The sequence below is a fragment of the Candidatus Symbiopectobacterium endolongispinus genome (genome assembly GCF_018777385.1).
Classification (GTDB): Bacteria; Pseudomonadota; Gammaproteobacteria; order Enterobacterales; family Enterobacteriaceae; genus Symbiopectobacterium; species Symbiopectobacterium endolongispinus.
In genome coordinates this window covers 691,325-743,874 of the sequence record NZ_JAFJYB010000003.1, presented here as the reverse complement: position 1 = coordinate 743,874, position 52,550 = coordinate 691,325, and the positions used below count along the sequence as shown (strand labels likewise).

General features: G+C 51.6%; 21 protein-coding genes and 27 pseudogenes. 31 read left to right on the top strand and 17 right to left on the bottom strand.

Features of this window, described 5'->3' with window-relative positions:
• The coding region (locus JZM30_RS15210; RefSeq protein WP_252319643.1) for a PhzF family phenazine biosynthesis protein at positions 1-425 on the bottom strand (425 nt) is incomplete at its 3' end.
• A gap of 359 nt (positions 426-784) precedes the next feature.
• On the opposite strand from JZM30_RS15210, the pseudogene JZM30_RS15205 reads away from it, so the two are divergent.
• Both JZM30_RS15205 and JZM30_RS15200 read left to right on the top strand, forming a co-directional pair.
• A pseudogene (locus JZM30_RS15205) lies at positions 785-2,043 on the top strand (acyltransferase family protein).
• Between the two features lie 264 nt (positions 2,044-2,307).
• The gene (locus tag JZM30_RS15200; RefSeq protein WP_252319641.1) at positions 2,308-3,354 is read left to right on the top strand and encodes a DUF481 domain-containing protein; all 1,047 of its coding nucleotides are present in this window, start codon (positions 2,308-2,310) and stop codon (positions 3,352-3,354) included.
• Positions 3,355-3,452: 98 nt separating this feature from the next.
• Here JZM30_RS15200 and JZM30_RS15195 read toward each other — a convergent pair.
• Positions 3,453-4,151: pseudogene (locus tag JZM30_RS15195) on the bottom strand (gamma-glutamylcyclotransferase).
• Positions 4,152-4,460: 309 nt separating this feature from the next.
• Here JZM30_RS15195 and JZM30_RS15190 point away from each other — a divergent pair.
• The 3 pseudogenes from JZM30_RS15190 to dauA all read left to right on the top strand — a co-directional run bounded on the left by JZM30_RS15190 (position 4,461) and on the right by dauA (position 8,523).
• A pseudogene (locus JZM30_RS15190) lies at positions 4,461-5,280 on the top strand (siderophore-interacting protein).
• A gap of 300 nt (positions 5,281-5,580) precedes the next feature.
• Positions 5,581-6,680: pseudogene (gene chaA / locus JZM30_RS15185) on the top strand (sodium-potassium/proton antiporter ChaA).
• A 142-nt stretch (positions 6,681-6,822) separates the two neighbouring features.
• Positions 6,823-8,523, top strand: a pseudogene (gene dauA / locus JZM30_RS15180) (C4-dicarboxylic acid transporter DauA).
• 30 nt (positions 8,524-8,553) lie between these two features.
• Here the strand turns inward: dauA and JZM30_RS15175 are convergent.
• Entirely contained in the window at positions 8,554-8,964 is a 411-nt protein-coding gene (locus JZM30_RS15175; RefSeq protein ID WP_252319639.1) for a hypothetical protein, read from the bottom strand.
• A 317-nt stretch (positions 8,965-9,281) separates the two neighbouring features.
• On the opposite strand from JZM30_RS15175, the pseudogene JZM30_RS25000 reads away from it, so the two are divergent.
• The 6 genes and pseudogenes from JZM30_RS25000 to JZM30_RS15150 form a co-directional block, all read left to right on the top strand.
• Positions 9,282-9,617 (top strand): annotated as a pseudogene (locus JZM30_RS25000) (response regulator); the annotation flags it as partial.
• Between the two features lie 60 nt (positions 9,618-9,677).
• Positions 9,678-9,995 (top strand): annotated as a pseudogene (locus JZM30_RS24995) (winged helix-turn-helix domain-containing protein); the annotation flags it as partial.
• Positions 9,992-11,296, top strand: a pseudogene (gene rstB, locus JZM30_RS15165) (two-component system sensor histidine kinase RstB). The pseudogenes JZM30_RS24995 and rstB, both read left to right, overlap by 4 nt.
• A 120-nt stretch (positions 11,297-11,416) precedes the next feature.
• On the top strand, positions 11,417-11,647 hold the full coding sequence (asr, locus tag JZM30_RS15160) for an acid resistance repetitive basic protein Asr (RefSeq protein ID WP_438801507.1): 231 nt from the start codon (positions 11,417-11,419) through the stop codon (positions 11,645-11,647).
• 402 nt (positions 11,648-12,049) lie between these two features.
• A pseudogene (locus tag JZM30_RS15155) lies at positions 12,050-12,886 on the top strand (trypsin-like serine peptidase).
• Between the two features lie 244 nt (positions 12,887-13,130).
• Complete coding sequence (locus tag JZM30_RS15150) at positions 13,131-15,011, top strand: EAL domain-containing protein (protein ID WP_252319638.1); 1,881 nt, start codon at positions 13,131-13,133, stop codon at positions 15,009-15,011.
• A gap of 75 nt (positions 15,012-15,086) precedes the next feature.
• On the opposite strand, the pseudogene hrpA reads toward JZM30_RS15150, so the two are convergent.
• A pseudogene (gene hrpA, locus JZM30_RS15145) lies at positions 15,087-18,974 on the bottom strand (ATP-dependent RNA helicase HrpA).
• Positions 18,975-19,228: 254 nt separating this feature from the next.
• Here hrpA and JZM30_RS15140 point away from each other — a divergent pair.
• Positions 19,229-19,681: pseudogene (locus JZM30_RS15140) on the top strand (FMN-dependent NADH-azoreductase); the annotation flags it as partial.
• Between the two features lie 147 nt (positions 19,682-19,828).
• On the opposite strand, the gene JZM30_RS15135 reads toward JZM30_RS15140, so the two are convergent.
• Positions 19,829-20,200 (bottom strand): intermembrane phospholipid transport protein YdbH family protein, encoded by a 372-nt coding sequence (locus JZM30_RS15135; RefSeq protein WP_252319636.1) that lies wholly within the window; start codon positions 20,198-20,200, stop codon positions 19,829-19,831.
• A 340-nt stretch (positions 20,201-20,540) separates the two neighbouring features.
• On the opposite strand from JZM30_RS15135, the pseudogene JZM30_RS24790 reads away from it, so the two are divergent.
• The 3 pseudogenes from JZM30_RS24790 to JZM30_RS15110 all read left to right on the top strand — a co-directional run bounded on the left by JZM30_RS24790 (position 20,541) and on the right by JZM30_RS15110 (position 25,052).
• Positions 20,541-22,098, top strand: a pseudogene (locus JZM30_RS24790) (methyl-accepting chemotaxis protein).
• Positions 22,099-22,366: 268 nt separating this feature from the next.
• A pseudogene (locus tag JZM30_RS15115) lies at positions 22,367-23,923 on the top strand (methyl-accepting chemotaxis protein).
• A gap of 119 nt (positions 23,924-24,042) precedes the next feature.
• Positions 24,043-25,052, top strand: a pseudogene (locus JZM30_RS15110) (2-hydroxyacid dehydrogenase).
• A gap of 24 nt (positions 25,053-25,076) precedes the next feature.
• Here JZM30_RS15110 and JZM30_RS24025 read toward each other — a convergent pair.
• Positions 25,077-25,232, bottom strand: a pseudogene (locus JZM30_RS24025) (DUF333 domain-containing protein); the annotation flags it as partial.
• Between the two features lie 1,634 nt (positions 25,233-26,866).
• On the opposite strand from JZM30_RS24025, the gene JZM30_RS15100 reads away from it, so the two are divergent.
• Both JZM30_RS15100 and ttcA read left to right on the top strand, forming a co-directional pair.
• The gene (locus JZM30_RS15100; protein ID WP_252319630.1) at positions 26,867-27,502 is read left to right on the top strand and encodes a hypothetical protein; all 636 of its coding nucleotides are present in this window, start codon (positions 26,867-26,869) and stop codon (positions 27,500-27,502) included.
• Positions 27,503-27,941: 439 nt separating this feature from the next.
• Positions 27,942-28,856 carry a tRNA 2-thiocytidine(32) synthetase TtcA gene (ttcA, locus tag JZM30_RS15095; RefSeq protein WP_252319693.1) on the top strand — a complete coding sequence of 305 codons (915 nt, stop codon included), beginning with the start codon at positions 27,942-27,944 and terminating at the stop codon, positions 28,854-28,856.
• Positions 28,857-29,130: 274 nt separating this feature from the next.
• Here the strand turns inward: ttcA and zntB are convergent.
• Positions 29,131-30,082, bottom strand: a pseudogene (gene zntB, locus JZM30_RS15090) (zinc transporter ZntB).
• Between the two features lie 254 nt (positions 30,083-30,336).
• Here zntB and uspF point away from each other — a divergent pair.
• The gene (uspF, locus tag JZM30_RS15085) at positions 30,337-30,771 is read left to right on the top strand and encodes a universal stress protein UspF (protein WP_252319628.1); all 435 of its coding nucleotides are present in this window, start codon (positions 30,337-30,339) and stop codon (positions 30,769-30,771) included.
• Between the two features lie 49 nt (positions 30,772-30,820).
• On the opposite strand, the gene JZM30_RS15080 is transcribed toward uspF, so the two are convergent.
• Entirely contained in the window at positions 30,821-32,464 is a 1,644-nt protein-coding gene (locus tag JZM30_RS15080) for a peptide ABC transporter substrate-binding protein (RefSeq protein ID WP_286673589.1), read from the bottom strand.
• 204 nt (positions 32,465-32,668) lie between these two features.
• Here JZM30_RS15080 and mpaA point away from each other — a divergent pair.
• Together mpaA and tpx are read left to right on the top strand one after the other, a co-directional pair.
• Positions 32,669-33,400: pseudogene (gene mpaA, locus JZM30_RS15075) on the top strand (murein tripeptide amidase MpaA).
• A 53-nt stretch (positions 33,401-33,453) separates the two neighbouring features.
• A pseudogene (gene tpx / locus JZM30_RS15070) lies at positions 33,454-33,958 on the top strand (thiol peroxidase).
• 47 nt (positions 33,959-34,005) lie between these two features.
• Here the strand turns inward: tpx and tyrR are convergent.
• The 6 genes and pseudogenes from tyrR to pspA form a co-directional block, all read right to left on the bottom strand.
• Complete coding sequence (gene tyrR, locus JZM30_RS15065) at positions 34,006-35,577, bottom strand: transcriptional regulator TyrR (protein ID WP_252319627.1); 1,572 nt, start codon at positions 35,575-35,577, stop codon at positions 34,006-34,008.
• 141 nt (positions 35,578-35,718) lie between these two features.
• Positions 35,719-36,723 (bottom strand): TIGR01620 family protein, encoded by a 1,005-nt coding sequence (locus JZM30_RS15060; RefSeq protein WP_252319626.1) that lies wholly within the window; start codon positions 36,721-36,723, stop codon positions 35,719-35,721.
• Positions 36,720-38,116: pseudogene (locus JZM30_RS15055) on the bottom strand (YcjX family GTP-binding protein). Before JZM30_RS15055 ends, JZM30_RS15060 begins: the two are co-directional and overlap by 4 nt.
• Positions 38,117-38,184: 68 nt before the next feature.
• Complete coding sequence (gene pspC, locus JZM30_RS15050) at positions 38,185-38,544, bottom strand: envelope stress response membrane protein PspC (RefSeq protein ID WP_252319625.1); 360 nt, start codon at positions 38,542-38,544, stop codon at positions 38,185-38,187.
• Positions 38,545-38,564: 20 nt separating this feature from the next.
• Positions 38,565-38,807, bottom strand: coding sequence for an envelope stress response membrane protein PspB (gene pspB, locus JZM30_RS15045; protein ID WP_252319624.1), 243 nt, complete (start codon positions 38,805-38,807; stop codon positions 38,565-38,567).
• Between the two features lie 58 nt (positions 38,808-38,865).
• The gene (gene pspA, locus JZM30_RS15040) at positions 38,866-39,531 is read right to left on the bottom strand and encodes a phage shock protein PspA (RefSeq protein WP_252319623.1); all 666 of its coding nucleotides are present in this window, start codon (positions 39,529-39,531) and stop codon (positions 38,866-38,868) included.
• A gap of 243 nt (positions 39,532-39,774) precedes the next feature.
• Between pspA and pspF the strand changes: the two are divergent.
• Positions 39,775-40,766: pseudogene (pspF, locus tag JZM30_RS15035) on the top strand (phage shock protein operon transcriptional activator).
• A 193-nt stretch (positions 40,767-40,959) separates the two neighbouring features.
• Here pspF and JZM30_RS15030 read toward each other — a convergent pair.
• A complete protein-coding gene (locus JZM30_RS15030; RefSeq protein ID WP_252319622.1) occupies positions 40,960-41,424 on the bottom strand; it encodes a hypothetical protein in 465 nt (154 codons plus the stop codon).
• A 44-nt stretch (positions 41,425-41,468) separates the two neighbouring features.
• A complete protein-coding gene (locus tag JZM30_RS15025; RefSeq protein WP_252319620.1) occupies positions 41,469-41,837 on the bottom strand; it encodes a hypothetical protein in 369 nt (122 codons plus the stop codon).
• 250 nt (positions 41,838-42,087) lie between these two features.
• Between JZM30_RS15025 and JZM30_RS15020 the strand changes: the two are divergent.
• The 9 genes and pseudogenes from JZM30_RS15020 to fabI form a co-directional block, all read left to right on the top strand.
• Positions 42,088-42,512 (top strand): annotated as a pseudogene (locus JZM30_RS15020) (hypothetical protein); the annotation flags it as partial.
• Positions 42,499-42,716 (top strand): annotated as a pseudogene (locus tag JZM30_RS15015) (ABC transporter permease subunit); the annotation flags it as partial. The pseudogenes JZM30_RS15020 and JZM30_RS15015, both read left to right, overlap by 14 nt.
• A 99-nt stretch (positions 42,717-42,815) precedes the next feature.
• Complete coding sequence (locus JZM30_RS15010; RefSeq protein WP_252319618.1) at positions 42,816-43,076, top strand: hypothetical protein; 261 nt, start codon at positions 42,816-42,818, stop codon at positions 43,074-43,076.
• Between the two features lie 36 nt (positions 43,077-43,112).
• Positions 43,113-43,385: a hypothetical protein gene (locus JZM30_RS15005; protein ID WP_252319616.1), complete on the top strand. Its 273-nt coding sequence runs from the start codon at positions 43,113-43,115 to the stop codon at positions 43,383-43,385.
• Between the two features lie 555 nt (positions 43,386-43,940).
• A pseudogene (locus JZM30_RS15000) lies at positions 43,941-44,995 on the top strand (linear amide C-N hydrolase).
• 310 nt (positions 44,996-45,305) lie between these two features.
• Positions 45,306-46,196, top strand: a pseudogene (gene sapC / locus JZM30_RS14995) (putrescine export ABC transporter permease SapC).
• A 15-nt stretch (positions 46,197-46,211) separates the two neighbouring features.
• Positions 46,212-47,188 (top strand): annotated as a pseudogene (sapD, locus tag JZM30_RS14990) (putrescine export ABC transporter ATP-binding protein SapD).
• Positions 47,188-47,990: pseudogene (gene sapF, locus JZM30_RS14985) on the top strand (putrescine export ABC transporter ATP-binding protein SapF). Before sapD ends, sapF begins: the two co-directional pseudogenes overlap by 1 nt.
• 166 nt (positions 47,991-48,156) lie before the next feature.
• Entirely contained in the window at positions 48,157-48,945 is a 789-nt protein-coding gene (gene fabI / locus JZM30_RS14980; RefSeq protein WP_252319614.1) for an enoyl-ACP reductase FabI, read from the top strand.
• Between the two features lie 57 nt (positions 48,946-49,002).
• On the opposite strand, the gene JZM30_RS14975 is transcribed toward fabI, so the two are convergent.
• Positions 49,003-49,908, bottom strand: a complete 906-nt coding sequence (locus tag JZM30_RS14975) for a LysR family transcriptional regulator (protein WP_252319691.1) — start codon at positions 49,906-49,908, stop codon at positions 49,003-49,005.
• Between the two features lie 271 nt (positions 49,909-50,179).
• Here JZM30_RS14975 and JZM30_RS14970 point away from each other — a divergent pair.
• Positions 50,180-52,490, top strand: a pseudogene (locus JZM30_RS14970) (FdhF/YdeP family oxidoreductase).
• Positions 52,491-52,550: the final 60 nt, after the last annotated feature.

Sequence of the window (52,550 nt, the reverse complement as noted above, 5' to 3'; positions counted from 1 at the left end):
TCAACCGCGGCGTCGATCCCTAAACAGCGCAATAGCAGCGCGGGCGGCGTGACCGGCTCCGCCTGCCAGGCCGGGAAATCAAGCGTCAACCACGCGTCACTGCGCGTGACCGTCAGTTCCCCGACAAACCAGGTCGAGAAACGGATCGTATCTCCCGCGTACCCCATGGCGGTGAAAATTACATGCGCTGCCGCCCGCGTGGCGTGTCCACACAGGTTGATTTCACCCTGAGTGGTAAACCAACGTAACGCAAAGCCCTGCTCTGAGGGCACGAAAAAGGCCTTTTCCGATTGGTTGTGCTGGCGCGCCATCTGCAACAAGCGTTCATCCGGCAACCATGCCGTCAATGGGCATACCGCTGCCGCATTGCCACCAAACGTGTGCTGTGTAAACGCATCGATCAAATAAAAATCCACGGTTAACATTGTTACTCCTTGATTGCCAGGCTGCTTAGCGCTGTTCTGTGAGATTTAATCGCCCTATAAACATTACTGCCATTCATGCGTTCGATCGGATTTCGTTCACGAGCAAACCTGAATGCCGATGAAAAAAGAGACTCCGTCTTCTTTAAAAAACTTTACGTTTCTTTTTGGTTGGTTAAATAACATCATGAATATTAAACCATTCATAAACAAGAATGAGGATTATCGTCATAATCCTACTTATTCCCGCTATTTACTTCGCTAAACTTACATTAAGAGTCGTTTTTTGTTATTTGCCGCGGTAATGATTTTCGACGCCATCTGGCGTAATGCGCACTGCTGCTCGGCACTGAGGGACAATCATGATTAAACCGCGTACAGAACGCTTTATTGGACTGGAATGGCTGCGTTTTCTGCTCGGCTGCTATGTGATGATCTATCACACTGCCCATGTTTATCCCCAGATAAAACGTGTGCCTTTTTTAAGTGAACTGACCAGCATGGGTTTTTTCGCCACCAGCACCTTTTTCGTGCTTTCCGGTTTTTTGCTGGCTCACGTTTATATTCGCGGTGGACAACTGCGCGAACCCGCCAGCCATTTTTGGGCCAAACGGCTGTTCACCCTTTATCCTATCCATATCATGGCGCTGCTCGCTTCTATCGCCGTGGTCACCCTGATGCAATGGCTGGCGGTTCCACCGGAGGGGCAGAATGAGCCGAATGTCGACCCGGAAAGCCTGCGCCATTACATGACCAATGCACAGTTGCTCTTCAATGGCCTGCTGCAGGTATTTATGCTGCAAGAGTGGAATCCCTACTTTCTGACCTTAAATGCCCCGCTGTGGTCGCTCTCAACGCTGTTTTTCTTCTATTTACTGTTCCCTGCACTGGGGCCACGCTTACTTAACAGTCGTCACCCTTGGCTGTGGCTTGGTATTGTTTGTCTGCTCTATTTGATACCACCTGTCTGGATTATTTGGGAGCAGCAGTTTGGTATGCCCTACACCGGTTTACTGCAACGCGGGCCTATTTTCCGTTTGCCAGAATTTTTAGCAGGGATTTTAGGTTATGCGCTATTCCGCCATTATCGCGATCGCGCCAGAATGCCGCTGACCAGTGGTCAACGTTCCGGGGTTGCCGCGTTCATTCTGCTGAATTTCATCGCGGGTGCCTGGTTGTTCACCAATGGCGAGGCCTACTGGTATTTCTTGTTGCACAACGGTCTGCTGCTGCCCGCTCAGGTGGGATTAGTGTGTCTGAGCGCGCTGGCACGCGATTCGGATAGCCACTGGCGCGCCATTGGTCACCGCGATTTGGTGCAGCATCACTCTCTATTTTTGCGTTGCATGTTCCGCTGTTTAATCTGTTCCGAACGCTGGAGCAACTGTTACGCGGCGATCCTAAGATCTGCTTTAGCGATTGGGAGCAGTGCGCCGTGGCCGCCGGGAACGTGCAGCTTTCACTTCCCGGCTAAGATATATTTCTGCTGGCAACCGTGGTTATCTGCTTACTGTTCCAGGAGCAAATTGTGGCGCGGGTGCGCCAATTTCTCACAACGCGTTTTTTGCCACGTAAGGCGCGTCTTGAGAGAAACCTGCGCAAGCCACAACAAACGGCATGATGTCCCTTCCCTCTCTTCGCACCACCGGACGGCGCAGAGGGGATAGCACCTTATTGAAATGTGATTTTGATCTGGTTATAGCGCTTAATCATCATTGATATGTTTTATAACAATTTAGATTCTAACGAATCGATGTTTTATTGTAGAGCCAGATCACATTTCCTGTTACTGTTTACAGTGCTGAAATTAACGGCCCAACTGCTTTAGCCAGCGCCATTGGCAGCATTATTCATCAACGACTTCCACTGTATTATCTCCCAAAAAATGACACATACTAAACACGCACTATCTTCCCTGGGGTTGGCCTTTGCTCTGGCGACGGCTGGCACGTCTGCAAGCTACGCCGATACGGTCTGGCTCAACAACAGGGACAAAATTACCTGGAAAATTACGCTGCTTGACGGCGGCAAACTGTTTATCACCACGGATTATGCAGGCTCCGTTTCTGTTGCCTGGGATCAGGTCAAAACCTTCGAATCCGACCACGGGTTGGTAATTCAGGGCGAGCGCTATGAAAACGGCGTGCTCTATCCTAGCCTTAAAGCTGGTGAAACCCGTTCCGTCGTCGGCGCGCCTGCCGGTGTAGGTCAAGGTGAACAAACGCTGGCGCTGACCAATATCAAATCTATCGTTACCGCGAAACCGTTGGTCACTGACTTCTCCTGGAAAGGCAATATCGACGCCGAGATGTTGCACAAGAAGAGCTCTACTGAGACAGAAAACTACGACGTCACCCTCGATACCCGGATGCGCCACGGCAACTGGCGTCATAACGTGGATGGTACATACCACGAAGCCACAGAGAATGATGTGCGCAGCACCAAGAATGCCTCTGGCGAATACGCACTGGATAAATTTCTCGATGAGCAATGGTTCGTCAAATCGCGTTACTATTACAAACGCGACTGGATCGAGAACATCAAGGTCAACCGCTCGTTCGGTCTTGGTCCCGGTTACCAGTACTGGGACAATGATTTAGGCGCGTTCTCTCTGACGTCTCTGGTCAACAGCCAAACCTTTACCTATCAGAATGAAACGGAAGGCAAAGAAGACAACTTCTACTCTGCCGTTCTGAAATGGGCCTACAACCGTTATCTGTACAGCAAAACCATTGAAGCCTTCACCAACGGTGAAGTTGGGCGTTCACTGGATGGTACTGCACCCATCTATTTGAAAGCGGAAGGCGGCTTGCGCTTCAAGTTGACCGACTGGTCTTCATTGAGTATGCGCGTGGTGCGCACCAGCATCGAAAGTAATCAAGGGGATGTGGACGATACCATGTATACGCTGGGCCTTGGCGTAGGTTGGTAACCAGTTGCGTCGCTATTGACTGATTTATTGCGGTCAATGGCGACGCGATAAGGTGTTGTTCGATGATGTGTTAATTAACGCGATGTTGGTTAACGATGCTAAACGCCCCACCAGTCGCCCTGCTGTGGATATGCCTGCTTCGCCTGTTCCTGAAGCTCTCGCCCCCGCTGCGCCAGCGCCGTTAAGCACTCATCGGCCATACCGTGTTTTTTGAGCGCCTCTTCCAGTGCAAACAGATACTGTGCATTAGTTCCCAACGGGCCGCTGGCTCTGGCAATCAGGGGAGCAACGCGGTGTATGCAGGTATCCGCTTCGATCAGAGGATGTTGATCTTGCGAAACAAACACCAACGCCGTGATGGTTTCGCCGTTTTGGCAGTGCAGATCGCACCATTCCGGACGGTAGCAACCAGTGATCATCTCGCGCTTCCACAGCAGTTACAGATCTTCATGCAGTGAAGCCTCCGGAAAACGAAATGCTATCCCGGTCGTTTTCCCACCTGGCGTTAATGCCAGCATGCGTCCAGGTTGCGTTGCCGTACCGCGTCCTGCCGTAAGGCGCAGGCAAAATGCACGCTGCCAGCCGGAAAGTGTGGCCAAACGGGCTTCCTCCGGTGTAAATACCGGATTCCACATCAGTGAGCCGTAACCAAAGACCCAAACCGGGCTATCAGGGCGACGCGATAGCGTCTGGTTCAGGGAGTCCGCTCGCTGCTGGGGCGTGAGCAGCAAGTTTTCTTCGATACAACCAAAAGACGTGCCACAATCAGCCTTTTGTAAAAAATCGCGTGTTAACAATACCTTAAACCCCACAACAGCCAATAACCGAACAATAACCGCCGCGTTTTTTCTGACAAAAAACAGCGTAACTGCTTAAAATTTCTGCAACTCATTCCAGAATATGCCATTCTTTGTGTGGCAATCAAGCTTGATCTTAATCACAAAGGGCTAATGTAACGCTGAAATCGTAACAAAAAAGGGTGAACAACGCTTTTTTAGCCACACGTGCTTTTTGCCTGTCACTAAAATGATAATCACTATCATCAACATGCTATGATATTGTCCATCAAATCAATAATTATATCGGCTGAATGATGGAGAAATTTAATGACTCATCCGACAGGTTTTCGCCCAGCCCAACCCCGACTAATCCAGGTTAAACGCATCACCGATCTCTCACCGCACTTGCGCTGCATCACTTTTCACAGCGATACACTGCCCGACTATCCGGCAGTCGGGCGACATGCCGCACATATCAAACTGTTTTTAGCGCGCCCAGGCCAGAAAGCGCCTACGTTACCCACATTGGGTGAGCGAGGCCCGCAATGGCCTGAAGTCGAGGTGCGCCCCGTCGTGCACACTTATGCTATTTTTATACATTCCGGCAAGAATTGGGCGAAGTGGATGTTGCCTTTGCCTTGCACGACCACGGCGGACCCGCCGTCACGTTTGCCCGCAACGCGCAGCCCGGAGACAGCGTAGGCATTACTCAACCGGGTGGTCCGCACCCCATGCTGCCTGCGTACAGCGCCTATTATCTGGCAGGCGATCCCTCTTCACTGCCCGCCATTGCGGCGCTGCCCCCCGATGCTACCGGCCATGCCGTTATCCGCATCGACAGTGAGCCGATCTCCTGCTACTGGCCGCCCTCACCGGCCTCAGCGTGCATTGGTTGGTCGGCTCGACCGCCAGCACGGATACGTTGTTGCAACAGTTCCACGCCGTGACGCGCGATATTGACGCCAGCCGCGCATTTTTCTGGCTGGCGGGCGAAGACCGCATCGTGGTGCAACTACGCCGTTACGTACGCAGAGAACTTAAGGTTGAGAGAAATCAACTCCACGCTGTGCCATATTGGCGTGAAGGGTTAAACGAAGAGGATTATCACCAGAAACGTCACGATGTCATGGATAATCCGGATAATTGAGTGGGCTAAAATTCACTAGCCACATCAATACAGTGGGGAGAAAACTGCCAAATTCTCCCCACTAATCCTATTTTAGTCACCAAGAATGTAAAATTACTTAAAATCTCCCGCCTGCTGCGCGCATTCTGCTAATCTGCTTCTGTTTTTTTAGGCTATAATTACCTGTAAGCCACTTTTTCCGCAACGTCACACCCTTAACCATGCATTGCCGTCGCTACCAGCGTGGCGCATTTAAATAGAACAATAAGGCGTGCGGCACTGTTAGTAAGACTCAATACTTTTGATAAGGAGCCGCCCGCCATGAAGTCGCACACCGAGGTGATCAAAACGCGTCACCACGAATATTACCTGATCTTCCCCATCATCGCGCTGTTTGTCTTGTTGCAATGGAGCGATGCACAAAACCTGATGGCAATCCTTGGCATCAACTTTATTGCACTGGTGGGCATTCTCGCCAGCGCCTTTAGCGTAGTACGCCATGCTGACGTGTTGGCCCACCGGCTGGGCGAACCCTACGGCTCACTAATCTTCAGCCTCTCCGTCGTCATTCTTGAAGTGAGCCTGATCTCTGCGCTGATGGCCACGGGCGATGCCGGCCCGGACCTGATGCGTGATACGTTTTATTCCATCATCATGATCGTCAGCGGCGGTCTGGTCGGATTTGCCTTACTGTTAGGCGGTCGGAAATTTGCCACGCAGCACGTCAATTTGATCGGTATCAAGCAGTACCTGATGGCCATTTTCCCGCTGGCAATTATCGTGCTGGTCTTCCCCACCTCACTGCCGGGCGGTAATTTTACCACCGGGCAAGCGCTGATTATCCCCTCATCTCCGCCGCCATGTACGGCGTGTTTCTCCTGATTCAAACGCGCACGCACCAGAGCCTGTTTATCTAAGAACATGAAGATGAAAGTGATGACGGCGACCAGCACCATGGCAAACCCTCTTCACACAGTTCGTTGTGGCACACCGCCTGGCTGCTAATTCATTTGGTGGCGGTGATCAGTATCACCAAAATGGACTCTGCGCTGCTTAATGCGCTGCTGACACGCATGAATGCCCCAGAGCAGTTCACTGGCTTTCTGGTCGCACTGCTTATTCTCTCTCCTGAGGGGTTGGGCGCCATCAAAGCAGTGCTGCGTAATCAGGTACAGAGTGCAATGAACCTGTTTTTCGGATCGGTGCTCGCCACCATTTCACTGACCGTGCCAGCAGTAACCGTAATTGCCAGCTTAACGGGCAATACGCTGAATTTCGGTCTGGAAATGCCAAGCATCGTCGTCATGGTCTCGGTGTTGATGTTATGTCATATTTAGTTCTCAACGGGCAGGACTAACGTGTTGAACGGCAGCGCACATTTAGCGCTTTTTGCTGCGTATTTGATGACAATCATGCTGTGATCCTACGGGAAAGCCCTGATTTTACGTCAGGGCACCCTGCATTTTGATGTAAGTCTTAACACTCCGCGCTTAACAGGCGTATCCTACACTTCACTTATCGACGACGGGCCAACTGCCCGCCATTTTTTTGGTCTGACATAAGATGAAAACGCATGGAGTAAGCGGGGTTACGCCTTTTAGTGCGCTGATCGCCGCCTGTTGGCGCGAAAAATATACCGCACAACGTTTGGTTCACGACATTATCGCGGGTATCACCGTAGGGATTATTGCCATTCCGCTGGCAATGGCGCTGGCGATTGCCAGCGGTGTTCCACCGTAGTACGGGCTTTACACCTCGGCAATTGCCGGGATTGTCATTGCGGTAACCGGAGGGTAACGCTATAGCGTTTCCGGCCCAACGGCAGCCTTCGTGGTGATTCTTTACCCGGTTTCCCAGAAGTTTGGCCTCTCAGGCTTGCTGATGGCCACACTGCTTTCCGGGGTATTTTTGGTGTTGATGGGCGTCTGCCGCTTTGGACGCCTGATTGAGTATATCCCGCTGTCAGTGACTCTAGGATTTACCTCGGGCATCGGTATCACCATTGCCACCATGCAGATTAAGGATCTGTTTGGTCTGCACCTGACCACTGTGCCGGAGCACTATATCGAAAAGGTGATGGCGCTGGCACAAGCGCTCCCAACTCTGACGATGGCTGATACACTTATTGGCCTGACTACGCTGGCAGTGCTGGTTTTTTGGCCCAAACTGGGCATCCGCTTGCCAGACCATCTGCCTGCGCTGCTGGCAGGCGTTGCTGTCATGGGTATCATGTCGCTGATGGGCCATGATGTCGCCACCATCGGCTCCCGCTTTAGCTATATGCTGGCTGATGGCTCTCAGGGTCAGGGCATTCCGCCTATTCTGCCGCAGTGGGTGCTACCGTGGAACGTGTCCGCAGCCGGTGAACCGGCGATGACGCTCAACTGGCAGAGCATTTCTGCCCTGCTCCATGCGGCATTTTCCATGGCGATGCTTGGCGCTATCGAATCGCTGCTGTGCGCGGTGGTGCTGGACGGTATGACCGGTAAAAAACACAACTCCAATGCCGAATTGATGGGACAAGGCTTCAGTAATCTGGTCGCGCCGTTCTTTGGCGGCATCACCGCCACCGCGGCTATCGCGCGCTCCGCCGCCAACGTGCGCGCCGGGGCTACGTCCCCCATTTCGGCGGTGGTGCACGCGCTGTTGGTGCTGCTGGCGCTTTTGGTGCTTGCCCACTGGCTCTCTTATCTGCCATTGGCCGCCATGGCGGCGCTGCTGCTGATCGTCGCCTGGAACATGAGCGAAGCCCATAAAGTGGTGGATTTGCTGCGTCATGGCCCCAAAGATGACATCATTGTCATGCTGCTTTGCATGTCCCTGACCGTGCTGTTTGATATGGTGATTGCGATTACGGTGGGGATTGTGTTGGCGTCGCTGCTGTTTATGCGCCGCATCGCCCAAATGACCCGGCTTAGCGAACGCCCTGAAACCTCATCGCCGACGCGACTGGTACTGCGGGTGAACGGCCCACTGTTTTTCGCCGCTGCGGAACGCATTTTTAACGACATTCTGCAACGTAGCGAAAATTATCAGACCATCATTCTGCAATGGGATGCGGTGCCGATTCTGGATGCGGGAGGACTGAATGCGTTCTTGCGTTTCAGCGATGCATTACCCGCTGACAGGCAGCTATTAATAACCGATATTCCGTTCCAGCCGCTGAAAACGTTGGCGCGCGCCAATGTGCATCCCATCGCGGGACGCCGCACGTTTTATCCCACGCTGGTGCAAGCGTTGGAAGCAACGCAGTCTATCGATTAATCTGATCCCCCATCGGGCCGCGCAAGCGGCCTAGACCGGTGTAATCTGGACGTTCAGGCATTCATTGTCATTGCGCTGCGACACTGTTGTTGACGCAGCGCAGGCTTCGCGGATCGTCACCAACTGTTGCGACGTCAGCGGATACGGCAACACAATATTCAGTGCTGTCAGTTTCTGCTGCTGCGCCAGCGCGATCAGTCGCGTCAGGTTGGTTTCATCGTTGACCTGCGTGGAAAGCACCTGCATTGCCAGCATTTTCATTTGCTCTTGCGGAGCGACCTGACGGGTCGACGCAGATTTCGTCACCATGCCGATAATCGGCAACACGCCATACATGGCATCAATAAAACGCCAGCGTTTATTACACAGCGCTGCCAAATACTCAGCGTAATCAATACTTAACGCCTCATTGGAACACACAGACTCTGGGTTATGTCCCATGTCCTTCTCTCCTGTTCGCTAGTGGGTTCATCGCGTCACTTGTACGTCAATCACCTTTCATCAAACGTCGATAATAAATCTGCCCTGTTTTACCAGGCTCACAGGTTACCCCTCTATAATTGTCACGAGCGTGAGTGATTTGACAGCGCGAGCACGTTATCAAGTTCACGATATTGCAATGAAATCCGGTATCTGCACGATATACCCTTTTACGCTTCATTGCTGGTGCCGCTAATGTGTGGGTGCTATGCTAACGCAAGACGAAAACGGTTTGCCACACGGCAGGCTGACTGTAGAGAACAATAGCTACAGTGACTATGCATAAGATTGCCTTTGTGGAAGATGACCCTGAAGTGGGCAAACTGATTGCGGCTTATCTGGGAAAACATGACATAGATATTCATCTGGAGCCGCGCGGCGATAAAGCGCTCGACTTCATCGCGCAGCAAAACCCCGATCTGGTGTTGTTGGATGTGATGCTGCCGGGCAAAGATGGCATGACCATCTGCCGCGAGTTGCGCCCGTTGTACAGTGGCCCGATCGTGCTGCTGACCTCGCTTGACAGCGACATGAACCACATATTGGCGCTGGAAATGGGCGCAGATGATTATATTTTGAAAACGACGCCACCAGCCGTACTGCTTGCCCGCTTGTGACTTCATCTGCGTCAATACTCGGCGCAACCCGCCACGCAGGTTCAGGTGCACAAAACGCTGCACTTCGGGTTGCTGTGTATCGACCAGGTTAATCGTGAAGTGACGCTGGCGGAAGAGAATATTGTGCTATCCACCGCCGATTTCGATTTATTGTGGCAGTTGGTGACCCATGCAGGACACACCATGGACAGGGATTTGTTGCTCAAAAATCTGCGCGGTGTCAGTTATGACGGCATGGATCGCAGTATATACGTGGCCATTTCCCGTCTGCGCAAAAAATTGCACGACAATGCACTAGGACCCTTCCGTATCAAGACCGTGCGTAACAAAGGTTACCTTTTCGCAACGAACGCCTGGGAGAGCGCCATACCATGAGAAAACTGTTTGTGCAGTTTTTTCTGTTACTGTTTGCCAGCTTCGTGGTAATGACGCTGCTGGTAGGATTGGTCTACAAAATGACCGCGGAGCGCGCAGGCCGTCAGTCGATGGACGATCTGATGAAAAGCTCGCTCTATCTGATCCGCAATGAGCTGCGTACCATCCCGCCGCGCGAATGGCATAAAACCATCAATGAGATGGACCTGAACCTGTCGTTCACGCTGAACATTGAGTCGCTGAGTAAATACCGTTTATCGCCGAAAGCGCAGCAGCGGCTGAATCAGGGCGAAATTATCGCGATTGAAGATCAATACACCTTTATCCAGTGTATCCCGCGCTCTCACTACGTGCTCTCGGTCGGGCCAATCCCTTATTTTTTCTGCATGAGATGCGGCTGTGGGATTTGCTATTTGTAATGATGATTGGTCTTTCTCTGGCACTGCCGGTGTTCTTGTGGATGCGACCACATTGGCAGGCGATGTTGAAGCTGGAAAATGCCGCGCAGCGATTGGGCGAAGGCCATCTTGAAGAGCGTCTGCACTATGATAACACGTCAAGCATGGTGCGACTGGGTATCGCATTTAACCAAATGGCCGATAATCTCAATCAGCTGATTGTCAGTAAAAAACGGCTGATCGACAACATTGCCCATGAATTGCGCACTCCGCTGGTACGCCTGCGCTATCGCCTCGCCATGAGCGACAATTTGAGTGAGGATGAACAAACGGCGCTCAACCGCGACATTGGGCAATTGGAAGCGCTGATTGACGAGTTGCTGACCTATGCACGTCTCGATCGCCCGCAGGTCTCACTCCACCTGGCGCAAATTGATGTGACTGCCTGGCTGCAAAATAAAATCGATGAGTGGCGCATGCTGCATGCGGAATAAGGTATTCGCGCTGTCGATACTGCCAGGTACGGATATTGGCTATCTTGATATGCGCCTGATAGAGCGGGTGCTGGATAATCTGGTTAATAACGCACTGCGTTTCTGCCACTCACGCATCATGGTCAGCGTATCCCGCGATGGGCCAATGGCCTGTCTTCAGGTGGATGACGACGGCCCCGGCATCGCTCAGGAAGACCGGGAAACGGTATTTGAGCCGTTTATCCGACTGGAGGCAGGGTTGGAAAACAGCAGTGGTGGTTGTGGGCTGGGCCTTGCGATTGTTTATGCCATCGTGCAGGCGTATGACGGCACTATTGTGGTGGAGAGCAATGAATGGGGCGGTGCGCGTTTCCGCTTCTGCTGGCCAATCAAAACCGATATCCCTGTTCGCCCTGCACTCCCATCCTGAAGGTGTACATTGCGTTACACACCGATACCAATGACTCACAGACCCTCAACGGGCTTTTTCTTATGCTTCTTTCACCGGGCCGCTTCAGGGCCCACATGTGAACGGAATAATGAGGAATTGATGATGAAAAAAGTATTAGTGTTGATCGCAGGTGCCGCTCTGGGTCTCTCCTCTGTCGCGTTTGCAGCGAACACCACGGCTGCGCCAGCAACCACACCTGCTGCACATGCTCAGGAACATGCGAAAAAGACCGTTAAAAAAGCCGCCAAACCGGCTGCTGCGCAAAAAGCGCAAGCCGCTAAGAAACACGTGAAGGAAGCCGCTAAAAAACCGGCGCCTACCGCAGCCTAACCGCATCACCGTTTCTTGTCTCAAGATCCCTGCTCCGGCAGGGACTTGTTAGCCATAAAACGCCGCCAACACCAGCGTGTTTCACGCAGAGTTAGCGAGTATGACACCCGGTGAATCGGGTGTTTTTTTATAACAGGCATTCCAGCCGCTCCCCTCCCGGTAGCCGCCGTATGCCCGGACGCACACGGTATATTAATGGGGTGCCTGATGATGTTCCATCGCTACTCATTTGAAATTGCGTTTACGTTGGTGCTGGTGTGCGGGTTTATCACGCTGCTGTTCTTTTTATGACGAACACAAAATCGATTCCAGATAGCACCTGAACCCACCATGCTGGCAAACCTGACTATAGTTAGTGGGCAACGTAAAAAGATATCGCTTTTCCGCAAGATAATCCTATTTATGCGTAAACTGGCTTGGTTGTTCTGTTTGATAGCGTTAACCGCAGCCGAGAGCTGAGCTGAACAATCCCCCTCGGAAGCGGAACGTCAGAAAACCCTTTTCTTCAATCATGACGACCGCGATCCGGTGCCGACACCCAACGCTTGGCCCTGGCAGGCCATTGGTCAACTGGAAACCGCCAGCGGCAACCTGTGTACCGCCACGCTGATTGCTCCGCATCTGGCATTAACCGCAGGTCACTGCGTCTTGACTCCGCCGTCAGGAAAACCTGATAAGCCGATTGCTCTGCGCTTTATTGCGGTCAATGGCGAATGAAAGTATGAAACACACGCCATCGAAGCAGTGAACAATAGCGCGCTACGCAAAAAATTGCAGCCCGACGGCGAAGGGTGGATTGTCTCTCACGCCGCCGCACCGCTGGATTATGCCCTGATTTGGCTGCGGGATACGCCTGCGGGCATCACGCCATTAACCACCTGGAATGGCACGCAGTCAGAACTGAAGGCCGCGCTGGCGCAACAACAAGCAAAGGTCACGCAGGCAGGCTATCCTGAAGACCATCAGGAAGCGCTCTATCGCCATCAGGATTGTGTCATTACCGGTTGGGCCGCGTCCGCGATTTTATCTCACCAGTGCGACACCTTACCCGGCGACAGCGGTTCTCCACTGATGCTGAAAACACTACAAGGCTGGCAATTGATCGGTATTCAAAGCCCTGCGCCAGATGCCAGCGAACGCGATCGCGCTGACAATCATGCGGTTGCCATCACCGCCATTCAGCGGCAATTGAAGGCGTTGGCACGTCATGTGATGAAAAACACTGCTGTTTCAGAATAATTTATCGCCAAACGCGGCGTAAAGCTAAACGCTGCGCATACAAGCGCTAGCCAGGCGATCGGTTTCATGTAAAATCGCTTTACTATGCCCTTCTCGTTTTCATCAGATAATGCAAACGCGGTACTTCTCCGGTTTTTTATCCTGTGAAATATCATGAATAGCGGTGCCTAATGACAGGTTTGTCCCCTATTGAATAGGCTAAGATGAGGTGTTCTTATAGCGCATAAAATAAATGGAGTCATCAATGCTAAGACAGTTGAATCATGATGAGGAGCAGCGGATGCATGCGCTCGATAGGTTATTGTTTCACCTGGATACATCTCAAGATAATGTACTTAGCCAAATCACTTCGTTGACCAGCAAGATATTGAATATGCCCAGCGCGCTGATCACCGTCAGTGATACCCATTCATTGCATATCAAAGCCAAACACAATTTCGTGCTCAGCGAGATGCGCAAAGTCGGCACACTCGATCAGTACACCATGCAAACTAACGAACTGTTGGTCTGCAATGACGCATCGCAGGATGAGCGCTTTAAGAACAGCCCATATGTCAGCGGTGAGCCTCATATCCGGTTTTATGCGGGTATCCCACTGATTACCAAAGCCGGTTATGCCATCGGCACCCTGAGCGTTGTCGACTATGTTGCGCGTTCGTTTTCAAAAATGCAGCGCCGTGATTTAAAAACGCTGGCATCCATTACCATGGCGCTAATCGAATACCGCAACGCTATTGGCCTGATCGATGCCGTGACCCTGTTGCCCAATCGCCAGCGCCTTATCGAAGACATCAGCCAGTCCACGGATATTTTCGAAGATTTCGTTCTCATCCTGCTCGATAGCATCGATCTTACCTATATCTATGAAATGGCGCGCTCTCTAGGGATGCCAACCGTAGAAAGTGTACTCAAAGATATCGGCCTGTTCCTACGGCTGAACATCAGCCGACAAGCCAGCATCTACAGCATTTCTGCGGGTCGGTTTGCACTGCTGGTCAAAAAAGATCAGCAAGAGCAGGTACTGAGTACGCTGATGTCGTGCGCTGACCGAATTCAGCAGAGCATCACCAGCCATATCCCGTTGAAACTGGAAATTTTTATCGGCTATACCGAATTTCAGATCCCGATTGATGACCCGCAACGTATTCTGCGTGAGGCGTTGGGTGCGCTACAAGATGCGCTTAAGAAAAATACACGCCTGATGGCCTATCACAAGGATAGTGATGAGTATCAAAAGCGTGCTTTCACGCTGCTTAACGATTTATCGGATACCTTGCAACACTGCCATCCGGGGCTGTATCTGGTGTACCAGCCGAAATTACATATCAAAACGCGGCGCGTGATCGGTGCCGAAGCGTTGATTCGCTGGCGACACCCCGAATTCGGTGAAATCTACCCGGACCAATTTATTCCACTGGCCGAAGATACCACCTTGATGCGTCCACTAACGGAGTGGGTTATTAAGCAGGCGGCACGGCAAGTCAGAAAATGGCGACAATCTGGCATTAATATTTCCGTCTCGGTTAACGTCACCGTTACCAACTTCGCCGAAGAAGATTTGATTGAACGTTTACAACGCATCCTACGAACCAATGAACTCAGCATCCACGATATTGAATTTGAATGCCTTGAAACGCAAAAAATAGTTAAAAACTCCGCTGCACTCTCCACCATTAAAAAACTGAAAGACCAGGGCTTCATGATCTCCCTGGATGACTTTGGAACCGGTTACAGCAACCTTAACTACCTGAAAAACACGCCAGCCCACGTGATCAAACTCGATAAGTCGCTGATCAAGGATATGAAGACGGATAAGAGCAGCCGCATTATCGTGCAGCACACCATTGAGATGCTGCATAAATTGAATTATCTGGTGCTGGCAGAAGGGATTGAAGATGAGGAAACGCTCGACTATATTAGGGCAGTACAATTGCGATCATGGCCAGGGCTATTATTTCTCACGCCCGTTGGTGGCCGACAATTTTGCACAGTGGTTAGAGTTACACGATGCCAGCATAAAATCGTAATCCTACGTCGCTATATCACCTACCGACGATCCCCTTTCTCCCAGTACCACGTCGTGTTTACCACTGCGTATCACTTACACAACGCCCCTCTTTGCTAAAACAGCGGACATAAAAAAGCAGGCGAACCGTTTCCTCTCCGCCCGCATTTTTGCTTCACAATACGCCGCCGACGCTTACAGCACAACCTGCTCCATGGCTTGCAGTACCAGTTTATCCGAAATGGTATAGGGTGTGCCCAGCTGCTGGGCAAAATAGCTGACGCGTAGCTCTTCAATCATCCAGCGAATATTTTTCACATTGTCATCATCGAGCTGCGCTTCAGGCACCTTATGCCACCACTGCTGCCAGGCTTGCTGCACCTGCTCCACCTTCAGCATCTGCGCCCTGTCGCGGTGAACATCCTGTGCCAATTTCTCCAGCCGGCGCTCAATCGCCTGCAAATAGCGCAACACATCGGGCAGTCGCTGCCAGCCGACATCGGTGACAAAGCCGCGATAAACCAAGCCACTCAGTTGTGCTTTGATATCGCTTAACGCCAACGCCAGCGCCATATCGACACGGCCCTTCAGACGTTTATTTATAGCGAAAACAGTGGTCAGGATCTGCTCCACCTGCTTGGCGATATCAACAACGGTTTCGTTCAGATCCGCGCGCACCTTTTCATGCAATTGCTGGAACGCGGCTTCCTCCCATACCACGCCCCCTGCTTGTGCCACCAGTTTATCAACGCCGCAGGCGATGCAATCATCGATCAGATCCAGCACTTTTCCATAGGGGTTGAAATAGAGCCCCAACTTGGCTTTATTCGGCAGCTTTTCATGCAGATATTTGATGGGGGACGGGATATTAAGCAAAAGCAAACGACGCAGGCCGTGGCGCATCGCGTGCTGCTGCTGTTCCGGCGTATCAAATACCCGGATTGCGACGCTCTCTTTCTCATCCACCAGTGCAGGGTAAGCCTTCACCGAGTAACCGCCGCGCTTCTGCTCATAGCGTTCCGGCAGGGTGCCAAAGCTCCAAATATGCAGTCCCTGTTGCTCCAGCCCATCATCGGCAACGGCAGATAAGGTCTGCTGCACTTTCTCTTTAAGCTGGGTTTTCAGCGCCGCCAGATCTTTGCCTTCGCGTAACGTATGATTTTTTTCATCGATTACGCGAAACGTCATTTTCAGATGATCGGGCACCTGTTCCCATTGCCACTCTTCACGCGGTACGGTCACACCAGTCATCAAGCGCAGTTCACGCTCCAGCGATTCCAGCAGTCCCCGTTCCAACGGCGTGGCACGCCCGAGAAATGCTTGTGCATAGTTAGGTGCAGGCACAAAATTGCGTCGTAACGGTTTGGGCAAGGACTTGATCAAGGTAATGATCAGGTCTTCACGCAGACCGGGAATTTACCATTCAAACCCGTCCTCACGCACCTGATTGAGAATCGGCAGCGGAATATGCACCGTGACCCCATCCGCATCGGCACCGGGCTCAAACTGATAGGATAAACGCAGTTTAATCGCCCCCTTATGCCAGAAATTGGGGTAGTTCAAGGCACTGACCTTTTCCGCACCATCTTTGATTAACATGCTCTTTTCGAAGTTGAGCAGGTCTGTGTCTGCGCGGCTGGCGGCTCTCCACCAGTTATCAAAGTGACGGGCTGAGATAACCTCGTGCGGGATACGCTGATCGTAAAACGCAAACAGCGTGTCGTCATCGACCAGAATGTCGCGACGTCGCGATTTGTGCTCGAGATCTTCCACTTCCGCCAGCAGTTTGAGGTTGGAGCGGAAGAACGCGTGCCGCGTTTGCCAATCCCATTCCACCAGCGCATGACGGATAAACAGTTCACGCCCCAGTACTGGATCAATCTGGCTGTAGTTAACCTTACGCGCGGCCACAATCGGCAAGCCATACAGCGTGACTTTCTCCAACGCCATCACTACGCCCTGCGCTTTTTCCCAGTGCGGCTCGCTGTAGCTACGCTTAATCAGGTGCTGTGCAACCGGTTCAATCCACTCCGGTTCAAGTCTGGCCGCCATGCGTCCCCACAAGCGACTGGTTTCCACCAGTTCCGCTACCATTACCCATTTAGGCGGTTTTTTAAACAGCGCAGAATCGGGGAACAGCGCAAAGCGTGCATTGCGCGCACCGGTAAACTCCTGCTTTTCTACATCTTTCTGACCGATATGGGAAAGCATGCCGGTCAACATGGCGCAGTGAACGCTGAGATAGTCAGCCGGTTCGCTGTTAACCGGTATACCCAGGGTCTTCACCACCTGGCGCAGTTGGGTATAAATATCCTGCCACTCGCGCACGCGCAGGTAGCTCAAGTAGTCACTGCGGCACTGTTTACGGAACTGGCTGGAGGAGAGTGCCTGCTGCTGCTCACGCAGGTAGTTCCACAGGTTGACCAACGTGAGGAAATCGGAGGATTTATCGACAAAGCGCCGATGTTTTTCATCGGACGCCTGCTTTTTGTCCAGTGGGCGTTCACGCGGATCCTGAATCGACAACGCGGCGGTTATAACCATCACTTCACGCACGCAGCGGGTTTTACTCGCCTCCAGCACCATGCGAGCCAGGCGTGGATCGATAGGCAACTGGGCCAACTGCCGTCCTGACGTCGTCAAGCGGTAGTGACCGTTCTCAGCGGTAGTGATCGCTCCCAACTCTTCCAGCAGACGCACACCGTCCTGAATGTTACGGTTATCCGGCGCTTCCACAAACGGAAACGCGGCGATATCGCCCAACCCAAGAGATGTCATCTGCAAAATGACCGAAGCCAGATTGGTGCGCAAGATTTCCGGGTCGGTAAATTCAGGACGCGACAAGAAATCGGGTTCCGAATAGAGCAGAATACAAACCCCGGCAGCCACGCGGCCACAGCGCCCTTTACGCTGATTGGCAGACGCCTGCGAAATGGCTTCGATCGGCAAGCGCTGAACCTTGGTGCGGTAGCTGTAGCGACTGATGCGCGCCGTACCAGGGTCAATCACATAACGAATACCGGGCACCGTGAGTGAGGTTTCCGCCACGTTGGTAGCCAGCACAATACGCCGCCCGGCGTGGGATTGGAAAACACGGTTCTGTTCCTGATTGGATAAGCGCGCATAAAGCGGCACCACCTCAGTGTGCGGCAAGTCCAACTTGTTGAGCGCATCGGCGGTATCTCGAATCTCCCGCTCGCCGCTCATAAACACCAGAATATCCCCCGGCCCTTCGCGGCTCAGCTCATCAACGGCATCGAAAATCGCCTGTAATTGATCGCGATCGCTGTCATCAGCCTCTTCAACCACCGGACGATAGCGTACTTCCACCGGGTAGGTACGCCCTGACACTTCCACGATCGTGGCATTGCCGAAATGGCGCGAAAAGCGCTCAGGATCAATGGTTGCTGACGTGATAATGACATTAAGGTCGGGGCGTTTTGGCAACAGTTGGCGCAAGTAGTCCAATATGAAATCGATATTCAGGCTACGTTCATGTGCCTCATCGATAATGATGGTGTAATACTGCATCAATAACCGATCTTGCTGAATCTCCGCCAGCAAGATACCGTCGGTCATCAGCTTCACCAGTGAAGTTTCCCCCACCTGATCGTTAAAACGCACTTTATAACCGACGCAGCCGCCCAGCGGTGTGTCCAATTCGGCCGCAATGCAATCGGCCACGGCACGTGCAGCCAGACGACGCGGCTGGGTATGACCAATCATGCCTCTGACACCGTGCCCCAATTCCAGGCAGATCTTCGGCAACTGGGTGGTTTTGCCTGAGCCGGTTTCACCGACAACGATCACCACCTGATTATCGCGCACCGCGCGCAAAATCTCGTCACGCTTCTGACTTACCGGCAGCTCGGGCGGGTAGTTGATGGCCGGACAACTGGCCCGACGCCGCGCAACGCGCGTTTGCGCCGCAGCGATCTCTACACTGAGTTCCTGCGCAATAGCGGCTTGCGCCTGTGGGTTACGCACTTTCGCCGCCCCCTGTAAACGGCGTTGGAGGCGCAACCTGTCGCGCAACATGAGCTCATCCAACTGAGATGACAATGGTGTAAGGGGCGATGTCACAATCCTGTTCCTCAAACGTATATCGCGCAAGCGCTACGCAGGCTGCCTCTGTGCCTGCGTTTTATCATTCGGCGGGCATGTTATCACATGCCGGCGCGGGTGTTATCACCGTGCCTTTTTTCTCTTGTTCGATAAAATCGAACAATGCCCTCGAAATATTGCACTTTCAACCTGTTGGTACACTACATAAGATGCTAGTCATCCGGGGGCAATGACAAGACGTACCCCATCCAAACGAGAAAAGGAATGACACAATGAGCAAAGTACTAGTTCTGAAATCCAGCATTCTGGCAGGGTATTCCCAGTCAAACCAACTGGCGGATCACTTCGTCGCCGAATGGCAAGCCGCGCATCCGAACGATACTCTGACCGTGCGTGACCTTGCAGCCAACCCGATTCCGGTGCTGGATGGTGAACTGGTAGGCGCACTGCGTCCTTCCGATACGCCGCTAACACCGCGTCAACAAGAAGCACTGGCACTGTCTGATACCATGATTGCCGAATTACAGGTGTATGACGTGGTGGTACTGGCCGCACCGATGTACAACTTCAATATCCCGACCCAGTTGAAGAACTACTTTGACCTGGTTGCCCGTGCCGGTGTGACGTTCCGCTACACTGAACAAGACCCGGAAGGTCTGGTGAAAGGTAACCGCGCTATCGTACTGACCAGCCGTGGCGGTATCCACAAAGGTACTCCGCCAGATCGGCCTCACCGCGTAGCACCAGACGAGAAGCGACATACGGTGCAGAGAACTCCGTGCTCTCCAATGTAAAATACGCACCTTCCACTTTGGCCGTCAGCGATAACAGTTCACTTTGGTAACGCAGGGATTGCTGCTGGCGCTCAATCACTAGCTGTACCTTCCCGGCATAGCTGTCCCACGGCAAAACAGCCAGACGGCCGATGTTGATGTCGGCAGCGAACAGCCGCGCCTGCCACTGTGCCAGTAACGCCGGCTCGGCGTCATCGGAGGACGCAGGCAGGCGGTGTCCAGCGTTAAGCGATCAATGTCCACGCGCCAGCGCTGCTGCGCGCGCTGGATATTATCGACATCAAGTAGCACACAGTCACCCACCGCAATGCGCACGCCCGCCGTGTTCACGCCCTGGTGCCAGACAGGGCGGGATTTTGAGGTAAAGGATGCGCCTTCAGGCAATACGCTTCTGGCAACAGCGGCCAGCCACTGGGGTGAGGTGTACCAGATAACCAGTACAAGCAGCATTGCGCTCCCTGCGGCAAACAGACACTTTCTGATTGAGGATCCGATCGACAGCAGTTTTTTTCACCTGTCCATAAGTATGTACACGTCTTTATTATTAACATTCCTTAACCTATTCAGTCACGCTTTGCACCATTCAGCGCACATATTACTTACAGATTAGTGATAAAATGTTTACTTACGCGTAAAAGCTACAATGCTTTAGCACCAAAATCATCGCAGTCTTAAGGCACATTGATAAGCATAAAAGTGCCACGGCCACGGGTTACGGCATTCAGGTTAGGTAATGCGTTTCTTGTGTTAACCACGCTGTACTCGGAATTTGTATTTAAAGGACTACGTCATGCGCAAAAATCTTCCCATCCTCTCGCAGCGCTATTCATTGGACGCTGAAACACGGCTTATGTCTGTGACCACGCCTGGTAGCTTTATTACCTACACCTACGCCAACAAAGACTTTATTCAGGTAAGCGGCTACCATGCCGAGGAATTGATGGGGGAGCCTCATAATATTATCCGACACCCGGATATGCCGCCATCCGCGTTCGCGGATATGTGGAACACCCTAAAGAAGGGCAACATCTGGACTGGCATCGTCAAAAACCGCCGCAAAAATGGCGAATTCTACTGGGTAAAATCCAGCACAACACCGCTAAAAAGGGCGATCGGCTTACGTGGTACATGTCTGTACGGATCGCCGCCACCCACGAGGAAATTGCCCAGGCTGAAGCCCTGTATGACCGGGTCAACCGCGGTAAACTGACACGCCAAACCTTTTTTCAAGGTCTGTTAGTCTATCGCGGCCTGTGGGGATGGTTAAACTGACAAAAACCTTACCCTTGCGCTGGCGTATTCGTATCTGCTTTCTGCTATGCAGTCTGTTGCCCCTATCCCTGGCGGGCGCGGCCCTGCACGCGCCCCCCTCTGCGCCCTTATGGCTGGGGCTGCTTGCCGCCAGTTCCATCGCGGGCTGTAAATTACTGGTTCGTCAGGTAGCCGCGCCACTCGCGCACATTTTACAGCAGGCCATGCGCGCCGCCGCCGGCCAGGCAGACTCCATGGAACAACTGGACCGCGTGGATAAGATCGGCATGCTGATGCGTGCAGTCAACCAATCCGGCCTGAACTTTCGTACCTTCGTTGACGACGTTAATAGCAACCTGCAAGCGTTGAATACCGCCTGCCGTGATATCGCGCAGGGTAATCATACGCTGTCGCAGTGCTGTGAAGACACCGAAGACAATTTGCAACAGACCGCGGCGTCCGTAGAACAACTCACCGTAACCATTAAAAGCAATGCGGATGCCACATTGCAAGCGTCTCATTTCACACATGATGTCAATTGAGCGGTCAACAGCGGCGAGGAGGCCGTGGGTCAGGTGTCTGCGACCATGGCGGCGATCACCCAGTCCAGAGCGCGCATTACCGATATTATTAGCGTACTCGATGATCTTGCCTTCCAGACCAATATTCTGGCGTTGAACGCTGCCGTGGAAGCGGCACATGCCGGAGAACAGGGGCGAAGTTTTGCCGTGGTAGCCAGTGAAGTACGTTCGTTGGCGCAAAAGAGCGCCGCATCAGCGCGTGACATCGCCGCCATCATCAATGAGACCCTCAACACCATCCGCGCCGGAGAACACCAGGTATCTCATACTCATACGTCCATGGGGAACATCCTGCAACAGGTGCAACGTGTCACCAATTTGATGCAGGAGATCAGCCTGGCCACGCAGGAGCAGTCACACGGACTGAACCAGATCAATAGCGCGGCCACCAAGATTGATGAACTGACCCATCAAAATACCGTATTAGCCAGCCAGTCGCACAGCGCTACCGATCAATTGGAGCGTCAAATCGCCGATATGACCCGCGCCATTTCCGTTTTCAGCACCCCACGTTAAGCCATCGTTTCGCAGCCGGATAAGATCACTATCCGGCTTTTTTTCTCACACGAAAACGTTGTAGCACCCTTCAAAATTCTGGACGTCACCTATAATGAATAGGGTCGTTTTTTGTTATTTGTCTCGCATCATCATTATCACAAAAAAGTAATTAGCCTCCTCACGGTTTTCAGCATTTGCTGGCCAGTCTGAGCGGGGTTATGTGTATTGTCGTCATCATTCGAACCCTTATCGCTGTCGTATTGGCATTAACGAAAAGGATTGGCAAATGCGAAAGAACTTTCCTGTAAGCGACATTCAGTATCCATTAGATGAAAAAGCCAAATTAATGTCGGTCACAACACCGACCGGACATATTACCTATGCGAATGCCGATTTTATTACCGCCAGCGGTTACAGCTCCGACGAAATTCTTCAACAGCCGCATAATATTGTGCGGCATCCGGATATGCCACCCATGGCATTCCTGATATGTGGCGCACACTGAAAGCCGGAAAACTCTGGACGGCGGTAGTAAAGAACCGGCGCAAAAACGGTGATTATTACTGGGTTAAAACCGGCTCTACGCCGCTAATGAAAGATGGCGAATTAGCGGGATTTATGTCCGTGCGTACCCCTGTCGGGCAAGAGGACATTCAACAGGCCAGCGCGCTGTATCGGGACATGAATGAAGGTAAACTCACCCATCGAACCCTTTACCAGGGAATATTGATATTTACCGGGCCGCTAAAGTTTCTCAGCATCGGCAAAGTTATACCGTTGCGCTGGCGTATTCGTAGCTATCTCTCAATACTGTTTCTTTTTACACTAGCCGCTTTATTCATTACCACCCCAATTACGCCGCCGCTTACCGTCTTTTTGTTGTCATTCTTTTTTGCCACCTTACTTGCCAGTGAGTTTCTGGTAAGACACATTGCCGCCCCGTTAGAAAAGATTCTCTCTCAGGCTATTAACTCCGCCTCGGGTCAGGCAGATAAACATTTTCAATTAAATCGTGTCGATGAGGTTGGCATGCTGCTGCGTGCCGTCAATTAATCAGGCATGAATTTTCGCACCTTTGTGGATGACGTGAACGGACAACTGAGAGAAGTCCGCAGCGCCTGCGGTGCTATCGCCCATGACAACCTGACATTAAGCCAGCGTTGCGAGGATACGGCGCAAAGCCTGCAAAATACGGCAGCATCGATGGAACAGTTGACCGCTACCGTCAAGAATAACGCGACCGCCTCTCACATGGCTTCGCAATGTGCCATGGATGCCAACAGCGCCGTTGACGTGGGTGGAAAAGCGGTGCAGCAAGTTGCCAGCACGATGAACACCATGACGCAATCCAGCCAAGCGATTAACGATATTATTAACGTGCTGGACAATCTGGCCTTTCAAACCAATATCCTGGCGCTCAATGCCGCCGTAGAAGCCGCACATGCTGGCGATCAGGGGCGAAGCTTTGCCGTGGTAGCAGGCGAGGTGCGCACGCTGGAGCAGCGCAGTGCGACCACTACCAAAGACATCGAGAGCATTATTGACACCACCATCGATAACATCAGTCGTAGTGACAAACTGGTGCACCACACCAGTGATTCGATGGGCAATATTCTTACTCAGGTACAACAGGCCACACAGTTGGTGGGTCAGATCAGTCTGGCAACCCAGGAGCAGTCCATTGGACTCAATCAGATTACTGATGCGGTTAATAACATTAGACGAGCTAACACGCCAAAATACGCTGTTGGCCACCCACTCAAGTTCCGCGATCGACTGTCTGGAAAAGCAGATTTCCACCATGGCAGACGCTGTTTCTGTATTCAGCACGGTGCGCAAATAATAACCTGATTTTTATGTGCTTTCTTTTTCAGCAAACCGCCACGACATGACTGTCGGTGGTTTGTCTCGCCCTGGTTTTCTTGCTAACGTAGCGGAAGTATTCTTGCGGAGAGACGCGTGATGAAAATCGCTATTTACAGCACCAAGCAGTACGACCGTAAATTTTTGGAAAAAGCGAACCAGCAGTTTGGTTACGAGCTTGAATTTTTTGATTTTATGTTAAGCGCGCAAACGGCCAAAACGGCGGTGGGCAGTCAGGCGGTATGTATTTTTGTTAACGATGACGGTGGCCGCGAGGTACTTACCGAACTGGCACAGTTAGGCGTAAAAACCCTCGCTCTGCGCTGCGCCGGGTTTAATAATGTGGACCTGTATGCGGCGAAAGTGTTAGGCATTAACGTGGTGCGTGTGCCCGCCTATTCACCAGAAGCCGTTGCCGAGCATGCCGTTGGGCTGATGCTCAGCCTCAACCGCCGCATTCATCGCGCCTACCAGCGTACCCGCGATGCCAATTTTTCTCTTGAAGGCCTGATTGGATTCAATATGCATCAGCGCACGGCAGGGATCATCGGCACAGGGAAAATAGGCATCAAGACCATGCGTATCCTGAAAGGATTCGGTATGAAGCTGCTGGCCTTCGATCCCTATCCGAATCCTCAAGCGTTGGAGTTGGGCGCGCAGTACGTTGATTTGCACACGCTGTATGCGCAGTCTGATGTCATTTCTCTGTACTGCCCGCTGACCCCGGAGAATCACCATCTATTGAATGCTGACGCCTTTTGAATGCTGACGCCTTTTCGCAAATGAAAGATGGTGTAATGATCGTCAATACCAGCCGTGGGGGGTTGATTGACTCACAGGCAACCATTGACGCCTTGAAACAGCAAAAGATTGGCGCGCTCGGGATGGATGTGTATGAAAACGAACGCGACCTGTTCTTTGTTGATAAATCCAACGACGTGATTCAGGACGACGTATTCCGTCGTTTATCCTCTTGTCACAACGTACTGTTTACCGGTCATCAGGCCTTTTTGACTGAAGAGGCATTGCTCAGCATTTCTCAAACCACCCTGAGTAACATCAAGCAACTTGCCCACGGTGAATCCTGCCCTAATCAGTTGGGCGTATAACTCTGACCGGCGGGCAATAGAAACTCAGCCCGCCGGACACATCCCATTCAGTAACGATGATTCATCGCAACGTTTACCGTTGGCTAGCTGGCAGGTGCCGATATTACTGCCGTTCAATTGCCGAGACTGCGCCATCGTGCCGCCCGCCAACGTATAATTAACCTCTGCCGGAGAGCTGCTTTTCAGCAACATGCTGTCTCATTCCGACTTATCGCATTGGCCTCGCTCTGCGCGGCCTGATGATTGTCACTGCTGCATGCGGTTACCAGCACTGCGCCGATACCAACCAATAGCTATTGAGACCATTTCATTCATTGGCTCCATTACTTATTTTATTCTCATTACGTTATGGTTTTCACGCTGATACCGTCCGTATTCCACGATACGTCACGCCATCCGCACTATCATTTTCTGCTCCACGGGCGGAATGGCGACGCAATAAATTTGCGACATGCATCACAAAAAACTTGCATTGTGTGACGAAAGTCATATTATAGACAGCAACAAGGCAACAACAGATATCGCCAACTTATTAACGCTATACGGAGTCAAAAATGAAAATTCGCGCTTTCTTTAAAGACATCCTCGATTCCTATATCAAATTATTCGAAAATGCCCCGAAAGGCGGCTTTTTCTAAGCACTGGCTTATACGAAAAAAAGCTGCTACGGCAGATTTTTTTGTGCCTTACCGCCGCCTTACGATCAACAGAGTCTTCGCATTTAAGCGACACGTTGCCCACCCACTGCATTCCCCCATCAGCGAACCGCCTTTTCCCGCACCCTCCCCTAATTGCCATAACGTTATGAATTACGACAATAGCCAATTTTCTGTTTATTTTTGCGGATGATAGGGAGATCGAATATATTCTTATCTCTCACTGACAAAAAGCCGACGTGTTCGACGTTAAATTAATATATTTTAATTACTGATTTGATACATTACTCAATGCACCATCCACCTTAGCCATTAATAATGACCAAGTGAAAAAAACGCCAGAATGATTGAAGCACATTGCTAAATGAATGCATACTTACATGACAATGATTGAGGTAAAACATTTCAAAATAGAATGTCAGATAAATTACAATCCCTCACTTTGACCATTTTAACGCACATGATTGACGATGGAAACCTTTGGTTGCTCGCTTTAATAAATTTTCACTCACATTCTCAATGATCAATAAAATCATTAGTATCATGCGATTACCTAAAACCTCGCTAGCAAATAACAATCCATAAAAATATCATAAATCCTTTAAATAAAATACCGTATCATTTTTTGCAACAAATTTAGAGTCATTTAAACTAAGTTAACAATTGTACATATTAGGTTTAATTCATAATTGTAGTCCTATCACGTTAAAACCATAAATTTTTACCATAACGATATAACCCTTAGTATTAAACTTAAAAATCGATATTTAAAATGGAGTTTCAATGCAGACTAGTGCTATCACATACCCCCTTCACGGAAATACAGGAATACAAAATTACAATCCAAAAACCAGATCAAATGAAACGCTCAATCAGATATCCAACGTATCTAACACTCAAGAAGAACATAGTATAAACACACCTTGGTCAAGTTCATCCGATACGCAACGATCATTGCTTCGTTTTGTATGTGAATTTTTTTCTCCGTCATCATAAGCATCAAAACAGAAACCAACACCCGATGAGTTGACGTTCATAGAGGAGGGGAAATCATTGATACTAAAAAGGGATAGGTTAATCCAACAAAATCAGCAATACAGTAATTTTTCGTTTTCCAGTGTACCCACATGTGGATGGAAAACAGTATTTGGATTAGGGTTGCTAACAGGTGCCAGTATAAGTTGTGGCGCTTTTTTGTGGGCACGGCAACAAAACGGCCTGATACCTAGTAATAGTTGTCCACCCAATAACTATTCACCGGTAAGCCCATTTTCAATGCCACTACCACCTGAAACACAGTCAACAACCGAAAGTTTGCCATTTACACCCGACACCATTCAACCATCTAAAAAAGCAGAACCGTTAACGGCAACCATGAGCACGATAAAACCTATACAATCAATGAGAAAGCACCTTAGGGGCGATTTCTTTAAACAAACCAAAGTGTGTGATAATTCAACAACACATTATAAAGATTGTCATGTTAGACATATTAATGCTGATAATTATCACAGGTACTGCTTCCTTTACTCAAAAGAAAAGCCCTGTGAAAGACCAGAAGACGTTAATAAGCCGGTTGCGCGCGTCGTTGAACCCAAAAGAAACATAGACACAGGAAAACTTAAGATTAAGCAACAGGTGAAAAATACTCAACTTGATAGCTGCACACAAAAGAATAGTTTACGTATACCCTATCCCCTGGAGGAGAATCCTGACACTTACATTCAGAAATGTTATAACTATGAAACCAAGTCCAGTTGTTTGATAAAATTAAAAGACTACGAGACAGAGTAATATTTTTAGCAAATGCCCTTATATCCCGGCCCAATGCGGGTTGGGATATAAGGAGATCTGATCGGGTGTTTTCTGCGATTCACCTTCGCTCTCGGGGCGCAATTAGAGCACCGCAAGCACAAACCCAGTGACGTCATCACATTGATTGCACGATTATGGAACTCGTCAGTGAAACTGATCTGGCATTCGTCGCTGTAATCCGTACCATACGCGCCATACTGATCCATGCATGTAACTTTCTGCAAGAGCCAACCCCAGGTTTATCACTACACAGATGTGGCATAAAAATGCACAATAGGTGTATGAATTCTAAGGCAAACGGATAGAAAACCTGAACGCAGATCTGGTTGGACTGCCGAGTAAACGGCCTTCCCCGTGAATCAATTTGTCCTGTGGTGCCCTTGAAGGGCATGGAAATTAAATGCAATAAAATAAACAAATTAGTCAAAAACAGCAATACAACATCAACAAACTGCAAAAGCGTTTACGCCGCAACGTGGGTGAAGCGATCGCTGACTTCAATATGATTGAAGAGGGTGACCGCATTATGGTGTGCCTCTCCGGCGGTAAAGACAGTTACACGCTGCCGGAAATACTGCGTAATCTGCAACAGAGCGCCCCCGTGAATTTTTCACTGGTGGCCGTCAATCTCGACCAGAAACAGCCGGGTTTTCCTGAGCACGTTTTGCCACAGTATCTGGACAGCCTGGGCGTTGAATACAAGATTGTCGAAGAGAACACCTACGGCATTGTGAAGGAAAAAATCCCTGAGGGGAAAACCACCTGCTCACTCTGTTCGCGACTGCGTCGCGGTATTCTCTACCGCACGGCTACCGAGCTGGGAGCCACCAAAATTGCGCTCGGTCACCACCGTGACGATATGCTGCAAACGCTGTTTCTCAACATGTTCTACGGTGGCAAGCTAAAAGGGATGCCGCCGAAGCTGATGAGTGACGACGGTAAACACGTAGTGATCCGCCCGCTGGCCTACTGTCGTGAAAAAGATATCGAACGTTTTGCCGACGCGCACGCGTTCCCAATTATCCCCTGCAACCTGTGCGGATCGCAGCCTAATCTGCAACGTCAGGTAATCAAAGACATGCTGCGCGATTGGGATAAACGCCATCCCGGCCGTATTGAGACCATGTTCACGGCCATGCAAAACGTCGTGCCCTCCCATTTGGCCGATCATCACCTCTTCGATTTCAAGGGAATCCAGCACGGCAGTGAAGTGATTGACGGTGGCGATTTAGCGTTCGATCGTGAAACGCTTCCGCTCCAGCCAATCGGTTGGCACCCCGAAGACGACGCCGTTGCCGAACCTGAGCGCCTTAACGTTATCGAAATCAAATAATGCCAGGGCACTACGGTGCCCTGCTGATATTTAGGCAAAAAAAATGCCGACATAAACGTCGGCATGGTGTGAATCAATTGTGCTATAGCAGTAATTCAAAAAAGGAAGTAAGGCAATATGGGGCGCAACGCCCATCGCTTGACGTTGCATTCACCTGCGAGAGTGATAGTGCCGTACCTGAGTGCATGAAATGTTGATATTTCTCAATATATTCAATTTTTTTGAAGACACTCAACATATTGTGATAGCAAGCGCAGTAACCCGTTGGAAAATTTCATAGCCATTTACTGCGCTTTAACCACAGGGCAACGCCCCCCCACCAAGACGAGAAACATAACGCAGAAGATGATAAATCCCATGGATGAACCACCGCCTGGGATCCCGCCCAGGTTGACGCCAAACAGCCCGGTCAAGAAAGTAGTAGGCAAAAATATCATGGCCAACACAGACATGCTGTAGGTGCGTCGATTAAGCGCTTCTGTCATATGCGAGGTAATTTCATCAGCCAGTACGGTGGTGCGTGCTACGCTGGCGTCCAGATCGTCCAATCCGCGCCCAAGACGTTCAGCAATCTCCTGCATCCTGCGGCGATCGTCATCGCCCATCCAGGCCAAGCGTTCGCCCGAAAGGCGGGAAAAAACATCGCGCTGAGGTGTCATGTAGCGTCGTAGCACAATCAGTTGCTTGCGGATCAATGCCAGTGTACCGCGCGCCGGAATCTTCTGCTCCAGCAGATCGTCGATAAATTCACTGATTTGGTCCGTCAGTGCTTCCGCCACGGAAACCAGCCAGCTACCGCTGTCAGTCGGGCCGTTGCCCTCTTGCAAATCAGTCAGCACATCATTGATGGCGGCAATTTTACGACGGCGCGTTGAGATAATCAGCGTATCGGTGATAAAGACCCGCACGGCCACCAACTGATCAGGGCGTGAATCAGCATTGAGATTGATGCTGCGCAGGGTGATGAGCGTCCCTTCCCCCAAGCGCGTAACCCATGGACGCGCACTTTCTCCCGCCAACAAGTTACGAATACCGTCAGGCAGCAGCGGCGTTTCATTCAACCAGAGTGCGCTGCCAGGCAGGCTGTAATCCAAATGCAGCCAGCAAGGATTGACGCTATAGACCATGCCGTCGGCCGAAATCGGTTTGATTCCACCCTTCCCATCCAACTGGCAGGCATGAACCGCCTCTGAATCCTGCAATACTTTTCCTTCAAACGGTTTCATGTTTTTCTCTCCCACGGCCATTACGCTACCCAATCACAATGACGGTCATACCGTAATGGTTTTACAACAGCTAAAGCCTAGCGATAATTAGATTTTTCGCAAATTCAATCAGTAACAAAATAGCTTCCGATCGTTGAGCGATTGCGTCATCGTTGAATAGCACATTTTTGACACATATCACTGCCGGTTTGCCAAAACCCGCTACAGTGTAAATGAGCTCTTGTTTCCACATCAGATGATGAACAGGAGGTGATATGTATAAGACCGTGCTCGTTCCCATCGACATATCTGAAAATGAATTAACGCAACGCGTTGTTGCGCACGTAGAAGCGTTGGCGAAGCTACATGACACCTACGTGCACTTTCTTACCGTGATCCCTTCATACCCCTATTACACCACCCTTGGTGTTACCTATCCTGCCGGGCTGCCCGATATAGAGAAGATGAAACGCAACACCAGCGCGGCATTTACCGAGGTCATCAAGCGTTTTAACCTGCCGGAAGACAGGATTATGCCGCACATAATGACCGGCACGCCCAAGGAGCAAATCCTGAAGCTTGCTGACTCACTTGATGCTGACCTCATCATCATAGGCTCCCACCGCCCCAGCGCCACTACCTTTTTACTGGGCTCCAACGCGGCCGCCGTGGTGCGACACGTCACCTGTTCGGTGCTTGTCGTTCGCTAGCTGTAGGCAGCCCGCGCAAAACGGGCTGCCTAATCGCTAACAGTAACAATCAATGTTTCAAGATATAGAGGGTATGGCTGTAAGCCACATCTTCGGGATTGGTGATCGGGTAACCTTTTACCCAGGGTTTGATCAAGCGTCCATTGGTGTATTGATAGATAGGGGCGATAGGCGCGGCATCCAGCAGCAGATTTTCGGCCTGGTTATACAGCGCGTTGCGCGCCGTCGCATCGGTTTTCATGCTGGCATCGTTGACCACGCGATCGTAATCCGCACTGTGAAAACGCGCAATATTTCCACTGTGCGTTGAGGTCAGTAATGACAGAAACGTCGAGGCTTCATTGTAATCGCCTACCCAGGATGCGCGGATCACATCAAAATCACCGCTGTTACGGCTATTGATATAGGTCTGCCACTCCTGATTAGTCAACTTCACGTTGACGCCTAGCTTTTGCTTCCACATTGAGACGATGGCGATAGCAATTTTCTGATGGTTTTCCGCCGTGTTATACAACAGCGAGAGCGTCAGCGGACGATCGGGCCCATACCCCGCCGCGGCCATCAGCGCTTTGGCCTGCATATCCAACTCTTCCTGCGAGTAGTGCTGTAGCTGGTTAGGCTCCGGCGTAAACCCGGCGGTCACATCAGGCGTGAAGCGGTAGGCCGGTTTTTCTCCGGTGCCCAGCACCTTTTCGGCAATGATTTTGCGGTCTATCGCGTAGGAGAGCGCCCGGCGTACGCGTGCATCATTGGTCGGGGCACGCTGGGTGTTGAAGGCGTAATAGTAGGTTCCCAACTGCTCCGGCGTGTACACCTGTCCCGGCACATCCTTGAGTAGCTTCTGGTACATTTGTTTGGGGAAAGATTCGGTGATATCGATATCCCCCGCCAGATAGCGCTTAGTGGCGTTGGATTCCTGATTGATTGGCACAAAGGTCACTTTGGTCAAACGGGTGTTAGCTCTATCCCAGTAGTAAGGGTTAGGTGTCAGCACCAGCTTTTCATTGACCACGCGCTCTTTTAACGCGAAAGCGCCGTTACCCACCAAATTCCCCGGTTTAGTCCAGTCGTTGCCAAATTGCTCAACGGTTTTCTGGTGCACCGGAAACAGACTGAAATGGCCGACGAGGTTGATAAAATAAGGCACCGGCTTATTCAACTGCACGCGTAGCGTATGCGCATCCACCGCCGTTACACTCAGTTGATCTGGCGTCTGAGTCCCGGCAATGATCTGCTCAGCATTAACGATCCCCGCCAGACGAGCAAACCAGGCAAACGGCGAGGAGTTGGCGGGATCAACCAGACGCCGCCAACTGTAGACAAAATCCTGTGCGGTCACCGGATCGCCATTCGACCAGCGCACATCATCGCGGAGCGTAAATAGAAAGGTTCGGTCGTCATTGGTTTGCCAGCGCAATGCAACGCCGGGGATCGCACGTCCTTGTGCGTCCTGATTCAGCAGCCCTTCGAACAGATCGCGCGACACCTGCGCCTCGGGCAAGCCGACCGCTTCAATCGGGTCCAGAGAAGCTGGTTCATCCTTGATATGGCGGACAATTTCCTGTTTATCCGCCAATACGGCATCGGCAGGCACGTTGGCTGCCACGGCACTGCCCGTTATCGTGCCCAAAATGACCGCCAGCAGGCTCCGTGATAGGCCCCGTTTCAGCCCTGTATTATTATGGTATTGCATAGCCATTCACCTCATCCATCATCAGGTTACGGTATCAGTCACGGTGTATTGCAACTATGATAGCGGGAAATAGGCTATGTCGCCTTATTGCATTGGCGCTCTGTGTGTATCAATGCGAAACGGGGCACTAATAAGGCTTTTTTCATCGCACCTTTTATGATGAAGTATTCGGATGAATGACCACAATGATGCTTTGGCATCATCATGACGAGCACGTGTTTGCTGACACCACGCCACCAGCGTGGACCTCTTAAGGTATCCGGTGAACGCTATGGTTTATCCGCGTTGGGCGCACCGTTACTCTACTTTCCTGCCGAGCACACCAGTAGCGACACCGGCCTGATTCTCGCAGGCACGCACGGAGATGAAGCCGCGTCAATTTCCGTTCTCTCCTGCGCCCTGCGAACGTTACTCCCTGGACAACGCCATCAGCATCTGGTGCTATGCGTCAATCCGGATGGCTGCCAGCTTAGTCTGCGCACCAACGTCAATGGCGTTGATTTGAAACGTAATTTTCCCACCGCCAACTGGCAGGAAGCCAATACGGTCTACCGCTGGAACAGCGCCACGCCTGAACGCGACGTGCAGCTTTCCACCGGCGCGTATCCCGGCTCAGAGTCTGAAACCCAGGCATTGTGCTCGCTGATTGAACGTCTCGATCCAGCCTGGATTGTCACCTTCCACGAGCCACTTGCCTGCGTTGACGATCCGGACCGTTCTTCGCTGGCAGGATGGCTTTCACAGGCTTTCTCATTGCCACAGGTCTAGCATATTGGTTACCCCACGCCGGGTTCTTTTGGCAGTTGGTGCGCGGAGCGTCAGTTGCCGTGCATCACCTTAGAGCTGCCGGCGGTTTCTGCCGACGACGCCAGCGAACGCTACCTGTCCCCGTGTGTCGCCTTGTTGCAGCAAAAGTTTTTATATCAATGTTGCTAATGTTGCCCTACACTGATGTCCGTGTTAACCACCTGTAATTGAAGGACAAAGAAATGTCAAAAAATGTGCATTTTCAAGGCAATCCTGTCGCTGTAGCCGGAAACTTTCCTGAGAAAGGCGCTAAAGCTCCCGCCATCACACTGGTTGCCAAGGACCTTTCCGATGTCGCGCTGACCCAGTTCGCCGGTAAGCGTAAAATCCTGAATATCTTCCCAAGTATTGATACGGGTGTCTGCGCCGCTTCCGTGCGCAAATTTAACCAATTGGCTTCTGAGCTGGATAACACCGTGGTGCTCCGTATCTCCGCCGATCTGCCGTTTAGCACAATCGCGTTTCTGCGGTGCAGAAGGTCTGAACAACGTGGTGGTACTCTCTTTGCTGCGGGGTGCGGAATTCAAGGATAACTACGGTGTTGCTATCGCCGCTGGCCCGCTGCACGGACTGACAGCGCGCGCTGTGGTGGTATTGGATGAGCAAGACAACGTGTTGTACAGCGAGTTGGTGAACGAGATCACCACCGAACCTGATTATGATGCCGCGCTGGCTGCACTAAAATAAGTCTCAACAGATAAAAAAACGGCTGCCTCGGCAGCCGTTTTTTTGGATTATTCCTCCGCCTCATCTGCGGCTTTACGCTGGCTCAATCCGTATTCACGCAGTTTGTTGGCGATGGCAGTATGGGAAACGCCCAGACGTTTTGCCAGTTTACGCGTGCTGGGATAAGCCTGATAAAGGCGGGTCAGCACTGAACGTTCAAAGCGCTTGCTGATATCGTCCAGTGACCCCTCAAGCAAATCATCGTTCTGTACAGTATCAAGGGTGAACTGAGGCAGATCGATATCCTGCACGCGCAGTTCGCGCCCTTCCAACTGAGTCAACGCACGATAAACAGTGTTTTTCAACTGGCGCACATTACCCGGCCATCCGTACTGCGGCAGCAGATGATACAGCTCCGGCGCAATGCGGGGTCTGGCAATACCTTGCTCATCGGCAAAACGCGCCATGAACAGTTCGGTGAGCGCCATGATATCCGCCGGACGTTCGCGCAGCGGCGGCAAGGCAAGCATCAACACGTTAAGCCGGTAATAGAGATCTTCACGAAACTCACCGCGCTGCACCAGTTCCAGCAGGTTTTTTTGCGTGGCGCAAATCACCCGGACATCAACGTGCACCTCGTGCTCTTCCCCAACCCGACGGAAGGTGCCGTCATTAAGAAAACGCAGCAGCTTGGTCTGCATCTGCGGCGACATTTCGCCCACCTGATCCAGCAATACAGAACCGCCATTGGCCTGCTCAAAGAAGCCTTTTTTGCCTTCCAGCGCATTGGGATAAGCTCCCGGTGCGTGGCCGTACAGTTCACTTTCCATCACATCGTCAGGCAGTGATGCGCAATTGAGCGCCAGGAAAGTCTTTTTGCCGCGAGAACTGCGCAGATGGCACGCACGGGCCAGCATATCTTTACCGGTGCCAGTATCACCCACGATCAGCAACGGCGCATCGAGCATGGCCAGCTTTTTACCTTGCTCAACCACCTGACGCATTTTGGGGCTGACGGCGACGATATGATTAAATTCATTCTCATCGTTAACCGCCAGATCTTGTAACTGGCGGCCCATACGCACCGCCGATTTCAGCATAACCAGCGCGCTGGCAATCACGCTTTCGCCCGCGTCATTATCCAAATACACCGGGGTGATTTCCAACAGGAAATCTTGCCCGCGAATCACCACACGCTCCGCTTCCAGCCGGCGATCATCGCGCTCCAACCAGCGTGTGAAGTTGTAATTGGGGATCAACTGGTTAATGGTGACCGCGCCGATGCTGTCAGCAGATTGTTCGAACAGCGCCAACATCGCCGGATTGAACAATTCAATATTGCCTTTCAGATCGAGGGAGAAAACCGGCTCTGGCATCGATTCCAAAACGGCATTCATCGCGCGCTGCTCTCGCTCGGAAGGCATGAACGCCACAGTGCGCACATCGCGCACGCTTTCGATACGTCGAATCTCCGCTATCAGTACACGGAAATCGTCAAATCCAAGCGTGGCAAAATTCAGGTAAATCCGTCCGGCGGGGTCAATTTCAATACCCCGCAAATCAATAGCGCGCGAGGCCAGTAAATCTAACAACTCGCGCGTCAGGCCAATTCGATCTTCACAAAAGACTTCCAGACGCATTAACAGCTACCTTCTTCCAGGGGAATGGATATCTCCGGCATCATACCGCGTCCCATCCCACGGATGAAGCTACCTGTCAGCAAAAGTTGACAGGTGGCAACATCTTTTTCCCGTTGGCGGTATTTCGAGCGTTCGTGGGTGTTACGGCGGCGTTGGTGTGTTTTTTTTCTGTACCACGGCCTTGATTTGCCCGACCAATTCACGCCGGAAATCCCCAAGCTGCGGCTTGTCGTCGAGCCATGGCAATGGACGACAGAGTTCCATCGCTTTAATGCCGAGTCGTGCGGTCAGCAAACCAGCACCAATTCCCTGTGCAGCGCGGGCCGAAAGGCGCGCTGCCAGATCCTGCGACATCCAGTACATGCCGATTTCACGCACCATCTCTGAAGCACCGGCGAAAGCGATATTCAGCAACACCAATTTAAACAGGCGAATGCGACTAAAATAGCCCAGATCAATACCGTAAAGCGCGGCGATACGATTGATCAGACGCAAATTGCGCCAGGCTATGAAAGCCATGTCCACCAGTGCCAGCGCACTGACCGCAATTATCAGCGTGGATTCAGCGGCCGAACGGCTGATCTCACGGCGGGCGCGGTTATCCAGCACCGGTTGCACCAGATTGGCGTAAAGTACCAGCACTTCTTTATCGTTGTGTGTTTCATGCAGCGAGGCACACCAACGCTGGGGTGCGGGATGCCCATCATCCAACACGGCCTGCTGCGCCAGCTTTTCACAAAAATCGCGCCCCTGCCCAATACCGTGAATGCCGAGCAACTCTCGTGCTTTATCGCGCGCTTCGGCACGAGCCCGCAAACGGTACAAACGCCGCCACTCGGCAATCAGGGAGCCTGCGCCGGCAGCCACTATCATACCGCCCGCGGCCAACCCACCTAGCGCAATCCACTGCTGTTCCAGCCAGGCGGTATGTACCGATTGGATGCCCTGCGCAACCGCGCTGGCACCGAATAAGGTGATACCTGCTATCACCAGCTTGCGCCACAGACTGCGGCGTGGTCGCAATGCCGCTTCAACGGCGGCTTCCGCCTCGCCCTCGCTGCTCAATTCTGCTTCGGGGACCGTTGGGGAGAAGTGGCGCGACGCATAATCATCAAAAGTGATACGTGGCTTTAGCGGTTCACTCATCGCAATTTATCCCCCCAATAAAAATTCCATGACGCTGTCCAGCCGAATGTGCGGCAGCGGCGTATCAACGTTCATCGCTTGAGGTCGAAAATCTTCAAAATGGAAGCCCTGTTGCTGCCAAAAGGCGGCACCGGGCAAACGCGCGGGCACTTCACCGGGATAGAGCGTCAGCGGTTCACCGTCGCCAAGACGATGTCCGCGCAACGCGGGCAGGTTCTGCCGTGATATTCCACGATACCACTTTGGGTTGACTGCACGGACGCAATGCCCGCGCAATCCATGGTGATGCCCTCAAACGCCGCATTCTGCCAGGCTTCATGTACAAGTTGCTGCAATAGCGACCCAGATTCGCATGCTGATCCGCCGTGATATGGTTCGCTTTACTGGCTGCAAACATCAGTTTATCGATGCACGGCGAAAATAAACGGCGCAACAAGGTGCGTTTGCCATAATGGAAACTTTGCATCAATTGCGTGAGCGCCAGACGCATATCAGTAAAAGCGTGTAGCCCGCGGTTGAGCGGTTGCAAACAATCCACCAGCACAATCTGGCGGTCGAAACGTGAAAAGTAGTGCTTATAAAAACCTTTGACTACGGTTTGGCAGTAATAGTCATAGCGGCGGCGCAGCATGCCGAGCGTGCTTTTTTCATCCGCCTGCGCTAGCGCAACGTCTCCCAGTTGTTGCGCCTGCGGCCACGGGAAAAATTGCAGAACCGGCGCACCAGCCAATTCACCCGGCAGCACAAAGCGCCCCGGCTGAATAAAATGCAGCCCCTCCTGCTTGCAGCGCAGCAGGTAATCGGTGTAGCGCTGCGCAATCTCCGCCAGAAGATTTTCATCAGCGGGGGCCAGCGGATCGAGCTTATCGCACAAATCTAACCACGGCTTGGCCCACAGGGCGCGCTCACCTTGCAGCAACCCGAACATTTGCCGCGACCAGGCGAGGTAATTTTGCTCCAGCAATGGTAGATCCAGCAGCCATTCACCGGGATAATCGACAATCTCCAGATAGAGCGTCGAGGTATCCTTAAAGTGGCGCGGCAGCGAATCGTTGGAGCGATAACGCAGCGCCAGACAGATTTCACTGACGCCGCGTGCCGGCGTCGGCCACTGCGGCGGATCGCCAAACAGCGACATCATGCCTTCGTCATAAGCGAAGCGCGGCACCGCCAGATGTCTCTGAGGAACCCGTTTTGCGCCAAGCAATCGCCCTTCCCGCACCGCGGAAAAAAGTGGCAACTGCGCGCCGTTATGCACGTTGAGCAGTTGATTGACAAAACCGGTGATAAATGCGGTCTTACCGCTGCGGCTCAGCCCGGTAACGGCTAACCGCAGTTGGCGATCGACACTGCGATTAATCAGGGCTTCAAATTCATGCTGTAAATGATGCAAAGGTTGCTTTAGGGGCAATCCGTCACTCCTTGTTCTATACCCCATGATTCATACGCCAGTAGATGACATCACAGTTGACGAAAACGGCTTTGTACCGCAAAGGTCTCCGAGGTGACATAGCGCTCCATGTCACGCAAACGCGCTTCACTGTCACGCAATACCGCATCTGCCTCGCTCAGTGTTTGACTTGGGCGCACGGCATCATCATCGTGCTCATAAGTGCCCGCCGGCGCCGGATCGAGGACAAAGGTCAGCACGATATACGCCACCAGCGTAAAGAAAAACAGTCCAAAGAACAGCGACAGCACCACAATGATACGCAGCAGTTTTACCGGCACATCCAGATAGCGCGCCAGCCCGGCGCACACGCCTTTGATCATACCCTCTTGCGGTAACCGGTACAGCTTGCGGCCGTGCGAATTCATCATCGCGTTCAATTTTCCTTTTATCATGATTGCCTCCAGTGGGGATGTTCTGCATCCAGAATCTCTTCCAATGCCTGGATCCGCTCGCGCATCTGTTTCGCTTCTTGAGACAGCGTGGTCAAACGCTGGAGATCGCTTTGCCCCCAGGATGCCTCCCCTTGCGCCGCATCACGTTGCTTGCGCTGACTGTAATGCAGCCAAAGCCATATCGGGGCTACGAACAACATGAAAATCGTCAATGGGATGGCAAGAAACAAAGCGCTCATTATATCTCCTTGATAGGCGTGTTAGTGTGGTGCGGGCGGCCCAACAGGCTGGCCGCCATCAGGCTTCCGGTTTGATTTTTGCTTTTAACGCAGCCAACTGAGCGCTGATTTCATCATCAGCCTGCAACTCGGCAAATTGCTGATCCAGCGATTTCTGCTTACCGAAACCGGCGCTCTCTGCTTCCGCCTCCATCGAATCGATGCGGCGTTCGAACTGTTCGAAACGGGCCATCGCTTCATCCAGTTTACCGCTATCGAGTTGACGGCGCACATCGCGAGAGGAAGAAGCTGCCTGATGACGCAGCGAAAGCGCCTGCTGGCGGGCACGGGTTTCCGTGAGTTTGTTTTCCAACTCACCAATTTCGCGTTTCATGCGCGTCAGCGTTTCGTCCACATTTTCCGCTTCACGGGTCAGCACCGCAATCACGTCGGCCAGTTTCTGTTTTTCAAGCAGTGCCGCACGCGCCAGATCGTCTTTGTCTTTACGCAACGCCAGTTCGGCTTTTTCCTGCCATTGTCCCTGTTGGGATTCAGCCTGCTCGACACGACGCGCAATCTGTTTTTTCTCCGCCAGCGCCCGCGCCGAGGTGGAGCGTACTTCTACCAGTGTGTCTTCCATTTCCTGGATCATCAAGCGCACCAGCTTTTGCGGATCTTCCGCTTTGTCCAGTAACGAATTGATGTTCGCGTTCACGATATCGGCAAAACGAGAAAAAATACCCATTACAGTGTCCTCTTGGTCATATCACAGTGCGCATGCACTGGGTGGTGATGTTGATTCGTCATGCTTGATGCCGACCAACCTTAGCGTTCCCCCTTGCTATTACAAGATGCATGCCAACATAGCGATAAATTTATCTGACTGAAATTATTGATTATTATTTTTTTGACAAATGAGCATCATCGGATAGATTGGTTAAATACGCCAACAGTTAGCAAAATTAACCGCAATAAAAGGTGATATCTGATGGAAAAAGGTCAGGAGAATCTCCTGGGTGAAGCCGACAGCTTTGTTGAAATGCTGGAGCAAGTTTCACAATTGGCGCAGCTTACCAAACCGGTGCTGGTGTTAGGCGAACGCGGTACCGGTAAGGAGTTGATTGCCAGCTGCCTTCACTACCTTTCGCCACGTTGGCAAGGCCCGTTTATTTCCCTGAACTGTGCGGCGCTTAATGAAAATCTGCTGGATTCAGAGTTGTTCGGCCATGAAGCCGGGGCGTTCACCGGCGCGCAACGCCGTCATCTGGGGCGTTTTGAGCGTGCAGACGGCGGCACGCTGTTCCTCAATGAGTTAGTAACGCGCCAATGCTGGTGCAGGAGAAATTGCTGCGCGTCATCGAATATGGCGTTTTGGAGCGCGTGGGAGGCAGCCAACCGCTTCAGGTTGATGTACGTCTGGTGTGTGCCACCAATGAAGATCTGCCCGCACTCGCTACGGCTGGTAAGTTTCGCGCCGATCTGCTCGACAGACTTGCTTTCGATGTGGTGCAACTGCCCCCGCTGCGCGAACGCCAGCAGGACATCATGTTATTGGCGGAGCACTTCGCCATTAAGATGTGCCGGGAATTGCAACTCCCTCTGTTTACCGGATTTTCTGCGCGCGCCCGTGATACCTTGTTAAATTATGCCTGGCCCGGCAATTTTCGGGAACTAAAAAACGTGGTTGAACGCTCGGTTTATCGCCATGGCGCGGCGGGAGAACCCTTGGATGCCATTATTATTAACCCATTTCAACGCACCGCTGAAACACCGGTTACTCCAGTTTGCGTTGCTTCTACCCTACCGCGTTTACCACTGGCGCTGCGTGAATGGCAGCAGACACAAGACAAAGCCCTCATTGAGAAGGCATTGTCTCAAGCGCGTTTTAACCAACGTAAGGCCGCAACGCTGTTGGGATTGACCTACCACCAGCTGCGTGGGCTGTTGAAAAAATACGATATCACCAGCGGTGAGGGATAAATTACAGATAAAAAAACCCAGCAAACGCTGGCTAAAATAATACTGGGAGCAATGTGAGCAATGTCGTGCTCCCCTTCCTCGCTTACGAGAAGCCTTCTTGAGTGCGAAATGAGTAATAATAGTTATCAGTATCAGTTGCAAAGCACTTTATTGAGAGTTTTTCTCATTTCCGTAGTGACGGTGGGGTTCTTCTCTATTTTTGATACTTTTCGACGAACTGCTGCCAACTGGAGATCAGCGTGTCAAACTGTTCGTCTTGCTCTGCATCACGATAAGATATCCGCGAATACCACTGGGTCAGCTTATCCGTCATGACCTGCGTATCCTCTGTGCTTTCACTTATTGCCATCACTTGCCAGATTTCTATCTGAGCACGGTAATTACCCTGAGCATAGGCGCTGACGTTCTCCTGCGCTTCTTCTATACGAGGCCCATCTTTCAAGAACTTGGCATAATCTAATTCATTATCCAGCATTCGCTTCATGCTTTTATCGCGCACTGTCAGTTGCCGTTCCATATAGTTATCAATATCGGCACGGACCTGCGCCTGATGCTCTTCGGGTATGTAGTTGCTGTTGATGAAATCCAGCTTCTCCCGCATCAATGCAATACCTGCGGCCTGGGTGCTGTCTGCCGAACTCTCGAGCGGAATAGTCACAGCGTCATAAAGGGCATCCGCTAATACTCGAGTCGATTCACGCGTTACATTTGGTGCCAGAGCAAAAAAAAAGCGCGAAAATCCGTCAATGACACGTCAGAGCCCACTGTGCTGTATAGCGGATGCGTCACCCCGGGCGCTCTGCGCTCCAATTCATCAAGATAAGTATTCCTCATCTCCAACATCAGTTTCTTTGCCGCTTCCTGCTCTTCTTGGCTCGGAGGCGTCGCATTTGCAAAATCCTGCTTAAGACGCGCTAATGCTTCAGGCGATAGGGTCGAGTCTACCGAGGCTAACGATTCGATCGACTTTTGTCGTCCGACTAAGACGGCATCAGATTCAGACACCTTATTCGTAGCATTGTAGGTTGCCGTTGATGGTAAAGCTGACGGATAGACTGAAATTACACTCACACGCATTTCTCCCTGTTATATTGCATTCTCGTGGCCCATTCAGAGTTATCTTTTGTATAACGGCAGTTGGCGTTAATTCCTTAGCGAAAAAATAACAAAAATTATCATTTCGTGAGGTAGCACTCTACCTTCAGCGATGTAGACGTCTGATACCAGGTTCAGCGCTGCATTTTTCCAAATTTGGCGGAAAATACAGCAGGTGAGCATCTACGGAGTGGGGAGCTTTAGCAGAGTGCGGTACACTCTTATAATGACAACTCTGATTTTCAGCCAACTAACAGCGCATCGTATGTCTGGATACACATCCTGCCTGATAAAAATAGGCGCGCTGTACTCCGCCTGCCTGTGCGGGGTCTGCGTCAACGGCGTGGTCAATACCTTCAACCCGCAAATGGCGCGCAGCGGTGTGATCATCGATACACTGGCAGCACAGCTTTACGACCGACTGCTGGATGTGGACCCTTACACCTACCGTTTATACCTGCGCCACGATGTGCCGTTTCAAACCACCGACTGGTTTACGCCTACTCGCCCGTTAAACGCCGATGATGTGATTTTCAGTCTGCAACGAATGCTGGAAAAACCCACCCGTATCATGACGTTAACGGCGGTGAATACCCCTATTTCACCAGTTTGCAGTTTGCCGATGTGGTGCAAAGCATCCACCATGCTGACGCTGGCGATCATTACCGAAGTGGTGTTCAGTTGGCCCGGTTTAGGGCGCTGGTTGGTGGATGCGATTCGCCAGCAAGATTACTCCGCTATCTCCGCCGGGGTTATGGTTTCGGAGCAATGGTAATTACGGTCAATGTGCTGTCCGATATTTGGGGCGCAATGGCAAACTCCCTGAAGCATAAGGAATGGTATGCCCTTCGATAGGGCAACCGAAAAGAATAAACATACATCAATCGATTAAACAATGATACATGCGATAAGTACTCCATCTTCGCTTTTCGTTCTTCACACGCAGGCACCTGCTTGCGTGCCTTGATAATGTTTTTTATATTACCCCTTCCCTTTTTGATGAACAGAATCGGTTCCGAACCTTATGAACACCCAATGAGGCGTGCATTGCGTGACGATGTAGCAACCAATCCAGGAGCAGCAACCTACAACAAAGGAATCATTAATTCTTACGTGACTGAATTAAATGCCTACCATAAGCCAGATCCGGAGGACAGCCAAAGAAAATATATTTCTGAAATGGTTTTTAAAATCAAGCATGCAGAAAGCGATTAGGAAATTGCTTCTTTAAAAGGAAACATTAAAGCGATTGTGGAAAACATGATTGAAGATATGTATCATTCAAGAAACAACACGTTTGTCATACATAATGCCTACACCAAAGATGTTTATGGCGTTTTGGCGGATAACTGCACAACCTATGACCGGGGTAACTATATTAAAAACGTCGTCAATCTCCATGAAATAATTGGCGAAGTGAACCAGTTGGCGGACAGGCCGTCATTCTACCAATCTAAACATCCTAGCGTTGAAGGGCCTTACCTGACATTTATTCAGACCATGAGTTTTTCAAGAAAATATTAGGTACACACTCGCTTCACAATAGCACAGCAATATATGGCGATCTTAAAGCCCTTTTTATGATTATGTCTGAAAGCAGCTTAAATCCTAAGATTCCAAGAATGGTTCCTTTTTTTGCGTTTAATAAGAGCTTGGTGACAGTTTAAATTCATTGATTCAATGCATTGATAACTAGTAAACTTGATACTTGCACACCAGTACAGTGCTGATGCCCCTGTCGCTGCATATTGTCCCTGATTTTTGCAAACCCAACAATCGCATCCCCTGTCACCTCCGGTTCAGTACGGTCTATGCCTCTGCGAGGTAACTCTCCGTGTTAGCTTCTTGCCGTGCTCATCAAATAAACAACGAGCGGATACTCGAAATAATCAAGTATCCTGATATCATTACATTCATCGAATCTTTTGCTATGTTGCTGTAACTTGTGCTGATTTAGCGCTATGATAGAGAGTGATTAAAATAGACTCTCAGCCATAGCAGCGGAGATACTTAATTGATATCATTATTGTTTTTAATCATAAGGAGTATCTTGAATGAAAAAAACACCTTCTTTATTTTATGTTCCCTCTGTTCTTATCTGTACAATTTAATGCGGAGTCCTGTACCAGCCTGGCTATTCTGGATACAAACAACAATTTATACCATGGCCGTACGCTTGAGCTCACGACATATATCCCTTCTTGGGTAACCTATTATCCGGAAAACACGGTTTTCCAGAAAAAATGCCCGACGGTAAAAATGGTGTTCGTTATCAGTCTCATTATAAAATACTAGCCATCAGCACCAAGGTATATGGTGATGTTGATATTTATAACATTTCCAAGGGATGAACAGTGGGGGGCTTTCATTCAGTGCCAATATGATAAATAGCGCTGAGCTTGATAATTTAAAACCCCAATGAATATAAAGATGCCATCCCTGTCACCGCGATAGGAGAATGGGCTTTATCTCAATTTTCAAGTGTCAGCGAAGTAAAAAAAGCTGTAGAAAAGACGAAATTCCGCGCCCCGGTCATTAAAGGATTTGGTGATATTAAAGCCCCATTTCATTATGCTTTCTATGATAAAAATGGCGGCAGTATAGTTGTTGAAGTAGTTGACGGTAAGTTGAAGGTTTATGATAACCAGACTCGAGTTATGATAAATGGACCTGATTTCTCTTGGTACTTGCAGAATCTGAATAACTATACACAACTAACCAACGTTGATCGTTCTCACTCAACGTTTGGGAATATGCCAGTCAGTCAACCCGACAGCGGTATTGCCATTTCGGCACTGCCCTCTTCAGACACCTCTGTAGGTCGATTCATTCGTGGTGTATTTTATACGACCTATGCACAAAAGCCGGCAAATTCGCAACTCGCAATGAATACACTAGCGCATATTATGAACAGATTTGACCGTATTAAAGTTATTACTGTGGATGAGAGAAATGTGCAGGGTGAGGCGAAAACGCCACAAACAGAATATAACGTATGGACAAGTTTGTCTGACCTTAAAGAAGGAAAGTTGCTGGTTAAAGGATATACAGATATTAACTACACAGAATTTTCTTTTGATAAAATCAAAGGGAAGAATAAGCCATTTTTTGAAAGGATAAATGTGGGGCAGTAAACAGTATTCAGGGAGTCCGCGACGCGGGTTATAACCTCCGGTGCTCCAGGTTCGAAATTGCTACCTGTGTTCTCTTGCCTGCGACAGTGATATAGAAGGATAATCACCTATGCTTAACGCTACGGACTTCTTTCCTCAGCGCTATCGGTAAAAAGGCTGCGCCACAGGAAATCGCGAGCCTGACATTCAGCCCGTGTAAATCAGAGATTACCTCTACTTTGTCTCGGTACTTTTCTGACACAAGGTAATGATATGATTGATATAAGTAGAGTAACACCACATGCATCAAGAGCAGTCCAAGTGAAATCATATGCCCTTCGATAACGTTTACAGTGAAAAGCGCCTGCCCAGCCGCGTGCGGGATATCTGGCAATTTTTCCATCGCGATACGCTGGCGATGATTGGGCTGTACGGCTTTTTGGCGCTGCTGTTTCTGTGTCTGTTTGGCTCTGCTATCGCCCCTTATGCCGTCGATCAGCAATTTCTGGGCTATCAATTGCTGCCGCCTTCCTGGTCACATTACGGGGAAGTGTCCTTCTTTCTCGGTACAGACGATCTGAGGCGCGATCTATTAAGCCGGTTATTGACCGGTACTGCGGCGACCGTCGGTTCAGCGTTGATCGTCACCTATGCGGCGGCGTTCTACGGCATTGTGCTCGGCACATTAGCTGGCGTAACGCACGGCCTGCGTTCCGCATTATTAAACCATATCCTTGATACGTTGCTGTCAATACCGTCATTGCTGCTGGCTATCGTGGTGATCGCCTTTATCGGCCCGGATTTGACGCACGCTATGCTGGCCGTGTGGCTGGCGCTGCCGCCGCGTATGGTGAGAACGCTCTACACCGCCGTGCACGATGAGATGGATAAGGAATATGTGATCGCCGCCCGATTAGACGGCGCATCAACCCGCTATATCATTTGGTACGTGGTGTTACCCAATATCGGGCCGGTGCTGGTGTCCGAGTTTACCCGCGCGCGCTCTATCGCCATTCTAGACATTTCAGCACTGGACTTTCTCGATCTGGGCGCTAAAATGCCAACACCCGAATGGGGCGCCATGTTAGGTAATTCGCTGGAACTGGTTTATGCCGCGCCCTGAACGGTGATGTTGCCGGGTGTAGCCATTACCCTCAGCGTACTGATTGTGAATCTGCTGGGCGATGGCATCCGCCGTTCCCTGCTGTCACAAATGGATTAATGGCGGAGACGAACCATGGCACTACTCGATATTCGTAATCTGACCATTGAATTCCTTACGCCTGACGGTCCGGTCAAGGCCGTCGATCGCGTCAGTATTACCCTGACCGAATGGGAAATCCGCGGCCTGGTGGGAGAATCGGGATCGGGCAAGAGTCTTATCGCGAAAGCCATCTGCGGCGTAACCAAAGATAACTGGCGGGTGACGGCTGACCACTTCCGCTTTGATGATATCGACTTGCTGCAACTCTCACCCCGTGCACGGCGTAAGCTGGTGGGCCACAACGTGTCGATGATTTTTCAGGAGTCTCGATCCCTCCGAGCACATAGGCAAACAGCTGATGCTTGCCATTCCCGGCTGGACCTACAAAGGTCGTTGGTGGCAACGCTTTCAGTGGCGCAAACGCCGCGCCATCGAACTGTTGCACCGGGTAGGCATTAGGGATCACAAAGATATCATGCGCAGTTACCCCTATGAATTGACGGAGGGTGAATGCCAGAAGGTAATGATTGCCATCGCCTTGGCGAACCAGCCGCGTCTGCTGATCGCCGATGAACCGACTAATGCGATGGAATCGACCACGCAGGCGCAGATTTTCCGGCTTCTGTCGCGACTGAATCAAAACAATAACACCACCATTTTATTGATCAGTCATGACCTGCAAACCATGAGTAAGTGGGCCGATCGCATCAACGTGCTTTACTGCGGACAAACGGCGGAAAGCGCGCCAAGTGAAGAGCTGATCACCGCACCACCCTTACACCCAGGCGCTGATCCGCGCCATGCCCGATTTCGGGCGTTCGGTGCCGCACAAAAGCAGACTCAACACGCTGCCGGGCGCTATTCCGTCACTAGAGTATCTGCCGGTAGGCTACCGTCTCGGTCCGCGTTGCCCCTACTCGCAGAAAAAATGCATGCAAACACCACTGTTGGTATCGACCAAAAATCACTGGTTTGCCTGCCATTTCCCGCTTAATACGGAGGAGCAATGATGGATGACATTCTGCTCGAAGCGCGCAACCTGACCAAAACGTTCCGCTACCGCACCGGGTTATTTCACCGCCAACACGTTGAAGCTGTGAAATCCGTGAGTTTCACGCTGCGTGAACGGCAGACGCTGGCGATTATCGGTGAGAACGGCTCCGGTAAATCGACCCTGGCGAAAATGCTGGCGGGGGTCATCCCACCGACCTCCGGTGAACTGCTGATTAACGATCATCCTTTGTGCTACGGCGATTATCGCTTCCGTTGCCAGCAGGTGCGCATGATTTTTCAGGACGCAGGCAATGCGCTCAACCCACGCCAGCGTATTGGCCAACTGCTTGATATGCCGCTGCGGTTGAATACCACATTGAACGGTCACGAGCGGGAAAAATGATCAACCAGACGCTGCAACAGGTAGGCCTGCGCCCTGATCACGCCTACTACTACCCGCAGGCGCTGGCACCCGGCCAAAAACAGCGCGTGGGATTGGCACGGGCGTTGATCTTGCAGTCCAAGGTGATCGTGGCTGACGAGGCACTGGCCTTGTTAGATATGTCGATGCGCTCGCAAATCATTAATTTGATGTTGGAACTTCAGGAAGAACAAAGCATCTCCTATATTTATGTCACTCAGCATCTGGGCATGATGAAGCACATCATGGTAATGCATGAGGGTGAAGTGGTCGAGCGAGGCAGCACCGCAGACGTGCTGGCCGCGCCGCTACACGATTTGACCAAACGCCTGATTGCCAGCCACTTTAGCGAAGCGCTCAGTGCCGATGCCTGGCGCCGTGACGGCGCGCAGTTTTAGCCGGATTCGCCAGCGCGACATCGTGGCAAACGCGCGGGCGATACTGCTCGGAGTACCCCACGGGGGGCAACCATGCTAGAATCGCCCGGTTTACTCACTTCGAACGCCCTGATTAACGCATTCTGTGCGGGCGTTCGCAGCAACTATAATCACAAGGATTACTGCTATGGGTTTTCTAACCGGTAAGCGCATTTTGGTAACTGGTGTTGCCAGTAACCGCTCAATTGCATTCGGTATCGCACAGGCGATGCAACGCGAAGGCGCTGAACTGGCGTTTACGTACCAGAACGACAAGCTGAAATCGCGTGTTGAAGGCTTCGCACAAGAGCTGGGTTCCAGCATCGTACTGCCGTGCGACGTTGCGGAAGATGCCAGCATTGAAGCGCTGTTTGCCGAACTGGCTAACGTATGGCCGACCTTTGACGGTTTTGTCCACTCCATCGCGTTCGCTCCAGGCGACCAACTGGATGGTGATTACGTCGACGCCGTGACCCGTGACGGTTTCCGCGTTGCGCACGATATCAGCTCCTACAGCTTCGTGGCGATGGCAAAAGCCTGCCGCGCCATGCTGAACCCGAACTCCGCGCTGGTAACACTCTCCTACCTCGGTGCCGAGCGCACTATCCCGAACTACAACGTGATGGGTCTGGCCAAAGCCTCTCTGGAGGCCAACGTTCGCTACATGGCTAACGCCATGGGCGCGCAAGGTGTGCGTGTTAACGCCATTTCCGCTGGCCCCATCCGCACGCTGTCTGCGTCTGGCATCAAAAACTTCAAGAAAATGCTTTCCCACTGCGAGGCGGTAACGCCTATCCGCCGTGTGGTCACCATTGAAGACGTAGGCAATACGGCTGCTTTCTTGTGCTCGGATCTGGCTGCTGGTATCTCCGGTGAAGTCCTGCACGTGGATGGCGGCTTCAATATCGCTGCCATGAATGAGCTGGAACTGGATTAATTTCCAACCGCTATCGGTAAAAACCACCGGCATTCGGTGGTTTTTTTTCGTCCCAACTCAACCTGCGTTTTCTGCCAGCCACGTTTGTGCGAAAACAAAGAAATTTTGTGCCAGGGCAGTAACCTTGCCAACTGGGGCCACAACCAGCGCCGCCTGACGCTGCATTGGTGGCAGTGTGAGTGGGCGAAAACGCAGTGCGGGTGTCATTTCCGGCAACAGGCTCCCTTGAGGCACGACGGCACAGCCCAATCCTAAAAAGACGCTTTGCATCAATTGCATCACCGAGGTACTTTCCACTTTGACCTTCGGCGTCACACCTGACTCACGAAAGTGTCCATCGAGATAACGCCGAAAATAGCGGCTGGGCTCAACCAGACACAGCGGCACATCCGCCAAATCCGCTAATGCCAACGGCGTCTCTCCGACCATCTGTGGGAATGCTTGCGGGTGGTAAACCAGCGAAATCTCACTGCGGTGTACGGGAGCCGCCTGAAAAGCCAGCTCTTTGAGCGTGGTAAGCTCGAAAAATCCCAGACCGATATCAACCGTGTGGGTATTGAGCGCTTCAAGAAGTTGGTCCGCACTGAACAAGGAGACCTGATAGTCGAGCTGTGGGTAGATCTCATGAGCAGCGGCCAACAGTTGCGCCAGCACCATTCCCGATTGCGGCACCGCACCAATGCGCAATACGCCGCCCACGCCACGCTTAAGCGACGCCACTTCCAACTTCAATCCCTGATAAATCGAAACGATTTCACGCGACCAGACCAAAACGCGCTCACCCTCCGCCGTGAACCATTCAAAATTGTTACCGCGATTAATCAGCGCCAAATCGAGCTCGCGCTCCAGGTTTTTCAGCCGCATAGAGAGCGTGGGCTGGCTGACGAAACTGGCCTCCGCCGCACGTCCAAAATGGCGCTCTTTCTCAAGATTGCACAGGTAAATAAGCTGTTTGATGTCGATGATGTCGCTTCCTGTCTGGCATACGTTAAGGGGAGCGTCCCCACAGAAATGACAGTGAAACCAATTTCGCCGTACACCGCAAGTCATTCGCCTATAAGGGGTTATAAAATGTGAAATATACCAAGCGCATAAACTCAATAGCCTTTCTTAATCGCGCCATAGCCACAGTCGATTAGACGATCGACGCGCTCACTCTTAGACTGGCCACACATCGCAAATATTTAATATAAAATTTACATAACACAAACATTCAACACCTGCGGACACCACCATGAAATTCAAACCCGCCATCAAACCATACCAGAGCGCAGCAGGTGGTTGGGGCTCTTTAGAAGCCACAACCAGTTTTGTGCTCGACAGCAAGCAAGCGCTGAAAAATATTCGAAACTTGCTCCGTGTCAATAAATCAAAAGGATTTGATTGTCCCGGCTGCGCCTGGGGTGACGATAACAGCAGCACCTTCAGTTTTTGCGAAAACGGAGCCAGGGCCGTGAGCTGGGAAGCCACGCGTAAAGCCATCGATCCGGCGTTCTTTGCCGCCCACAGCGTGAGCCGACTGCGCCAGCAGAGCGACTATTTTCTCGAATATCAGGGACGGTTGACCCATCCGATGCGCTATGACCGCGCCAGCGATCGCTATGTACCGATTGAGTGGCGGGACGCTTTTGCGCTGATCGCCCGGCATCTCCATGCGCTGTAACACCCCAATCAGTTAAAACTGTACACCTCGAGACGGGCCAGCAACGAAGCCTCTTACCTGTATCAGCTGTTTGGTACCAATAATTTTCCCGACTGTTCCAATATGTGCCACGAGGCCAGCGGTACCGGTTTGAAGCAAAGCATTGGCGTCGGTAAAGGCACCATCCGCCTTGAAGATTTTGAACATGCCGATGCCATTTTCGTATTCGGACAAAATCCCGGCACCAACCATCCGCGTATGCTCCACAGCCTGCGTCATGCCGCCGATCGCGGCGCGCACATCGTGTCATTCAATACGCTGCGCGAACGCGGTCTGGAACGCTTTACCAATCCGCAAAACCCGTTGGAGCTGCTGACACCGCTGTCCGGCACCATCAGCGAAACCTACCTGCAACCCCATCTCGGCGGCGATATGGCCGCAGTGCGCGGCATGGTCAAAGTCCTGCTGGAAACCCACCGTCAGCGTCTGACACAGCAGCAACCGGGGTTGTTTGACAGTGCGTTTATCACCAGCCATACCGCCAACGTTGAGGCGTATCTGGCGGTGGTGGATGCCACCACATGGTCCGAGATTGAAAAGCAATCCGGTTTAGGCGAAGCGAAATTACGCGCCGTGGCCGATATTTATCAGCGCTCGCCGCGCGTCATTTGCACCTGGGCCATGGGCGTAACACAGCATAAACATTCCGTTGCCACCGTGCGGGAGATCGTCAATCTGCAACTGCTGTTTGGTCAGTTAGGCAAGCCTGGCGCAGGGCTATGCCCGGTGCGCGGACACAGCAACGTGCAGGGTAATCACACCATGGGCATTGATGAGAAACCGAGTCAGGCGTTTCTCGACAGCCTCGGCGCGCACTTCGCTTCCCCCCCCCCCCCCCCCCGCGCCAACCCGGCCATAATACCGTTGAAGCGCTGGAAGCCATGCTGCGCGATGAGGTGCGCGTGTTGATCGCTTTGGGCGGTAATCTTGCCGCCGCAGCACCTGACTCGCCGCGTACCGAAGCCGCATTGCAGCACTGTCAGCTCACAGTACACATCAGTACCAAACTCAACCGCAGCCACCTGATTACCGGTGAGCAAGACGCGCTGATCCTGCCGACACTGGGACGCACCAAGCGCGACGTCCAAGCCAGCGGCCCGCAGTTTGTTACCGTAGAGGATTCCTTTAGCATGGTGCACGCCTCGGAAGGTGTGGGCTACCCCCTGTCAGAACAACAGCGCTCTGAGACCGCTATCGTCGCCGGCATTGCCAATGCCACGTTGGGCAACCAACCGGTGGATGGGCTGGCACTCGCGGGAGATTATTCACTGATCCGTGACCACATCGCTGCCACCCTGCCCGGCTTCAACGATTTCAACGCCCGTTGCGAACAGCCCGGCTGGTTCTATCTGGGCAATGCGGCGGCTGAGTTACGCTTTAACACCCCGAATCACAAAGCCAACTTCTGCGCCGCCGAACTGCCGAAAACCCTGTTCCCACAGCTTGGCACGCAACAGGCTCCTTTTACCCTGCAAACCCTGCGTTCGCACGATCAGTACAACACCACCATTTATGGTCTTGATGACCGCTATCGCGGCGTTTACGGGCAACGCGAGGTGCTGTTTATCAATCCGCAGGACATGGCTGCACTGGGGTTGGCTGACGGTGACGATGTGGATATCGAGACGCTGTGGAACGATGGCATCACACGTAAGGTGAGTGGATTTCGCCTGGTCAGCTACAATATTCCTCGCGGCAATCTGGCCGCCTATTACCCGGAAACCAATCCGTTAGTACCGCTCTCAAGCGTAGGTGTGAAACCTTTACACCGACCTCAAAATCGGTGCCCGTGATCATAACCCGCAGCCAGCGCGATACAGAAACTGAGCGACGTATCGCCTGATATACTGGCGTCTCGGCACTGGCCGGGACGCCTGCGTTCCACTTCCGTTACGCGATGCAT

Coding starts and splice junctions, on each gene's coding strand:
- JZM30_RS15150 (WP_252319638.1), top strand. CDS start 13,131: ATGCTAAGACAGTTGAATCATGATGAGGAGCAGCGGATGCATGCGCTC.
- JZM30_RS15080 (WP_286673589.1), bottom strand. CDS start 32,464: ATGCAATACCATAATAATACAGGGCTGAAACGGGGCCTATCACGGAGC.
- JZM30_RS15200 (WP_252319641.1), top strand. CDS start 2,308: ATGACACATACTAAACACGCACTATCTTCCCTGGGGTTGGCCTTTGCT.
- JZM30_RS15175 (WP_252319639.1), bottom strand. CDS start 8,964: ATGGGACATAACCCAGAGTCTGTGTGTTCCAATGAGGCGTTAAGTATT.
- pspA (WP_252319623.1), bottom strand. CDS start 39,531: ATGGGTATTTTTTCTCGTTTTGCCGATATCGTGAACGCGAACATCAAT.
- fabI (WP_252319614.1), top strand. CDS start 48,157: ATGGGTTTTCTAACCGGTAAGCGCATTTTGGTAACTGGTGTTGCCAGT.
- JZM30_RS15135 (WP_252319636.1), bottom strand. CDS start 20,200: ATGCTGCTTGTACTGGTTATCTGGTACACCTCACCCCAGTGGCTGGCC.
- JZM30_RS15060 (WP_252319626.1), bottom strand. CDS start 36,723: ATGAGTGAACCGCTAAAGCCACGTATCACTTTTGATGATTATGCGTCG.
- asr (WP_438801507.1), top strand. CDS start 11,417: ATGATGAAAAAAGTATTAGTGTTGATCGCAGGTGCCGCTCTGGGTCTC.
- uspF (WP_252319628.1), top strand. CDS start 30,337: ATGTATAAGACCGTGCTCGTTCCCATCGACATATCTGAAAATGAATTA.
- pspB (WP_252319624.1), bottom strand. CDS start 38,807: ATGAGCGCTTTGTTTCTTGCCATCCCATTGACGATTTTCATGTTGTTC.
- tyrR (WP_252319627.1), bottom strand. CDS start 35,577: ATGCGTCTGGAAGTCTTTTGTGAAGATCGAATTGGCCTGACGCGCGAG.
- pspC (WP_252319625.1), bottom strand. CDS start 38,544: ATGATGAATTCGCACGGCCGCAAGCTGTACCGGTTACCGCAAGAGGGT.